Origin of the sequence: Stenotrophomonas indicatrix, assembly GCF_050573115.1 — a bacterium.
GTDB classification, from domain to species: Bacteria; Pseudomonadota; Gammaproteobacteria; order Xanthomonadales; family Xanthomonadaceae; genus Stenotrophomonas; species Stenotrophomonas lactitubi_A.
This window is the reverse complement of sequence record NZ_JBNYZT010000005.1, coordinates 273,556-330,400: the sequence shown is the minus strand read 5'-3', so window position 1 is coordinate 330,400 and position 56,845 is coordinate 273,556. Positions and strand designations below refer to the sequence as shown.

At 65.9% G+C, this 56,845-nt stretch carries 48 protein-coding genes (1 of these 48 cut by a window edge); 24 read left to right on the top strand and 24 right to left on the bottom strand.

What is annotated here, in order from left to right:
- Positions 1-48: 48 nt before the first annotated feature.
- The 3 genes from ACQ5SA_RS14295 to cmk all read right to left on the bottom strand — a co-directional run bounded on the left by ACQ5SA_RS14295 (position 49) and on the right by cmk (position 3,006).
- Positions 49-354, bottom strand: a complete 306-nt coding sequence (locus tag ACQ5SA_RS14295; RefSeq protein ID WP_005409286.1) for an integration host factor subunit beta — start codon at positions 352-354, stop codon at positions 49-51.
- Between the two features lie 87 nt (positions 355-441).
- Positions 442-2,127, bottom strand: a complete 1,686-nt coding sequence (rpsA, locus tag ACQ5SA_RS14290) for a 30S ribosomal protein S1 (RefSeq protein ID WP_025875032.1) — start codon at positions 2,125-2,127, stop codon at positions 442-444.
- A gap of 201 nt (positions 2,128-2,328) precedes the next feature.
- On the bottom strand, positions 2,329-3,006 hold the full coding sequence (gene cmk / locus ACQ5SA_RS14285; RefSeq protein WP_032977572.1) for a (d)CMP kinase: 678 nt from the start codon (positions 3,004-3,006) through the stop codon (positions 2,329-2,331).
- Positions 3,007-3,203: 197 nt separating this feature from the next.
- Here cmk and ykgO point away from each other — a divergent pair, with 197 nt between their 5' ends.
- The 6 genes from ykgO (at position 3,204) to ACQ5SA_RS14255 (ending at position 7,703) form a co-directional block, all read left to right on the top strand.
- Positions 3,204-3,329 carry a type B 50S ribosomal protein L36 gene (ykgO, locus tag ACQ5SA_RS14280; protein ID WP_005409283.1) on the top strand — a complete coding sequence of 42 codons (126 nt, stop codon included), beginning with the start codon at positions 3,204-3,206 and terminating at the stop codon, positions 3,327-3,329.
- Positions 3,330-3,475: 146 nt separating this feature from the next.
- The gene (locus ACQ5SA_RS14275) at positions 3,476-3,805 is read left to right on the top strand and encodes a hypothetical protein (RefSeq protein WP_089240526.1); all 330 of its coding nucleotides are present in this window, start codon (positions 3,476-3,478) and stop codon (positions 3,803-3,805) included.
- A gap of 39 nt (positions 3,806-3,844) precedes the next feature.
- The gene (locus tag ACQ5SA_RS14270; RefSeq protein ID WP_499314582.1) at positions 3,845-4,882 is read left to right on the top strand and encodes an agmatine deiminase family protein; all 1,038 of its coding nucleotides are present in this window, start codon (positions 3,845-3,847) and stop codon (positions 4,880-4,882) included.
- Between the two features lie 163 nt (positions 4,883-5,045).
- Positions 5,046-5,933 carry a carbon-nitrogen hydrolase gene (locus ACQ5SA_RS14265; RefSeq protein WP_025875046.1) on the top strand — a complete coding sequence of 296 codons (888 nt, stop codon included), beginning with the start codon at positions 5,046-5,048 and terminating at the stop codon, positions 5,931-5,933.
- A 14-nt stretch (positions 5,934-5,947) separates the two neighbouring features.
- A complete protein-coding gene (locus tag ACQ5SA_RS14260) occupies positions 5,948-6,478 on the top strand; it encodes a GNAT family N-acetyltransferase (protein ID WP_025875048.1) in 531 nt (176 codons plus the stop codon).
- Positions 6,479-6,482: 4 nt separating this feature from the next.
- Complete coding sequence (locus tag ACQ5SA_RS14255; protein WP_499314580.1) at positions 6,483-7,703, top strand: TraB/GumN family protein; 1,221 nt, start codon at positions 6,483-6,485, stop codon at positions 7,701-7,703.
- Between the two features lie 149 nt (positions 7,704-7,852).
- Here ACQ5SA_RS14255 and ACQ5SA_RS14250 read toward each other — a convergent pair whose 3' ends face one another.
- The 3 genes from ACQ5SA_RS14250 to ACQ5SA_RS14240 are packed head-to-tail and all read right to left on the bottom strand — an operon-like array spanning position 7,853 to position 15,608.
- Positions 7,853-10,942, bottom strand: a complete 3,090-nt coding sequence (locus ACQ5SA_RS14250; RefSeq protein ID WP_499314578.1) for an efflux RND transporter permease subunit — start codon at positions 10,940-10,942, stop codon at positions 7,853-7,855.
- On the bottom strand, positions 10,939-14,460 hold the full coding sequence (locus ACQ5SA_RS14245) for an efflux RND transporter permease subunit (RefSeq protein ID WP_499314577.1): 3,522 nt from the start codon (positions 14,458-14,460) through the stop codon (positions 10,939-10,941). The genes ACQ5SA_RS14250 and ACQ5SA_RS14245 overlap by 4 nt, the downstream gene beginning before the upstream one ends.
- Complete coding sequence (locus tag ACQ5SA_RS14240) at positions 14,457-15,608, bottom strand: efflux RND transporter periplasmic adaptor subunit (RefSeq protein WP_499314575.1); 1,152 nt, start codon at positions 15,606-15,608, stop codon at positions 14,457-14,459. Before ACQ5SA_RS14240 ends, ACQ5SA_RS14245 begins: the two co-directional genes overlap by 4 nt.
- Positions 15,609-15,813: 205 nt before the next feature.
- On the opposite strand from ACQ5SA_RS14240, the gene ACQ5SA_RS14235 reads away from it, so the two are divergent.
- Together ACQ5SA_RS14235 and ACQ5SA_RS14230 are read left to right on the top strand one after the other, a co-directional pair.
- Positions 15,814-16,209 carry a c-type cytochrome gene (locus tag ACQ5SA_RS14235; protein ID WP_089240512.1) on the top strand — a complete coding sequence of 132 codons (396 nt, stop codon included), beginning with the start codon at positions 15,814-15,816 and terminating at the stop codon, positions 16,207-16,209.
- Positions 16,210-16,218: 9 nt separating this feature from the next.
- The gene (locus ACQ5SA_RS14230; protein ID WP_099821251.1) at positions 16,219-16,680 is read left to right on the top strand and encodes a c-type cytochrome; all 462 of its coding nucleotides are present in this window, start codon (positions 16,219-16,221) and stop codon (positions 16,678-16,680) included.
- A 300-nt stretch (positions 16,681-16,980) separates the two neighbouring features.
- Here the strand turns inward: ACQ5SA_RS14230 and ACQ5SA_RS14225 are convergent, their stop codons facing one another.
- Positions 16,981-18,861, bottom strand: coding sequence for an ATP-binding cassette domain-containing protein (locus ACQ5SA_RS14225; protein ID WP_499314573.1), 1,881 nt, complete (start codon positions 18,859-18,861; stop codon positions 16,981-16,983).
- Between the two features lie 359 nt (positions 18,862-19,220).
- On the bottom strand, positions 19,221-20,096 hold the full coding sequence (locus ACQ5SA_RS14220) for a LysR substrate-binding domain-containing protein (RefSeq protein ID WP_499314571.1): 876 nt from the start codon (positions 20,094-20,096) through the stop codon (positions 19,221-19,223).
- A gap of 101 nt (positions 20,097-20,197) precedes the next feature.
- Between ACQ5SA_RS14220 and ACQ5SA_RS14215 the strand changes: the two genes are divergently transcribed.
- The 4 genes from ACQ5SA_RS14215 to dbpA all read left to right on the top strand — a co-directional run bounded on the left by ACQ5SA_RS14215 (position 20,198) and on the right by dbpA (position 23,722).
- A complete protein-coding gene (locus tag ACQ5SA_RS14215) occupies positions 20,198-21,277 on the top strand; it encodes a YeiH family protein (protein WP_499314570.1) in 1,080 nt (359 codons plus the stop codon).
- A 74-nt stretch (positions 21,278-21,351) separates the two neighbouring features.
- Positions 21,352-21,894, top strand: a complete 543-nt coding sequence (locus tag ACQ5SA_RS14210; protein WP_499314568.1) for a CbrC family protein — start codon at positions 21,352-21,354, stop codon at positions 21,892-21,894.
- Between the two features lie 44 nt (positions 21,895-21,938).
- Positions 21,939-22,211 (top strand): hypothetical protein, encoded by a 273-nt coding sequence (locus ACQ5SA_RS14205; protein ID WP_499314566.1) that lies wholly within the window; start codon positions 21,939-21,941, stop codon positions 22,209-22,211.
- 134 nt (positions 22,212-22,345) lie between these two features.
- Positions 22,346-23,722 (top strand): ATP-dependent RNA helicase DbpA, encoded by a 1,377-nt coding sequence (dbpA, locus tag ACQ5SA_RS14200; protein ID WP_230113357.1) that lies wholly within the window; start codon positions 22,346-22,348, stop codon positions 23,720-23,722.
- A gap of 154 nt (positions 23,723-23,876) precedes the next feature.
- Here dbpA and ACQ5SA_RS14195 read toward each other — a convergent pair whose 3' ends face one another.
- The 4 genes from ACQ5SA_RS14195 to ACQ5SA_RS14180 all read right to left on the bottom strand — a co-directional run bounded on the left by ACQ5SA_RS14195 (position 23,877) and on the right by ACQ5SA_RS14180 (position 27,710).
- On the bottom strand, positions 23,877-24,413 hold the full coding sequence (locus ACQ5SA_RS14195; protein ID WP_230113356.1) for an adenine phosphoribosyltransferase: 537 nt from the start codon (positions 24,411-24,413) through the stop codon (positions 23,877-23,879).
- A gap of 648 nt (positions 24,414-25,061) precedes the next feature.
- Positions 25,062-26,627: a protein adenylyltransferase SelO gene (locus ACQ5SA_RS14190; protein WP_499314565.1), complete on the bottom strand. Its 1,566-nt coding sequence runs from the start codon at positions 26,625-26,627 to the stop codon at positions 25,062-25,064.
- A 31-nt stretch (positions 26,628-26,658) separates the two neighbouring features.
- Positions 26,659-27,348 (bottom strand): glutathione S-transferase, encoded by a 690-nt coding sequence (locus tag ACQ5SA_RS14185; protein ID WP_230111349.1) that lies wholly within the window; start codon positions 27,346-27,348, stop codon positions 26,659-26,661.
- Between the two features lie 152 nt (positions 27,349-27,500).
- The gene (locus tag ACQ5SA_RS14180; RefSeq protein ID WP_025875108.1) at positions 27,501-27,710 is read right to left on the bottom strand and encodes a cold-shock protein; all 210 of its coding nucleotides are present in this window, start codon (positions 27,708-27,710) and stop codon (positions 27,501-27,503) included.
- A 304-nt stretch (positions 27,711-28,014) separates the two neighbouring features.
- On the opposite strand from ACQ5SA_RS14180, the gene ACQ5SA_RS14175 reads away from it, so the two are divergent.
- The gene (locus ACQ5SA_RS14175; RefSeq protein WP_499314562.1) at positions 28,015-28,503 is read left to right on the top strand and encodes a YaiI/YqxD family protein; all 489 of its coding nucleotides are present in this window, start codon (positions 28,015-28,017) and stop codon (positions 28,501-28,503) included.
- A 13-nt stretch (positions 28,504-28,516) separates the two neighbouring features.
- Here ACQ5SA_RS14175 and ACQ5SA_RS14170 read toward each other — a convergent pair whose 3' ends face one another.
- Positions 28,517-29,386, bottom strand: coding sequence for a pseudouridine synthase (locus ACQ5SA_RS14170; RefSeq protein ID WP_499314560.1), 870 nt, complete (start codon positions 29,384-29,386; stop codon positions 28,517-28,519).
- Between the two features lie 180 nt (positions 29,387-29,566).
- On the opposite strand from ACQ5SA_RS14170, the gene ACQ5SA_RS14165 reads away from it, so the two are divergent.
- From ACQ5SA_RS14165 to ACQ5SA_RS14155, 3 genes are all read left to right on the top strand, one after another.
- Entirely contained in the window at positions 29,567-30,115 is a 549-nt protein-coding gene (locus ACQ5SA_RS14165; RefSeq protein ID WP_025875114.1) for a YaeQ family protein, read from the top strand.
- Complete coding sequence (locus ACQ5SA_RS14160) at positions 30,112-31,296, top strand: BaiN/RdsA family NAD(P)/FAD-dependent oxidoreductase (protein ID WP_499314558.1); 1,185 nt, start codon at positions 30,112-30,114, stop codon at positions 31,294-31,296. Before ACQ5SA_RS14165 ends, ACQ5SA_RS14160 begins: the two co-directional genes overlap by 4 nt.
- A gap of 91 nt (positions 31,297-31,387) precedes the next feature.
- Positions 31,388-33,457, top strand: coding sequence for an EAL domain-containing response regulator (locus ACQ5SA_RS14155; RefSeq protein ID WP_499314556.1), 2,070 nt, complete (start codon positions 31,388-31,390; stop codon positions 33,455-33,457).
- A 79-nt stretch (positions 33,458-33,536) separates the two neighbouring features.
- On the opposite strand, the gene fabV is transcribed toward ACQ5SA_RS14155, so the two are convergent.
- From fabV to queA, 6 genes are all read right to left on the bottom strand, one after another.
- A complete protein-coding gene (gene fabV / locus ACQ5SA_RS14150) occupies positions 33,537-34,796 on the bottom strand; it encodes an enoyl-ACP reductase FabV (protein WP_230111355.1) in 1,260 nt (419 codons plus the stop codon).
- 681 nt (positions 34,797-35,477) lie between these two features.
- Positions 35,478-36,458, bottom strand: coding sequence for a protein translocase subunit SecF (secF, locus tag ACQ5SA_RS14145; RefSeq protein WP_089240488.1), 981 nt, complete (start codon positions 36,456-36,458; stop codon positions 35,478-35,480).
- 15 nt (positions 36,459-36,473) lie between these two features.
- Positions 36,474-38,330, bottom strand: coding sequence for a protein translocase subunit SecD (gene secD / locus ACQ5SA_RS14140; protein ID WP_181392978.1), 1,857 nt, complete (start codon positions 38,328-38,330; stop codon positions 36,474-36,476).
- Positions 38,331-38,391: 61 nt separating this feature from the next.
- The gene (gene yajC / locus ACQ5SA_RS14135; protein WP_089240484.1) at positions 38,392-38,736 is read right to left on the bottom strand and encodes a preprotein translocase subunit YajC; all 345 of its coding nucleotides are present in this window, start codon (positions 38,734-38,736) and stop codon (positions 38,392-38,394) included.
- A gap of 136 nt (positions 38,737-38,872) precedes the next feature.
- Complete coding sequence (tgt, locus tag ACQ5SA_RS14130; protein WP_499314553.1) at positions 38,873-40,003, bottom strand: tRNA guanosine(34) transglycosylase Tgt; 1,131 nt, start codon at positions 40,001-40,003, stop codon at positions 38,873-38,875.
- Between the two features lie 140 nt (positions 40,004-40,143).
- Positions 40,144-41,175, bottom strand: coding sequence for a tRNA preQ1(34) S-adenosylmethionine ribosyltransferase-isomerase QueA (gene queA / locus ACQ5SA_RS14125; protein WP_499314629.1), 1,032 nt, complete (start codon positions 41,173-41,175; stop codon positions 40,144-40,146).
- Between the two features lie 246 nt (positions 41,176-41,421).
- Between queA and ACQ5SA_RS14120 the strand changes: the two genes are divergently transcribed.
- Together ACQ5SA_RS14120 and ACQ5SA_RS14115 are read left to right on the top strand one after the other, a co-directional pair.
- Positions 41,422-42,918 (top strand): aminotransferase class III-fold pyridoxal phosphate-dependent enzyme, encoded by a 1,497-nt coding sequence (locus tag ACQ5SA_RS14120; protein ID WP_499314551.1) that lies wholly within the window; start codon positions 41,422-41,424, stop codon positions 42,916-42,918.
- 168 nt (positions 42,919-43,086) lie between these two features.
- Complete coding sequence (locus ACQ5SA_RS14115; protein ID WP_089240478.1) at positions 43,087-43,680, top strand: LOG family protein; 594 nt, start codon at positions 43,087-43,089, stop codon at positions 43,678-43,680.
- Between the two features lie 19 nt (positions 43,681-43,699).
- Here ACQ5SA_RS14115 and ACQ5SA_RS14110 read toward each other — a convergent pair whose 3' ends face one another.
- Complete coding sequence (locus tag ACQ5SA_RS14110) at positions 43,700-46,546, bottom strand: bifunctional diguanylate cyclase/phosphodiesterase (RefSeq protein WP_499314549.1); 2,847 nt, start codon at positions 46,544-46,546, stop codon at positions 43,700-43,702.
- Between the two features lie 247 nt (positions 46,547-46,793).
- Between ACQ5SA_RS14110 and ACQ5SA_RS14105 the strand changes: the two genes are divergently transcribed.
- The 5 genes from ACQ5SA_RS14105 (at position 46,794) to ACQ5SA_RS14085 (ending at position 50,963) form a co-directional block, all read left to right on the top strand.
- Positions 46,794-47,312 (top strand): RNA polymerase sigma factor, encoded by a 519-nt coding sequence (locus ACQ5SA_RS14105; RefSeq protein WP_218946912.1) that lies wholly within the window; start codon positions 46,794-46,796, stop codon positions 47,310-47,312.
- Positions 47,309-48,298, top strand: a complete 990-nt coding sequence (locus ACQ5SA_RS14100) for a hypothetical protein (protein ID WP_499314547.1) — start codon at positions 47,309-47,311, stop codon at positions 48,296-48,298. Before ACQ5SA_RS14105 ends, ACQ5SA_RS14100 begins: the two co-directional genes overlap by 4 nt.
- A 34-nt stretch (positions 48,299-48,332) precedes the next feature.
- Positions 48,333-48,929, top strand: coding sequence for an IMPACT family protein (locus ACQ5SA_RS14095; RefSeq protein ID WP_499314545.1), 597 nt, complete (start codon positions 48,333-48,335; stop codon positions 48,927-48,929).
- On the top strand, positions 48,922-50,700 hold the full coding sequence (locus tag ACQ5SA_RS14090; RefSeq protein WP_499314543.1) for an ABC transporter transmembrane domain-containing protein: 1,779 nt from the start codon (positions 48,922-48,924) through the stop codon (positions 50,698-50,700). The genes ACQ5SA_RS14095 and ACQ5SA_RS14090 overlap by 8 nt, the downstream gene beginning before the upstream one ends.
- 68 nt (positions 50,701-50,768) lie before the next feature.
- On the top strand, positions 50,769-50,963 hold the full coding sequence (locus ACQ5SA_RS14085) for a hypothetical protein (protein WP_088101408.1): 195 nt from the start codon (positions 50,769-50,771) through the stop codon (positions 50,961-50,963).
- A gap of 166 nt (positions 50,964-51,129) precedes the next feature.
- Here the strand turns inward: ACQ5SA_RS14085 and ACQ5SA_RS14080 are convergent, their stop codons facing one another.
- The 3 genes from ACQ5SA_RS14080 to ACQ5SA_RS14070 all read right to left on the bottom strand — a co-directional run bounded on the left by ACQ5SA_RS14080 (position 51,130) and on the right by ACQ5SA_RS14070 (position 54,976).
- The gene (locus ACQ5SA_RS14080) at positions 51,130-52,254 is read right to left on the bottom strand and encodes a prephenate dehydrogenase (RefSeq protein WP_499314541.1); all 1,125 of its coding nucleotides are present in this window, start codon (positions 52,252-52,254) and stop codon (positions 51,130-51,132) included.
- On the bottom strand, positions 52,251-53,159 hold the full coding sequence (gene pdxY / locus ACQ5SA_RS14075) for a pyridoxal kinase (protein ID WP_108264904.1): 909 nt from the start codon (positions 53,157-53,159) through the stop codon (positions 52,251-52,253). Before pdxY ends, ACQ5SA_RS14080 begins: the two co-directional genes overlap by 4 nt.
- A gap of 620 nt (positions 53,160-53,779) precedes the next feature.
- Positions 53,780-54,976 (bottom strand): MFS transporter, encoded by a 1,197-nt coding sequence (locus tag ACQ5SA_RS14070; protein ID WP_230111373.1) that lies wholly within the window; start codon positions 54,974-54,976, stop codon positions 53,780-53,782.
- Between the two features lie 73 nt (positions 54,977-55,049).
- Here ACQ5SA_RS14070 and ACQ5SA_RS14065 point away from each other — a divergent pair, with 73 nt between their 5' ends.
- Positions 55,050-55,847 (top strand): AraC family transcriptional regulator, encoded by a 798-nt coding sequence (locus tag ACQ5SA_RS14065; protein ID WP_499314540.1) that lies wholly within the window; start codon positions 55,050-55,052, stop codon positions 55,845-55,847.
- Between the two features lie 100 nt (positions 55,848-55,947).
- On the opposite strand, the gene dnaJ is transcribed toward ACQ5SA_RS14065, so the two are convergent.
- Positions 55,948-56,845 carry the 3' portion of a molecular chaperone DnaJ gene (gene dnaJ, locus ACQ5SA_RS14060; RefSeq protein WP_025878872.1) on the bottom strand. It continues 236 nt past the right edge of the window, so the window shows 898 of its 1,134 coding nt (coding positions 237-1,134); its start codon lies off the right edge, out of view — the gene reads right to left on this strand; the stop codon is at positions 55,948-55,950.

Genomic DNA, 56,845 nt, shown 5'->3' with positions numbered 1-56,845 from the left:
CTTATCCGACTCGTGGTGGGATTCGCACGAAGTCGCGCGACGGACGGCTCAGGCCGGATCTGCGTCCAGCGGCAGCACACTGCTGACACGCTCGCGCAATTCCTTGCCCGGCTTGAAATGAGGGACATGCTTGCCCGGCAGGGCGACCGATTCGCCGGTCTTCGGGTTGCGACCCAGGCGCGGCGGACGGTAGTGCAGCGAAAAGCTGCCAAAGCCGCGGATCTCGATGCGATCGCCGGCCGACAGTGAGCCCCCCATCATTTCCAGCAATGACTTGACCGCCAGATCGACATCATCGGCCTTCAGGTGCGCCTGACGGCGCGCGAGGATTTCGATCAGTTCGGATTTGGTCATTACCGGCTCACATCAGGGGCATCTCAGCCTGAAACGGCCCGGGCAGTGCCCGGGCCGTCCAGGAAACAACGAACAGCGTAAGGCCGATTACTCGGACTTGTTACCGTTCAGCTGTGCACGCAGCAGCGCGCCCAGCTGGGTGGTGCCGCTGGAAGCCGAAGAGGACTGGTATTCCTCCAGCACTTCGCGCATTTCAGCGTCGTCCTTGGCCTTGATCGACAGCTGCAGGGTACGACCCTTGCGATCCATGCCCACGAACTTGGCTTCAACCTTGTCGCCGACCTTCAGGTGCTGGGTCGCGTCGTCAACACGCTCGTTGGCGATGTCGCGAGCTGCAACATAGCCTTCGATGCCGTCGGACAGCTCGATGATCGCGCCCTTGGCGTCGACTTCCTTCACCACGCCTTCGACCTTGGAGCCCTTCGGATTGGTCGCCATGTACTGGCCGAACGGATCCTGCTCCAGCTGCTTGACGCCCAGCGAAATGCGCTCGCGCTCCGGATCGACGGCCAGGACCACTGCGTCCAGGTTGTCGCCCTTCTTGAAGTTGCGAACGATGTCTTCGCCAGTGGTCGCCCAGCTGATGTCGGACAGGTGAACCAGGCCGTCGATACCGCCGTCCAGGCCGATGAAGATGCCGAAGTCGGTGATCGACTTGATCTGGCCCGACACCTTGTCACCCTTCTTATGGGTGGCAGCGAAGGTTTCCCACGGGTTGGCGGCAACCTGCTTCATGCCCAGCGAGATGCGGCGACGCTCCTCGTCGACGTCCAGGACCATGACTTCAACTTCGTCACCGACCTGCACAACCTTGGACGGGTTGACGTTCTTGTTGGTCCAATCCATCTCGGAAACGTGCACCAGACCTTCGACGCCCGGCTCGATTTCGACGAACGCGCCGTAATCGGTGACGTTGGAGACCTTGCCGAACACGCGGCTGTTGGCCGGGTAACGACGGGCGATGTTATCCCACGGATCTTCGCCCAGCTGCTTCAGGCCCAGCGAAACGCGGTTGCGCTCGCGGTCGAACTTCAGCACGCGCACGTCCAGCTCGTCGCCGACGTTCACGACTTCGGACGGATGGCGCACGCGCTTCCATGCCATGTCGGTGATGTGCAGCAGGCCGTCGATACCGCCCAGGTCCACGAATGCGCCGTAATCGGTCAGGTTCTTGACGACACCCTTCAGGATCGCGCCTTCCTGCAGCTTGTCCATCAGCTGCTCGCGCTCTTCCGAGTGCTCGCTTTCGACGACAGCGCGGCGCGAGACCACGACGTTGTTGCGCTTGCGGTCAAGCTTGATGAGCTTGAATTCCAGCTCCTTGCCTTCCAGGTAGGCCGGATCGCGCACGGGGCGCACATCGACCAGGGAACCCGGCAGGAAGGCGCGGACATCCTTGATGTCCACGGTGAAACCACCCTTGACCTTGCCGCTGATGCGGCCGGTGATGGTTTCGTTCTTTTCCAACGCTTCTTCCAGCTCGTCCCACACCATCGCGCGCTTGGCCTTCTCGCGCGACAGGACGGTTTCACCGAAGCCGTTCTCGATCGAGTCGAGGGCGACCTTGACGATGTCGCCTTCGGCAACATCGATTTCGCCAGCGTCGTTACGGAACTGTTCGATCGGCACGATGCCTTCCGACTTCAGCCCGGCGTTGATCACCACGACGTCGCCGCGGACTTCAACAACGGTACCGCTGACGATGGCGCCCGGCTTCAGCTTGGCCAGGTTGGCCTGGCTGGCTTCAAACAGTTCGGCAAATGATTCGGTCATTAGATTTACTCTGTTGGACACATGGGTCGGCTGGCTTCCCTTCAGGGAATGGCTGCCGCCCGCCTGTTGGTCGACCCCGGAAATGCAGGTCGTGTGTGGAAGTAGGAAAACCGCCACGCATCATTGCGCGACGGAGCTTTTACAGCACTGCAAATGCGCGACCACCGCCGATGCTGCTGGCAGAGCTCCCGCGCGAACGGATCAGGCAGCCGGAACCGGAAGCAGATCCATCACTCTGGCAACGACATCTTCGATGCCGATGCCTGTGGTGTCGATGAGGACAGCATCGTCTGCCGGCTTCAGGGGCGCCACGGTACGCTGAGCATCACGGGCGTCGCGGGCCATGATCTCGCGCAGGAGGTCTTCAAAGTTAACAGAAACCCCCTTGTCTTTCAACTGCTTATGCCGGCGCTCGGCGCGCTCCTCGGCACTGGCGGTCAGGAAGACCTTGTAGGGGGCGTCCGGGAAGATGACCGTGCCCATGTCGCGGCCATCGGCGACGAGCCCCGGCTCCATCCTGAATGCGCGCTGGCGCTCCTTCAGGGCGGCCCGGACCTCGGGAATGGCGGCAATTGCCGACGCCAGCGCTCCGGTGGTCTCCAGCCGCAGCTCGTCGGTGGCGTCGGTGCCATTGACCAGGACCCGCATGGCATCGCCCTGCTCGACGAACTGGACATGGGTGTCAAAGGTGCAGCGCACCAGCGCGGAGGCATCGGAGGTGTCGATGTCGGCCCAGCTGGCCGCCACGCCGACGGCGCGGTACAGAGCGCCCGAATCCAGGTAGTGCCAGCCCAACCGGCGCGCCACGATGCGGCTGATGGTACCCTTGCCGGCCCCTGATGGGCCGTCGATGGTCAGGACGGGAACAAGTGGATTCATGGGGGTCCTTGCGCGTGTGAAGGGGGCATTCTAGCCCCTGCCAGACACCCCGTAACGGGCCATTTGTGCAACCACTTGAAACCATGGGGAAAAGCCCGGTAGAATGGCGGGCTTGAACGAGCGTCAACTGCCGATTGTCTTTCGCATATCGCGGCCACGCTCCACCCGAACAACTACTGTTTACGCCGAGGTATGTCATGAAAGTTCTGTCCTCCCTGAAGTCGGCGAAGGCCCGTCACCGTGACTGCAAGGTCGTGCGTCGTCGTGGCAAGATCTTCGTCATCTGCAAGTCGAACCCGCGTTTCAAGGCGCGTCAGCGCTAAGCCCAACGGTCCTTGTGACCGCGGCTGGCCCCACGCGGGGCCGACCCGATGCAAAAAGCCGCCTTCGGGCGGTTTTTTGTTTATGCGGTTTTTTCCTGCCGTTTTTGCTGTAATCGCTGTTCTTGACCACTGGGGAGTAGATCGAGATGACGCGTTACCTGTGCACCCTGGCCGTACTGGCCACCCTGGCTGCCGCCACTCCGGCGCTGGCCGATACCCTGCTTGTCGACCGCGCCCGCGAAAAGCCGGCCGGCGCCCTGCCCGTCCGCGGCCAGAGCATGCAGCAGGTGCAGTCCCAGTTCGGCGCGCCGGCAGAGCAGCTGCAGCCGCGCGGCGGACAGAAACGGCAATGGCCGACCATCCACCGCTGGGTGTACCCACAGTTCACCGTCTACTTCGAGAAGCAGAAGGTGATCGACGTGGTGGCAAACCAGGCGGATCCGAACGAAATCGGCCCCAAGCCGCCGATCCGTTGACCCCCATGCCCGCCACCGGCGGGCGCGTGTAGCGAGACCATGAACCAGACCCTTCGTTTTCCTGCCGAATGGGAAGCCCAGAGCGGCGTCCTGATTGCCTGGCCCACCGCCGACACCGACTGGGCCGACCGCCTGGGCCAGGTGGAAGAGACCTACATCGCCCTGGTTGCGGCGATCACCCGCTTCCAGCCGGTGCTGATCTGCGTGGCCGACGATGACGTGGAGACCTACGCCGAGATGCGGCTGCGCTCCAACCGCATCGACATGGACAAGGTCCACTTCACCACCGCCGCGTACGACGATACCTGGCTGCGTGATTCGGGCCCGATCACCCTGCGCCGGGCCGATGGCAGCTTCCAGCTGCTGGACTTCCGCTTCACCGGCTGGGGCGGCAAGTTCGATGCCACCCTCGATGACCAGCTGGTCGGCGTGCTCGACCAGGCCGGCGTGTTCAACGACGCGACGGTGCGCAGCATTCCGTTCGCACTGGAAGGCGGCGGCATCGAAACCGATGGCGAAGGCACCCTGCTGACCACCTGGAAGTGCCTGCACGAGCGCCATCCCGACCGTGACCGCGACAGCCTGAGCGCCGACCTGGCGAACTGGCTGCAGCAGGAGCGCGTGCTGTGGCTGGATCACGGCTACCTGGAAGGCGACGACACCGACGCCCATATCGACACCCTCGCCCGCTTCGCCTCGGCCGACAGCATCGTCTACCAGGCCTGCGACGACGAGAGCGATTCGCACTACGCCGAACTGCAGGCGATGGGTGCCGAGCTGGCCGCACTGCGCACGCGCGACGGCCAGCCGTACCGCCTGTTCCCGTTGCCGTGGGCAAAGCCGGTGATCGATGAAGGCCGCCGCCTGGCTGCGTCGTATGCCAATTACCTGATCGTCAACGGCGCGGTGCTGATGCCGGCCTATGGCGACCCGGCCGACGACCTGGCCCGCGATGTGCTGGCACAGGCCCATCCGGGCCGCGAGATCGTGCAGGTGCCCTGCCGCTCGCTGATCTGGCAGAACGGCAGCCTGCACTGCATCACCATGCAGCTGCCGGCAGGGCTGTTAAAGGCGTAAAGCAACGGTAGTGCCGGCCGCTGGCCGGCAACCAGGCGATGCCTGCTGGATTGACGGAGTGCCGGCCAGTGGCCGGCACTCCCATTCAACCATTCAGCAGCCAACACGCTGTCATGCCGCATCCGCGTTAACATGCGGGTTTTCCCCCGCAGGATCGCCCCGCATGAACTCGCGCAGCCCCCTTACCGTCGCCCTGATCCAGGAGCGCAACCACGGTGATGCCGCCGCCAACCTGGCGGTGATCGAAGCGCGTGTTGCCGACGCTGCGGCGCAGGGCGCGAAGCTGGTGCTGCTGCAGGAACTGCACAACGGTCCCTACTTCTGCCAGCACGAATCGGTCGATGAATTCGACCTGGCCGAGCCGATCCCGGGCCCGAGCACCGAGCGCCTGGGCGCGCTGGCGAAGAAGCACGGCGTGGTGCTGGTCGGCTCGCTGTTCGAGCGCCGCGCTGCCGGCTTGTACCACAACACCGCCGTGGTCTTCGAAAAAGACGGCACGTTGCTGGGCAAGTACCGCAAGATGCACATTCCGGACGACCCGGGTTTCTACGAGAAGTTCTACTTCACCCCGGGCGACATCGGCTTCAAGCCGATCGACACCTCGGTCGGTCGCCTCGGCGTACTGGTGTGCTGGGACCAGTGGTACCCGGAAGCGGCGCGCCTGATGGCGCTGGCCGGTGCGGAGCTGCTGCTGTACCCCACCGCGATCGGCTGGGACCCGGATGACGTGCAGGACGAGAAGACCCGCCAGCGCGACGCCTGGGTGCTGAGCCATCGTGGCCATGCCGTGGCCAACGGCGTGCCGGTGCTCAGCTGCAACCGCGTGGGCCATGAAGCGTCGCCGCTGGGCGCCTCGGGCATCCAGTTCTGGGGCAACAGCCACGTGCTGGGCCCGCAGGGCGAGTTCCTGGCCGAGGCCGGCACCGACGCGACCATCCTGATGTGCGAGGTTGACCTGCAACGCAGCGAGCACGTGCGGCGCATCTGGCCGTTCCTGCGCGATCGTCGCATCGACGCCTACGGCGATCTGCTCAAGCGCTACATCGACTGACCCGGAGCCCGCGCATGGCCGTACTCATCCGTGATGCCGGCCCTGCCGACATCGCTGCGATCACCGCGATCTACGCGGTGGAAGTGACCGACTTCGTCAACACCTACGAGTACGAGATTCCCGACCAGGCCGAGATGCTGCGCCGCATGCGCGACATCATCGACCGCGGCTTCCCCTACCTGGTAGCCGAGGTCGACGGCCAGGTTGCCGGCTATGCGTATGCCAACACCTACCGCACGCGCATCGCCTACCAGTGGACCGTTGAGAACTCGGTCTATGTCGATGCCCGCTTCCAGGGCCGTGGCGTCGGCACCAGCCTGCTGCAGGCACTGATCGATGCCTGTACCGCGCGCGGCCATCGACAGATGGTGGCGGTGATCGGCGAACCGACCAATACCGCTTCCATCAAGCTGCACGAACGCTTCGGTTTCCAGCTGGTGGGCGTGTTCCGTGGCCTCGGCCGCAAGCACGGCCGCTGGCTGGACACCGTACAGATGCAGCGCGCGCTCGGCGATGGCGCCGATTCCGCTCCTTCCAATGAATGATTCCATGACTGAAACCCTTCCCGAAACCGGCGACGATCTGTTTGCCGGCCAGCCCGTACGCGTGGTCGAACGCGATGGCGTGCGCTACACCCTGCTGGGCACCGCCCACGTCTCCCATGCCAGCGTCGAGGCGGTGGAGAAAGCCATCGACAGCGGCCGTTTCGATGCAGTGGCGGTCGAGCTGGACCCGCAGCGCCTGCAGGCGCTGAGCGACCCGGACACGCTGGCCAAACTGGACCTGGTGGAGGTGATCCGCAAGGGCCGCGTCGCGTTGTTCGCGGCCAACCTCGCGTTGTCGGCCTACCAGCGCCGCTTGGCCGAACAGCTCGGCATCGAGCCCGGCGCCGAACTGAAGCGTGCAGTGGAACTGGCGCGCGAGCGCAACCTGCCGGTGCACCTGATCGACCGCGAAGTCGGCCTGACATTCCGCCGCGCTTCGCAGCGACTGGGCTTCTTCGGCAAGCTGAAGCTGGTGGCCGGGCTCGGCGCCGGCCTGTTCTCGTCCGAGGATGTCGGCGAAGACGAGATCGAGAAGCTGAAGCAGGGTGACATGCTGGAATCGAGCTTCGGCGAGTTCGCCAGCGAGAACCCGGCCCTGTACGAAACGATCATCGGCGAGCGCGACCGCTACATGGCGACACGTCTGCGTGAAGCGCATGATCCGCAACAGCGCGAAGTGCTGGCGGTGGTCGGTGCCGGTCACCTGGCCGGCCTGGCGCGTTACCTGGAAACCGATACCGAGGCGCCCGCGCCGTTGCGCGAGCAGCTGGAAGCGGTGCCGAAGAAGCGCAACATCCCGTGGTTCACCCTGGCGATCCTCGCCATCGTGGCCACCGGCATCGGTGTCGGCTTCTATCGTGGTGGACTGGGCGTGGGCACCGAACTGCTGGCGACCTGGGCGATGTATACCGGCGGTCTGGCTGGCCTGGGCTGTCTGGTGGCCGGCAGCCATCCGCTGAGCATCCTCACCGCGATCGTGGTGGCGCCGTTCAAGCCGTTCCGCCTGAGCATCCCCACCGGTGCGTTCTCGGCACTCGTTGAAGCACGCCTGCGCAAGCCGACCTACGAGGATTTCCTCAAGCTGCGTGACGACGCGCAGTCATTGAAGGGCTGGTACCGCAACCGCGTCACCCGCGTGGTGCTGACCTTCATGCTGACCAATCTGGGCAGCATGCTGGGCCTGTGGCTGACTGCCGGCAAGGTGTGGAGCAAGGTTGCGAGCTGATTGCGCTGCCCCGCCGGGCATGGCCCGGCGCTACCGGTAGGTGCCAACCTTGGTTGGCACGACATTTAGACGATACGGCAATGAAAAAAAGGGGGAGACCGCCCCACTACGACCGGTCTCCCCCCACCACAAACACGTTGTGTCGTGCATTACAGCCGGGCAGCGCCCGGCTCTACCGCATCCAGCCCGCGGGCGCGCTGGATCAGGCGTACCACCGCACTGCGCAGGTCATCGAGCACCGCGTAGATCGTCGGCAGGAACAACAGGCTAACCACGGTCGAGAACGCGAGGCCACCGGCAATCGCACGCGCCATCGGCGAGTACTCCGGCCCGTTGCCGAACATCTGCGTATCGGTCAGCGAGATCGGCACCATCGCCAGGATCGCCGTGCCCATGGTCATCATGATCGGGCGCAGACGCTCGCGTGAGCCTTCGACCAGCGCCTGGGTACGCCCCATCCCGCCCCGGCGCAGATTGTTGATGTGCTCGATCATCACGATGCCGTTGTTCACCACCACACCCATCAGCACCAGGATGCCGATGAAGGACATGATCCCGAACGAGGTGCCGGTGATCCAGAACAGCCAGAACACGCCGAAGATCGAGAACAGCACGCCACTCATGATCGCCGCCGGGAACAGCAGCGATTCGAACACCGCGGCCATCACCACGTAGATCATCACCAGCGCGATCAGCAGGTTGAACACCATCTGCTGCATCGCCTCGTTGTCATCGCCGTAGTCGCCACCGTCGAAGGTGAAGCCGTAGCCGGCCGGGAAGTTCATCGGCTTGAGCACGGCTTCCATGGCCTTGCGGCCGTCCGGCGCGGTGATCTTCTCGGCCAGGTTGGCCTTGATGGTCAGCGTGGTCTGGCGGTTGGTGCGGCCGATCTGGGTCGCCGATGAACCCACATCGACGCTGACCAGGCTCAGCAACGGCACGCTGCGGCCATCGCCGGTGCGCACGCTGAAGCCTGCGAGGTCTTCGGGGCTGCTCTGTTCGGCACCGGCAAAGCGCACCCACACCGGCACTTCGTTGTCACCGCGACGGAACTCGCGCATCGGCGCACCGCGCAGCGCCAGGCCGACGAAGCTGGCCACCTGCTCGGCATTGAATCCGAAGGCCGCCGCGCGCTCGCGGTCGACGTGCACTTTCAACTCGCCGCCCTTCTCGCCATTGTCGATGCGCACATCGCGCAGCTCGGCGCGCTGTGCCAGCAGCGGCAGTACTTCCTGGCCGATCTCCTGCAGCATCGCGCTGGAGTCGCCGACCAGCTGTACCTGCACACCCTGGTTGCCGCCACCGCCGCCGCCATCACCGCCCTGGTTGCCAACGAAGTAGTCGGTACGCGCAGACTTCGGCAGGCCCTTGCGCAGCTCCTCCTGCAGCGCCTTGATGTCCTTGGCGTACTTCTCGTCCAGGGTGACCACGGTCGAACTGCCTTCCTGTTCGCTGTACCAGGAATAGACCTGCTGCACGTGCAGGCGCTCGCGGTTCTCCTCGACCCAGGCTTCGACGCGCGCCACTTCCTCGGACATCTGCCGGTAGGTGTAGGCGCCCTTCCACATGTAGCCGATGAAGATGTCCTTGCCACCATCACCACCGAACATGTCGATCTTGGTCAGCTTCATCGGTACCAGACTGACCAGCACCACCAGCAGGATGCCCAGCAGGCTCCAGCCACGATGGCGCAGTGACCAGTCCAGCAGCTGCGCGTATCGACGCTGCAGGCGCGCGATCACGCCGGTCTGCGAATGCACCAGCTTCGGTGTGGCCATGCGTGCGGACAGCATCGGGATCAGGCTGACCGCCACCAACCACGAGGCCAGCAGCGAGACCGAGATGGTGATCGCGATCTGCGCCATGAAGATGCTGATGTTGTTGGTTTCGCCGAACAGGTTGGGTACGAACACGATGCAGTGGCACAAGGTGCCGGCGCTGAGCGCGATGGCAACGTTGCGGGTGCCGATGATCGACGCCAGGCGTGGCTGGTCCGGCAACCGCTCGCGTTCCTGGTAGATGCTCTCGACCACCACCACGGCGTTGTCGACCAGCATGCCTACGGCCAGCAGCAGGCCCATCATGGTCAGGATGTTGAGTGTGACGCCGGCGAAGTACATGAAGCCGAGGGTGATGGTGAAGCAGATCGGAATGGCCAGGGTCACCATCAGCGTGGACGGCCAGTGGCGCAGGAAGAAGAACAGCACCGTCACCGACAGGATCAGGCCGACGCCACCGGCCTCGGCCAGCTCCAGCAGGGACGAGGTCACCGCCTTGCCCTGGTTGTCGATCACCTTGATCTGCACATCGCGCATCGAGTCCTGCGCGCGGATTGCTTCAACCTCGGCAAGCGCGCCGCGTGAGACGTCCACCAGGTTGGCGCTGCGTTCCTTGTAGATGTCCAGGCCGACGGCAGGATTGCCATCGAGGCGGCGGCCGTAGCTCATGCGCGCCGGCTTCAGCCGCACGTCGGCAATGTCACCCAGGCGCAGTCCTTTGGCATTGATGACCAGATCACGCATTTCCTGCAGGTCGGTGATCTCGCCAACGGGTTGTACGCGCACGCGCTGGCCGTTGTCATCGATCTGCCCGGCCGAGATCGAGAAGTTCAGCGTGCGCAGGCGATCGCTCAGCTCATTGATGCTCAGGCCGTGCGCGTTGAGCCGGTTCGGATCGATCGCGATCTCCACCTCGTTCGGCGGGGCGCCGGTGATCTCGACCCGGGCCACGCCCGGAATCCGTTCGATACGCCGCTTGAACTCGCGGTCGAGCATGTCATAGGCGGTGGTCAGGTCGGTGGTACTGGCCAGGCGCACCTTCAGCACCGGCTGGTCGCTGCTGGACCACTTGAACACGTTGTAGCGCTGCACGTCGTCGGGCAGATCGCTGCGGATCGCATCGATGCGTTCGCGCGCGTCGGAAGCGGCGATGGCGATGTCTCGGTCCCAGTCGCTGAACTCGATGAAGATCGAGGCCGCTTCAGACGTGGCCGAGGAGCGCATGCGCTTGATCCCGGTCATCGTCGCCAGCGACTCCTCCACCGGTCGGATGATGGTCCGCTCGACTTCTTCCGGCGTGGACCCGGTATACGGAATCTGCACGAACAGGAACGGTGCGGAGATGTCCGGCAGCGCTTCCAGTGGCAGCCGGAACGAGGCAATCAGTCCGACCACCACCAGCGACACGAAACACATGATGGTGGTGACCGGCCGGCGGATGGAGAACTCGGCAATGCTCATGCCGGTTCCTCCCCGCCCGCGCTGCTGCCCTGCGCGGCGTGCAGGCCTTCACCGGCATGCTTGCGGCCACGTTCGCGGTAATAGGCATCACCGCGGCGGTCCATCAGGTCGTACACCACCGGGATGACCAGCAGGGTCAGCAGGGTCGACACCAGCAGGCCACCGATCACGGTGATCGCCATCGGTGCGCGCACCTCGGCGCCCTCGCCCATCGCCACCGCCAGCGGCAGGAAGCCGAACAGCGTGCACAGGGTGGTCATGATGATCGGTCGCAGGCGCGAGCGCGCGCCTTCCACCAGCGCCTCGTGCTTGGCAACGCCGGCCTCGCGCAGCTGGTTGACCTTGTCGATCAGGATGATCGCGTTCTTGGTGACCAGACCGACCAGAAGGATCAGGCCGATGAACACCACCACCGAGATCGGCTTGCCGGTCAGCATCAGTGCCAGGATCGCGCCGACCAGCGCCAGCGGGATGGTGAACAGGATCACGAACGGATGCAGCAACGATTCGAACTGCGAGGCCATCACCAGGTAGACCAGGAAGATCGCCAGGCCGAAGGCGAAGATCAGCGACTTCGCTGCCTGAGCCAGCTCTTCGCCCTGGCCGCCGATGTGAAGGCCCACGCCAGCGCCCAGCGGCTGTTCGGACACCATCTGCTGCACTTCGCGCATGGCCGCGCCAAGGTCGATGTCGCGCAGGTTGGCCGAGACCACGGCAACCCGAGTCTGGTCAGCGCGATGGATCTCGCTCGGGCCGGTGGTGGCGACCACATCAGCCACTGCGTCCAGGGTGACCGGACGGGTGCTGCCCGGATTGACGATCAAGCGGCGGATGCTCTCCACGCTGGCACGGTCGGTTTCCTGTGCGCGCACCAGCACGTCGATCTTGCGGTCACGGAAGCTGTAACGGGTGGCCACATCGCCGCGCACCTTCTTCACCACCACATCGGCGATCTGCCGCGTGGTCAGGCCCAGTGCACCGGCACGCTCCTGGTCGAAGCGGATCTGGATTTCCGGGAAGCCCTCTTCCACGGTGGATTTGACGTCGGCGTAGTGCGCATTGCCGCGCAGCAGCGCCGCAAGGCGCTGGCCCGCCACTTCCAGGGTGGCCATGTCCTGCCCGCGCAGTTCGATCTCCAGCGGCGTGGAGAAGCTGAACAATGCCGGCCGCGCGAAGTCCACCTGCGCCCCCGGATGCTGACCCATGGTGTCGCGCAGACGCTCGGTGATCTCCGCTTCGGTCTGCGGGTTGCCGCCGCCTTCCATCACGACGGTCAGCTTGCCGATGTTCTCTCCACTCTCGGTCGGGCTGGCATCCAGGCGGGTACCGCTGCCGCTGACGCCATACAGCGATGCCACGCCTTCACCCTTGCCGTGCGCCAACTGCAGCTCGCGCACCAGTGCATCGGTCTGCTTCAGCGGTGTGCCGGCCGGCAGCTTGACCGTCATTTCGAAACGGTCCTGCGCCAACTGCGGGATCAGGTCGGCACCGAGCATCGGCACCAGCGCCATCGTGCCGACGAACGCCAGTGCGGCCAGGCCCAGTACCTTGCCGGGATGGGCCAGCGCACCCGGCAGCAGCCGCAGGTAGCCACGCTCGGCACCGGCGTACGGCTTCATCGCGATGTCGCTGGCCTTGCGCATCACCGGGCCGACCACTGCAGCCACGCCGCGACAGAGGCGCACCACCAACCATGCAAGTGCGTAGAAACCCCAGCGCATCGTTGCCATCACACCACGACGGCCGAGCGCGACCGGCTTCTGCCAGCGGCTCTGCGGCTGCCACGGCTCGGCCGCGGCTTCTTCCGGGAATGCCAGCGGCGGCCGGCCCTTCAGCGAGCTCAGCATCGGGATCAGGGTCATCGACACCAGCAACGAGATCGCGATGGCGATGGCCACGGTCAGCGCCTGGTCGCGGAACAGCTGGCCGGCGATGCCGTCGACGAACACCAGCGGCAGGAACACCGCGATGGTGGTCAGGGTGGAAGCAACCACCGCCATGCTCACTTCGCGGGTGCCGGCGATGGCCGCCTGCAGGATGCCCAGGCCGCGCTCGCGCGCCTTGGCGATGCTCTCCAGCACCACGATCGAGTCATCCACCACCAGGCCCGTGGCCAGTGCCAGGCCGCCCAGCGACATCACGTTCAAGCTCAGGCCGAGCTGGCCCATGAAGAAGAACGTGGCGATGATCGAGACCGGCAACGACAGGCTGATCACGAACGTGCTCCAGCCGTCGCGCAGGAACAGGAAGATGATCAGGATCGCCAGCAGGCCGCCGATCACCGCGTCCTTCTTGACGTCAGCGATGGCGTGCTCGATGAAGCGCGACTGGTCTTCGATGGTGGTCAGTTCGGCATCGGCCGGGAACGTTGCCTTGATCTGCTCCAGACGCTTGCGCAGCGCTTCGGCGGTGGCAACGGTATTGGCGTCGCCTTCCTTGTAGATCGCCAGTTCGACCGATTCCTTGCCGCCCAGGCGGATGACCGCTTCGCGTTCCTTGTAGCCCTGGCGCACGGTGGCCACGTCCTTCAGGCGCACCGGCACACCGTTGGCGACCACGCTGGAGCCGCCGCTCGACGACGCGCTCTGGGCGGCCGACGCAGCAGCAACCGCTGCAGCCGAACCCGTCGACGCCGCAATGTTGAACATCTGCTGCAGTGCCGAGTCGGCCGCACTGCCGTTGGATGCCTGGGTGGTGACCAGCAGGTTGCGGATCTCTTCCAGATCGGCGAACTGGTTGACGGTACGCACCAGGAAGCGCTGCGAGCCCTCCTCCAGGCGGCCGCCGGAAATGTTGATGTTCTCTTCCTTCAACCGCTTGATGACGGTGTCGATCGGCAGGTTGAGCTGGGCCAGTTTCTGCTGGTCGATGTCCACCTGGATCTCGTCTTCCAGACCACCGCCGACCTTGACCGCCGCCACGCCGGTGACTGGCTCCAGCTTCTTCTTCAGGTCTTCATCGGCATAGCGACGCAGGCCGGTCAGTTCACGGATCGCTTCTTCGTCGGTCGCAGGCGCGGCCTTGGTCGACAGCACCAGGCGCATGATCGGCTCGGTGGAGGGATTGAAGCGCAGCAGCACCGGAGCCTTGGCTTCCAGTGGCAGGTTCAGCGCTTCCATCTTGTCGCGTACTTCCAGACTGGCCTGGTCCATGTTGGTGCCCCAGGCGAACTCGAGCACCACATCACTCTGGCCGGTGCGCGAAACCGACTTCAGCTTGCGCAGGTTCTTGACCACGCCCACGGCCTCTTCGACCGGTTGGGTGATCAGGGTTTCCATTTCAGTCGGCGCCGCACCGGTGTACTCGGTGCGGACGGTCAGCGTCGGATAGCTCAGGTCGGGCAGCAGGTTGACCTTGAGGTTGCCCAGCGCGATCAGGCCGAACAGCAGCAGGGTGACCGTGCACATGGCGATGGTGACGCGACGGCGGGTGGCGAACTCCACCAGGCCGCCACGCATGCCTGCGGCGGCGCCGTCGCTCCCTGGCGAGGCACCGTGGTCGTGGCCGGGCGCGGTCATTGCGTGCTCCCGGCCTTCTCTGCCGGCTTGGCCGAGGTGGCTACCGTCCTCGCCTTGGCCTTCGGATCGGCGATCACCTGCACCGCCGTGCCATCGCGCAGGGCGACCTTGCCGGCGGTGACGATCTGGTCGCCAGCGGCCAGGCCCTCACGGATTTCCACCCACGGTCCTTCGGCATAGCCGAGCTTGACCGGCACCCGCGCGACCTTGCCCTCGCGCACCCGGAACACCGCCGGCTCACCATCGTCCAGCAGTGCCAGGCGCGGCACCACCAGCGCATCGGCACGCTGGTCGTAGTCGATGCGGATGCGGCCGAACATGCCCGGCTGCAGCGACTGTGCGGCGCCATCGAAGGCGCTGACCACACGGAAGGTGCCGCTGCCCGAATCCACCACCGGCGCGATGCGGTCGACGACACCGGTGAAGGTCTGGCCAGGCAGCGCATCGGCCGACAACGTGACCGGCTGGCCAGCGCGCAACGTCGCCAGCTCACGCTCGGGCACGTTGAGCGTGGCTTCCAGCCGCGAGTTGTCGACGATGCGGAAGATCGGCGTGTTGATCTGCACGAAGTTGCCGGTCTTGATGGACCGTGAGGCGATCACGCCGGAAATCGGTGCGACCACGGTGGTGTACGACAGTTCCAGCGTGGCCAGGCGGTACTGGGCGCGGATGTTTTCCAGGTCGTAGCGCAGCTGGTCGACGCTGGCCGCACTGACCAGCTGCTGGCTGACCAGCTTCTGTGCACGCTGATAGTCGTTTTCCAGCTTGCGCATCTGCGCTTCGCTCTGCGCTACGGACAAGCGCGCGCGGTCCGGATCCAGCCGCACCAGAGGCTGCCCGGCGCTGACCCGCTGCCCTTCCTCGACCAGCACCGCCAACGCGACGCCCGAGGTCTTGGCCACCACCTGCGATTCGGCGCGCGGCTCCAGTGCTGCGGTTCCGGTGTAGCTGGCGGCCACCGCGCGATGGCTGGCCACGGCCACTTCCACCGGCACCGCGTCGACCTTCTTCTCGTCCTTGGTCTCGGCCGCCTTGGCCTCGTTGTTGGGCCCAGCGGCGCAACCGCTCAGCAGCAGGGAGGTGGAGAGCAGCAGCGCGGCAGCGCAGAGTCCGCTGCGGGGGCCGGGCAGGAAGGTTTGGTGCGACATCGTCAGATCCCTGGAGGATGCGTGGGCAGGTGTTGTAGCAAAGTAATGCACCACTTCACGGCAACACCATATCCCAAAGGTCATGGTGTCTTCACGCCGCCGGTCGGGCCGACCCCATTTCAGCTAGATGAAACCTGAGGCTATACTCGGGTCGTTCCGTACCCCACGCCGGAACGACCAGACCCGAATCCCCGGAAAAGACACCATGCGCCCGCAGCCGCTCGCCGCTTGTCTCGCTCTGGCCGTCCTCCTGCCCCTCGGGGCCGCCGCACAGCCCGCTCCTGCTTCTGCTCCTGCAGCACCCGCCCCGGCACCGGCTACGGCCCCTGTGCCGGCGGCTGCCACGCCCACCGGCAGTTTCGACAATGGCCGTGTGCTGGCCTATACCTGCCAGGGGTGCCACGGCATCACCGGTTACAAGAATGCGTACCCCAGTTACCGGGTACCGAAGATCGGTGGCCAGACCCAGCAGTACCTGACCCAGGCCCTGACCGAGTACCGCCAGGGCAAGCGCCGGCATCCCACGATGCAGGCGCAGTCGATGAGTTTCAGCGAACAGGAGATCGCCGATCTCGCTGTTTACCTGTCCACCGTCAAGTAAGGCCCGCCCATGTCGAAAGCCGCGCATCCACTGCGTCACGCCATCGCCCTGTCCGTCGCCCTGCTGCTGGCGGCCTGCTCGCAGTCACAGGTGGAGAACAGCGAGAAATCCGCCGGCGATCCCGGCCATGCCAGCGGCGAGCACGGATCGTCTTCATCCGCTGGCCTGCCTGCCGGGCGTGAAGCCGCCGGTGAGGCCCGCGCCAAGGTCAAGAGCAAGGCCACCAGCCAGAGCTGCATCGATTGCCACGGTGCCGACGGCAATGCGCCGATCGATCCGACCTACCCGAAGCTGGGTGGGCAATACGGCGATTACCTGGCGCACGCGCTTCAGGCCTACCGTGCCGGTGACCGCCAGCACGCGCTGATGACACCGCAGGCGAAGGACCTGAGCGATCAGGACATCGCCGATCTGGCGGCGTACTTCGGCAGCCGCACGAGCCAGCTGCGGGATCTGCACGGGGTCAAGTGATCGCGCTGGGCGGATCGTGACTGCTGCTGCAATCTGATGCGTTCATGGGCGTTACTTTTCTTTGCGCGCAAAGAAAAGTAACCAAAAGAAACGCTCCGCCATCCGCGAGCCGGTGCTACGCACCGGTACCCTGCGCTCCTCGGTCCGCCGAGGGACGGCGCGGGAACTCGCTGCGCTCAGACACCCGCACCTCTCCGCCCTCGCCGGACCTGCGGTGCTCGGCTCGCTACAAGGCGGAATCAGATCAGAAGCCACAGCCGCCCGCCAAGGCGAGACGGCCGTGGTGGCCGTGGTGGCCGATCAGCCTTCCAGTTCTTCCCAGCGCGCGTACGCGGCATCCAGTTCGGCCTGTACTTTGGCCAGCTGCTGGGTGTGTGCGGTCACTTCGGCGCTGCTGCGCGTGTAGAACGACGGATCGTTCATCGCTGCAGTCAGGCCTTCGACATCGCCTTCGAGCTTTTCAATTGTCTTCGGCAACTGTTCCAGCTCGCGCGCTTCCTTGTAGGGGAGCTTGCGCTTGGGCGCTGCCGGTTCCGCAGCCGCCACCTGCGCAGCGACCGCGGACTTGGCCGCAGCAACCACCGCAGGCGCTGCGGCCACGCTGGCCGCGTAACGCTGCCAGTCGCTGTAGCCGCCCACGTACTCGCCGATCACGCCATCGCCTTCCATCACCAGGGTGGACGTCACCACGTTGTCGATGAAGTCACGATCATGGCTGACCAGCAGCAAGGTGCCGTTGTATTCGCCCAGCAGCTCTTCCAGCAGCTCCAGGGTTTCCACGTCCAGGTCGTTGGTCGGTTCGTCCATCACCAGCAGGTTGGACGGCTGCGCGAACAGCTTGGCCAGCAGCAGGCGGTTGCGCTCGCCTCCGGACAGGCGGGTGATCGGCGCGCGCGCGCGCTCGGGGGTGAACATGAAGTCCTGCAGGTAAGCGTGCACGTGCTTGCGCTTGCCGTTGAACTCGAGGAAATCGCGGCCTTCGGCCACGTTCTCGATCGCGCTCCAGTCTTCGCGCAGCACTGCACGGTACTGGTCGAAGTACGCAACCTGCAGGTTGGTGCCGGCGTTGACCTCACCCTTCTGCGGCTGCAGCTCGCCCAGCAGCAGCTTCAGCAGCGTGGTCTTGCCACTGCCGTTGGGGCCGATCAGGCCGATGCGGTCACCACGCAGGATGGTGGTGGAGAAATCACGGACCATCGTGCGATCGCCGAAGGCGAACGAGATGTCCTTGATGTCGATGACCTTCTTGCCCGAGCTCACGCCCTGGGCCGCTTCCATCTTGACGTTGCCACTGAGGTCGCGGCGCTCCGAACGCTCGTTGCGCATTGCCTTCAAGCGGCGCACGCGGCCTTCGTCACGGGTGCGACGTGCCTTGATGCCCTGGCGGATCCACACTTCTTCCTGCGCCAGCAGCTTGTCAAATCGCGCGTTTTCCTGCGCCTGTGCGTTGAGGCGTTCTTCGCGACGGCGCTCGTAGTTGGCCCAGTCACCCGGCCAGCTGGTGACCTGGCCGCGATCGATCTCGACGATGCGGGTGGCCAGCGCGCGCAGGAAGCGGCGGTCATGGGTGACGAACACCACGCTGCCGTTCCAGTTCTTGAGGAACATTTCGAGCCAGTCGATGGCTTCGATGTCCAGGTGGTTGGTCGGTTCGTCCAGCAGCAGCAGGTCGGGGCTGGAGACCAGCGCGCGACCGAGCAGCACGCGGCGCTTCATGCCGCCGGACAGGCGCGCGAACTCCGCTTCGCCGTCGAGGTCGAGCTTGGTCAGGGTCTCGCTGACGCGCTGATCCAGGCCCCAGCCGTTGGCGGCATCGATCTTGGCCTGCACGTTGCCCAGCGCTTCGCCATCGAACACGTCGGCGTGGCTGAGGTGATGGAATTCGGCGAGCCATTGGCCCAGTTCGCCCAGGCCATCGGCGACGACGTCGAACACGCTGCCGGCGGCGCCGTGCGGCACTTCCTGCTCCAGGCGGGTCACGCGCACGCCCTGCTGCACGCGCACTTCACCGTCATCGGGCTTGTGGTCGCCGGACAGCAGCTTGAGCAGGGTCGATTTGCCGGCGCCGTTGCGGCCGATCAGGGCAATACGCTCGCCCGGTTCGATCGACAGTTCGGCTTTTTCCAGCAACAGCGGGCCGCCGACGCTGAAGTCGACGTTTTGCAGAGTAATCAGAGGCATCCGACCATTGTAGCGGGTTGCGGGGCTTGGCCGGGCGGCGCCAGGCACCCGCGGTAGTGCCGGCCGCTGGCCGGCAACCTCAACAGCAACAGCCAACGCCGGTTTCCTGGGGGATGGCGGGGTGGGTCCGGTTGCGGGGGACGCTGCAAGTACGTCCCTGTAAGCTCGGTCGCGCCATCCATGGCGCTCACGCCCCCGCAACCGGACCCACCCCGCCTTCGACAGACCACCGCAATCTGTCGGGATGACATGGTCTGCTTCTGGTGGGTGTCGACCTTGGTCGACACGTAGATCCACGCCATGCGTGGATGATTGCTGCAGGATCCATCGTTGGATGGAATCGACTGGATACCAGCGGGTTACTCTACGTCCCCCAACAACGCCTGCAGCCCCGGTAACCACCGCTTGCCGGGGTGGCGTACCAGCCACAGGGTGCGTTGCAGGGCGGGCAATGGCGTTTCAAGGATGCGCAGGCGGCCCAGGGCCAGGGGTTCTTCCAGTGCGTGGCGGGACAGGCAGGCCAGGCCGAGGCCGGCGATGGCGGCTTGCTTGATGGCTTCGGTATTGCCCAGCTGCAGGGTCTGTGCGAAGCCGTGCAGGTACGGCAGCAGCGCCTGTTCAACGGCTTCGCGGGTGCCTGAACCGGGTTCGCGCAGCAGCCAACGGGCACTGCGCAGTTCATCCAGCGACCAACGCGGGGGCGCGTCCGCGGCTGCCACGATCACCAGCGGATCCTGCTGCCAGGCCGTGACCTGCAGTCCGCGTTCATGGCATGGGCCTTCGATCAGGCCGGCGTCGACGTCCAGGCGCTGCACCGCGGCGACCACGCCTGCGCTGTTGTCGATGCGCAGGTCGACCTCGGCCTGCGGTGCTTGCCGCAGCAGTTCGGCGATACGCGGCGGCAGCAGGTAGTTGCCGATGGTGGTGCTGGCCGCCAGTACCAGCCGCAGAGGTGCGCCTTGGGCAGGGTCACCGCCCGCCGCCAGTTGCCGCTCCAGATCTGCGGCATTGACCAGCAGCGCGCGCGCCGGTTCCAGCAATGCCCGGCCGTGGCCGTTCAACGCCAGGCGACGGCCGATGCGGTCGAACAGCGGCGTGCCGAAATGCGCCTCCAGCTCCTGCAGCGCGGCGCTGCTGGCCGATTGCGAGAGGGCGATGGCCTGACCGGCGGCCGTGGTGCTGCCGTGATCGGCGATGGCGACGAAGACCTGCAGCTGGCGGAGGGTGAGGCGCACAATCAACCTGTCTTATGGGTAATTTTCACCAATATTATTCGTTTTACTGGTCAATGTGGCGAGCGCACGCTGGCATGGCCTCTTCAGACCCTTCAACTGCCATGAACGCCCCCGCCCTCTCCTCCTGGTCCCTGCCCGCCCTGCGCCAGCGCTGGCAACCTCGCCTGCCCGGCCTGCTGCTGGTCGGCCTGGTCGCGGCCGCTTCGCTGTATCTGGCCGAGCTGCCTTGGCTGCAGGCGCACGGCCTGAGCGCGCTGACCGTGGCGATCGTCGCTGGCATCGTGGTCGGCAACACGTTCTATCCACGACTGGCCCCTGCCAGCGCGGCGGGCGTCGGCTTCTCCAAGCATTGGCTGCTGCGCGCCGGCATCGTGCTGTACGGCCTGCGGCTGACCTTCCAGGACATCGGCCACGTCGGCGTCGCCGGCGTGCTGATGGACGTGTTGGTAGTGGCGAGCACCTTTGGCCTGGCCTGCTGGTTGGGCGTGCGCGTGTTCAAGATGGAGCGCGAGGCCGCCATGCTGATCGGTGCCGGCAGCGCCATCTGCGGTGCGGCCGCCGTCATGGCCGCCGAACCGGTGGTGCGCGGTCGCGCCGCGCAGGTAACGGTAGCGGTATCGACGGTGGTGGTGTTCGGCACGGTGGCGATGTTCCTGTATCCCGCGCTGTATACGCTGCTGCAGTCACATGGCTGGCTGGCGATGGACGCGCAGCAGTACGGCCTGTTCACCGGCGCGACCGTGCACGAGGTCGCGCAGGTGGTCGCCGCCGGACGCGCGGTGAGCGAGCCGGCCGCCGATACCGCTGTCATCACCAAGATGGTGCGGGTGATGCTGCTGGCACCGTTCCTGATCGCGCTGTCGCTGTGGCTGGCGCGTGGCGGCAAGGCGGCGGCGGACGGTGGCAAGGCCCGGATCGTGGTGCCGTGGTTCGCGTTCGGTTTCGTGGCGGTTGCCGGCCTCAATTCGCTGCACCTGCTGCCGGCCGGGCTGCTGGCAGGACTGGTGCAGCTGGATACGGTGCTGCTGGCGATGGCGATGGCCGCACTGGGCCTGACCACCCACGTCTCGGCCCTGCGCCAGGCCGGCCTGAAGCCGCTGCTGCTGGCGCTGATCCTGTTCGGCTGGCTGCTGTTCGGTGGGCTGGTGATCCATCAGGGCGTGCTGGCCGTGCTGGGCTGAGCGACCTTCCCCGCTTGCCGACACCATCCGCAGGTCGTACAAGAACGTCCCCTGCGCTGCACTGGATGGACGCCATGAGCATCAATGACTTTCCAAACTTCCGCTACCACCCGGACCCGGTTGCGACGGGCAACGTGGGGCCGTCCACTACTGCCTGCAGGGTCTGCCAGCAAGCGCGTGGATACGTGTACCTGCGCGATGCCATCCACAAAGGGCGCGAAGATTATTCGGAGCAGATCTGCCCTTGGTGCATTGCCGATGGTCGAGCAGCGTCGGCACTGAATATCGCATTTGCCTGCAGCCTGGACGTCGACCACGGCGTGCCCGTAACCGCTTTGGAAGAGCTGTCCCTGCGCACGCCAGGCTACGTCAGCTTTCAAGGGGAAAAATGGCTGGCCCATTGTAGTGATGTCTGCCGCTTCCTGGGCGACGCCACCATGGAACAGCTGAGTCAGGCCTCGGCAGCGAGCATCGCGGCATGGTGCGCGACCAACGACGCCGACCAAGCGCTTTGGTCGGAGCTGGTCAGCGACTACGAACCCGGTGGAGATATCGGCTTCTACACGTTCGAGTGCCTGCACTGCGGCCTGATCCAGTTCCATGTTGACGCGGCCTGAGCCTCCTCCTGCTCCTGCCCAACGTGGATCGTTAGACTCGAGGCATGCCCGCTTCCCCCACCCTGCTGCCGATCCCGTTGCGCCTGCTGGATGATCGCTATGGGCCGGGCAATGTCGATGAAGCCGAAGACACGCTGCTCGGGATCGTGCAGGCGGTGATGGGCGAGCAGGCGACCTGTTCGTTCGACTTCGATACACAGCACGCCAACCCGTGGTTCCACCAGCTGCTGCTGGAGCCCACGGCGGCGGGAAAGGTGGCCACCCCGGAGCAGCTGCAGGCGATGGCCGCTCGGCTGGTGGCCCTTGGGCTGGGTTGAGGGGACGGCCAGAGCATCCACGCATGGCGTGGATCTACTGAATTCCAAAGGCGCCGCCTCCCCCGGGGGATCCACGCCGTGCATGGATGAAGGCTGCGAGGCGGGACCGGGCGCGCGCGCAGGTACAATGCGCCATGACTGATTTCTCGACCCTGCCGCTGAGCCCGGCCCTGCAGCCCGGCCTTGATGCCCTCGGCTACACCACTCTCACCCCCGTGCAGGCGCAGAGCCTGCCCGCGATCCTGGATGGCCGCGATGTGATCGCGCAGGCGCCGACCGGCAGCGGCAAGACGGCGGCGTTCGGCCTCGGCCTGCTGCAGGCCATCGATCCCAGCCTGATCCGCGTGCAGGCACTGGTACTGTGCCCGACCCGCGAGCTGGCCGACCAGGTCGCCAAGCAGATCCGCAAGCTGGCCACCGGCATCCCCAACCTGAAGCTGCTGCTGCTGACCGGCGGCACGCCGCTGGGCCCGCAGCTGGCGTCGCTGGAAAGCCATGATCCGCACGTGGTGGTCGGCACGCCTGGCCGCGTGCAGGAACTGGCGCGCAAGCGCGCACTGAACCTGGGCGCAGTGCGCACGCTGGTGCTGGACGAAGCCGACCGCATGCTCGACATGGGCTTTGAGGAACCGATCCGCGAGATCGCCGGCCGCACCCATCGCGATCGCCAGAGCCTGCTGTTCTCGGCCACCTTCCCCGACACCATCCGCGCCATGGCCCGCGACCTGTTGCGCGATGCCGCTGAAGTGACGGTGGATGGCGCCGACCAGGCCCCGGCCATCCGCCACGTGTTCTGCGAAGTGGAGCCGGCGCATCGGCAGAAGGCGCTGGCTGGCCTGCTGCTTAAGTACACGCCCGAATCGGCGGTGGTGTTCTGCAACACCCGCAAGGACGTGGACGAAGTCGCCAACTCGCTCCAGCAGTTCGGCTTCTCCGCGCTCGCCCTGCATGGCGACATGGAACAGCGCGACCGCGAGGAAGTGCTGCTGCGCCTGGCCAACCGCAGCTGCAACGTGCTGGTTGCCAGCGACGTCGCCGCGCGCGGGCTGGACGTGGAAGACCTGGCGGCGGTGATCAACTACGAGCTGCCCACCGATGTGGAGAGCTACCAGCATCGTGTCGGCCGTACCGGTCGTGCCGGCGCCAGTGGCTTGGCGATCAGCCTGGTAGCGGGCCGCGAAAAGAACCGCGCCGAGGCCATCGAAACACAGCGCGGCGAGCCGCTGGACTGGCAGAAGACGCCGCTGGCGACGTCGCGCCCGGCCGAGCTGCCGCAGGCGGCGATGCGCACCCTGCGTATCGATGGCGGCAAGACCGACAAGCTGCGCGCGGGCGACATCCTCGGTGCACTTACCGGCGACGCCGGCCTGTCGGCCAAGCACATCGGCAAGATCGCGATCTTCCCGACCCGCTCCTACGTGGCCATCGCCCGTGAGCAGGTGAACAAGGCAGTGGCGAAGCTGGAAGCCGGCAAGATCAAGGGCCGACGATTCCGCGTGCGGATGATGTGATTGAAGGAGCGCTGCCAATCACGGTTGGCAGCGACGTGGCCTGGTAGTGGCCAACCTTGGTTGGCCCATCCATGCGGTGCCAACCAAGGTTGGCAACTACCGGTTCACCGCGATTCGCCCGGGTAGGCGCCAACCTTGGTTGGCACCTGCGGAATCAGAACACCAGTTCGGTGTGCAGCGGCAGATCCGCTTCCCAGCGGCCACGGCCACCCAGGCCGTCCAGCTCGACCAGCACGCCGGCGCCGACTACTTCCACGCCCAGGCGGCGCACCAGCGACAACGCAGCAACCAGCGTACCGCCGGTTGCCAGCACGTCGTCGATGATCGCCACGCGCGCGCCTGCGGGCAGTGCATCCGCATGTACTTCGATGCAGTCGCTGCGGTATTCGAGGGTGTATTCCTCGCGCAGCACCTTGCCCGGCAGCTTGCCCGGCTTGCGCACTGGCACGAAGCCCACGCCGAGCTCAAGCGCCATGGCGGCGCCAAGGATGAAGCCGCGCGATTCGATGCCGATCACCGCGTCCAGCTTCTGCTCGCGCCAGCGCTCGGACATCGCAACGATCGCGCCACGGAAATCGTCGCTGTGGGCGAGCAGCGGCATGATGTCCTTGAACAGGATGCCCGGCTTGGGGAAGTCGGCGATGTCGCGCAGGCGCGAGGCCCACTGCGGAGCGACGATGGCGTCGGTCATGGCGATTCGGTTGTCTGATGGCGGCATAGGGTACCTGTTCCGGGCGCCGGCTGCCTGTTGAGGGGTTCGGCCGGGCTGCGCCCGGCACCTGCAGAGGCTTCAAGCGATGGCAACAGCAACGTCAAAAGCGGGCATTCCGTGGGATGGCGGGGCACTGTGGGTCTGCGGGGACGCCGTGAATCCCCAGACCTGCCCAGCCGCTGGCGGCTGTGCGTTCGGGCGCTTGCGAAGCAGTGCTTCGCAAGCAAAGCGCCCTCACCCATGGAGGCTTGGTCGCCGCATCCATGCGGCTCACACCCCGCAAACCCACAGTGCCCCGCCTTCGACAGTTTGCCGGTGGCCAGTAGATCCACGCCATGCGTGGATGCTTTTCGTTCAATTCTCGAAATATTCGATTTCGATGGATACTCATCCGCGCATGGCGTGGAGCTACAGATCGCGGAGATCTGTCGAAGGCGGGGTGGGTCCGGTTGCGGGGGTGTCCGCGGCATGGATGCCGCGGCCAAGCCCCCATGGAGGGGTTCACGGCGTCCCCCGCAACCGGACCCACCCCGCCAAACCATGGAACCCCGCTGTTGCTGTTGAGGTTGCCGGCCAGCGGCCGGCACTACAGCGGGTGCAGGGCGCAGCCCTGCAGAAGAACACTCTTCAGGAACTGCAGGACAGCATCGAGCAGCCGGCACGGTTGTCAGCCCACGCCGGGCGCTTGCCGGCGTAATGCTCCAGCTCGGGGCGTTCGGTGTATGGATCACGCAGCACGTCCTGCAGGGCATGCACACCGCCCAGGTCTCCCTGTTCGGCGCGATCGATCGCTTCCTGTGCCAGCCAGTTGCGCAGTACGTACAAGGGGTTGGCTGCGCCCATCTTCGCGACGCGCTCGGGTGCCGACAGCGGATCGGCACGCAGCCGTGCCGCATAGTCCTGCAACCACTGCTGCAGGGGTTCCTGCACCGCGTGCTGCTGCTCGGGGTCGTAGAAGACTTCGGCCAGTACCCCCGCATCGGGCGCGCTGGCATCGATGCGCATCAGCGCGCGCCATGCCAAGGTCATGTCCATGCCGCCCTCCTGCATCAGCTGCTGCCAGCGCTGGTAGAGCTGCAGATCGGTGTCGTCGGCGGCCGCCAGCCCCAGCTTGGCCGCCACATCGCGGCGGGTGCAGGCGACAAAGGTTGCCTGGTAGGCGGCCAGCCCTGCCTGCAGCGGCTGCACGTCGGCGAACAACGGCGACAGCGCCTGTGCCAGACGGCTGAGGTTCCAATACGCCACCTGCGGCTGGGTGCCGAAACGATAGCGACGCCCCTGCGCATCGGTGGTGTTCGGGGTCCAGTCCGGATCGAAGTCCTCGACCCAACCATACGGGCCGTAATCAAGGGTCACGCCGAGCACGGAGAGGTTGTCGGTGTTCATTACCCCATGCACGAAGCCGACGCGCATCCAGTGCGCGATCATCTCTGCGGTACGCACGGCGATCTGTGCGAACCAGTCGCCATACAGCGCTTCGCCCTGCCCTTTCAGTTCCGGGAAATCGCGGGCGATGCAGGCGTCGACCATCTGCTTCAACAGTGCGGTCTCGCCACGTGAAGCGGGCAGTTCAAACGAACCAAAACGCAGGAACGATGGCGATACCCGGCAGACGATCGCGCCGGGCTCCGCGCGCGGATGTCCGTCATAGAACATGTCGCGCACCACGTCTTCGCCGGTGCCGACCAGCGACAGGGCACGCGTGGTCGGCACGCCGAGGTGATGCATCGCCTCGCTGCACAGGAATTCGCGGATCGACGAGCGCAGCACCGCACGGCCGTCGGCGCCGCGCGAGTACGGCGTTGGCCCGGCGCCCTTCAACTGCAGTTCCCAGTGCCTGCCATCGGCGCCGATCAACTCGCCCAGCGAGATGGCGCGACCATCACCCAGCTGCCCGGCCCAATGCCCGAACTGATGGCCTCCATAGTTGGCCGCCCATGGCTGCATGCCTGCATACAGCGCGTTGCCGCCAAACACCTGGGCGAAGCCTTCATCATCGACCTGCGCGGGATCGAATCCGAGCATCCCGGCAACCTCCGGCGACCACGCCAGCAGCACTGGCGCTGCTACAGGCGTCGGCATCACCGACGACCAGGCCGCACCCAGCACTTCGCGCCGGCGCGGGCCGGACTCGGGATCGCCCGGCAGCAGGTTCAGCAGGCGGTTGTCGAACTGGGGAGCTGTGGTATCCATGAGCACAGCATGGGGGCGGCGACGGCCGTCCTCAATCGCCGCGCAGGGCCTGCAATGCCCCGCCGTGGGCCTCTGCACGCTGATAGGCCGGACGCTCGCCGATGCGTTTGAGGAAGCCACGCAATGCCGGCTTGTCGTCCAGCCCGCCGCCGCGTGCGGCCGCTGCCTGGATCGGGAAGCTCATCTGGATGTCCGCGGCGGTGAAGCGCTCGCCGGCAAACCACGGGCTTTCGGCCAGACGCCGTTCCATCCAGTCCAGATGCAGGCGTCGTTGCGGGCCGACGAAACCGCGCTCGGCCTTGTCGGCGATGCTGCGTGCGATCGGCCGCGCGAAGAACGGCATCGGCGCGCTGCGGATGCGGCTGATCACCAAGGTCAGCAGCATCGGCGGCATCGCCGACCCTTCGGCATAGTGCAGCCAGTAGCGGTAATCGATGCGCTCTTTGCCATCTGCCGGTACCGGCGACGGCGACAGCTGGCGATGCACGTCGTAACGATCAACCAGGTAATCGAGGATGGCGCCGGATTCGGCGAGGATGAGCTCACCATCCTGCAGCACCGGGGCCTTGCCCAGCGGGTGCACCTGACGCAGTTCCGGCGGCGCCAGCATCGTCTTCGGGTCGCGTGGGTAGCGGCGCAGCTCGTAGTCCAGCCCCAGCTCCTCCAGCATCCACAGCACACGCAGCGAACGGGAGTTTTCCAGATGATGGACGATGCGCATGGGGACGATCCTTGGGGAGATCTGCATCGTACCGTGCCGGGTGCATGCCCTTTGTAGAGCCGGACCTGGCACGACGCTGCAAGAAGCCCATAACGAAAAACGCCGGGAGCTTTCGCTCCCGGCGTTCTGGCTACCAAACGGTAGCAGACGGATTAGACCGCCTGCACCTGGTCAGCCTGCATACCCTTCTGACCCTGGACGGCGACGAAGGTAACCTTCTGGCCTTCCTGCAGGGTCTTGAAGCCGGTGCCCTGGATCGCGCGGAAATGCACGAACAGGTCCGGGCCGCTTTCCGGGGTGATGAAGCCGAAGCCCTTGGCGTCGTTGAACCACTTGACAGTGCCGGTCTGACGATCAGACATATTTACTAACTCCTGAAACACATGTTGAAAAAAATCGCAGCCACCGGGTATCGGGGCCGAGACTGAGTTGCAGGCGTTGGTAAAGCGGATCGATGAGCGGATCGTGAGATCAACTGCACCAGGCCACGATTCACGGTGACCCTAGCAAACACAGTGGGCCAGACGATACGCGTGTTTTGAACAAAAAGCGATAGCCTTGATATTCAGCGACAAACGGCCGGCCCCTAGACAGGGCAAGGGGTTGCACCAGATCGAGGCTAAACCCGGGCCCCCATTCAGGTTTTTCCTACCCTACACTGGGTAAATGACTGAAGCTGAAACCCGAGCTGAACCCCTGCTCCCCCGCATCTGGGTGGACGCAGACGCCTGCCCCGTCGTCATTCGCGACATCCTGTTCCGCGCAGCTGAACGGGTTGGCGTGGAACTGACCCTGGTCGCCAACCAGTGGATCCGCACCCCACCCTCGCGCTGGCTGCGCTCGATCCAGGTGCCGCAGGGGCTGGACGTGGCTGACAGCGCCATTGTCGAGCGGGTGTCTGCCGGCGACCTGGTGGTCACCCAGGACATCCCGCTGGCCGCCCTGGTGTTGGAGAAGAAGGGCGTGGCCCTGAACCCGCGTGGCCAGCTGTACACCCCCAACAACATGGCCGAGCGGCTGTCGATGCGCAATTTCATGGAGGAACTGCGTGGTGCGGGCGTGCAGACCGGTGGGCCGCCTCCTCTGGGTGCGCGCGACCGCCAGCTGTTCGCTGCCGAGCTGGACCGCTGGCTGGCCCGCCGCGCGAGCAGGTGAATCCGGCGGCGCGTCAGCCAGGAACGCACAAAGTGCGCGCGCTGCGGAAGCTGCGCCGCTGGCCAGTAAGCGGATCGTCAAAGGCCAGCGCCTGCGCCAGCAGCTGCAAGGGCGGCTCGCCACCACCCTGCGTTCGTTCCTGCAACTGCGGATAGAACCCATCCCCCAGGATCGGTGCGCCGAGCGCGGCCATATGGACGCGCAGCTGATGCTTGCGCCCGGATTCGGGCACAAGCCGGTAGCGCCAGACCGGCCCATGCGCATCGATGACCTCGACACGGGTCCGCGCATTCGGCTCGCCGGGAACTTCAGCCATACGGAAGAACGGCTCCCCTGGCTGCAACCGGCTGTGCCGCTCCAGCGGAAACCGCAGGTCTGGCAGGGCCGGCGCCAGCGCCTCGTAGGTCTTCTCGATGCGACGCTCACGAAACAGGCGCTGGTAGGCGTCGCGCGTTTCCGGCTGGGTGGAGAACAGCACAAGCCCAGCCGTCAACCGGTCCAGCCGGTGCAACGGCACCAGATCGGCATTGCCGGTGCGTTCGACCAGTCGCGCCAACAGGGTTTCACGCACAAAGGCACCGGCAGGCGCGGTCGGCAGGAAGTGCGGCTTGTCAGCCACCAGCAGGTGCGCGTCGTGATGCAGGATGGTTTCAACGAACGGGATCACCGGCTCGTCGGCCACTTCACGGAAGTAGCGGATCTCCAGCCCCACCTGCCACGGCATGTCCGGTGCCAGTGCCCTGCCCTCCGCGTCCTGTACCCGCCCGCGCGCGAAGCGACTCTCCCACTGCAGCCGGTCGATGCGCGGGAAGCGCGCGCACAGCCCCTCCAGCAGGGAAACCCAGTCACCGGGCGGCAGCTGCAGTCGGCTGGGCGTGGTCATGACGTGGTCGCGATGCCGGAGATCTGCAGGCGGCACGGACGTGAACAGGACATACGACAGGGCAGACCGAAAGAATCAGGACGGCCAGCGTGCCACCGATCACGCCCTGCCAACACCCCCATACCGGACACCCCCGGGGCAAACCTCTATCATTGACGGTCTTTACCCCTCTGGATCTTCATGGCCCTCACCGCCACCATCCGCAAGGCCGAACTGCAGATCAGCGACATGGATCGCGGCTACTACGCGACCCACAACCTGACCCTGGCCCAGCATCCGTCTGAAACCGACGAACGCCTGATGGTGCGCCTGCTCGCCTTCGCGCTGAACGCTGGCGACCGCCTGGAGTTCGGCCGCGGCCTGAGCACCGACGATGAGCCCGACCTGTGGGAGCACGACTACACCGGCGACATCCTGCAGTGGATCGACCTCGGCCATCCGGACGAGTCCCGCATCCGCAAGGCCAGCAACCGCAGCCGGCAGGTGCAGGTGGTCAACTACGGCGGCAACGCGTCGGACATCTGGTGGCAGAAGCAGGGCAAGGGCCTGGCCCGCTTCGACAACCTGTCGGTGGTTGACCTGGACGGCGGATTCGTCGATCTGTGGGGCCAGCAGATCCAGCGTGCGATGCGCTGGAGCGTGCTGATCCAGGACGCCGAAGTGCAGCTGCTCAACGATCAGATGCAGCTGGACGTGATCCCCAACTGGCGCAAGCGCGCCAAGGCATGAGCACGATCCGCTGCGACGTGCTGGTGATCGGTGCCGGTGCAGCCGGGCTGATGACCGCGATCACGGCGGGCCAGCGAGGCCGGCATGTGCAGGTGATCGACCACGCCAACAAGATCGGCAAGAAGATCCTGATGTCCGGCGGTGGCCGCTGCAACTTCACCAACACCGGCACCACCCCGGCCAACTTCCTGTCGGCCAATCCGCATTTCTGCAAGTCGGCACTGGCGCGCTACTCGCCCTACCACTTCATCGAGATGGTCGAGCGCCACGGCATCGCCTATCACGAAAAAGAACTGGGCCAGCTGTTCTGCGATGTGTCGTCCAAGCAGATCGTGAAGATGCTGGTGGACGAATGCCAGCAGGCCGGCGTGCAGATCCGTACGCAGTGCAGCGTGGAACGTATCGAGCACGGTAATGACGGCTTTCGCGTGCACACCACGCACGGCCTGTTCCATTGCGCCTCGCTGGTGGTCGCCACCGGCGGCCTGTCCATTCCCAGCCTAGGTGCAACCGGGTTCGGCTATGAGATCGCGCGCCAGTTCGGTCACCAGCTGTTGCCTACGCGCGCCGGCCTGGTGCCGTTGACGCTCAGCGGCACCCACCAGGAACGCCTGGCAGAGCTCAGCGGCGTCGCCCTGCCGGTCGAGGCCAGCAGCAATGGCACGAGCTTCCGCAACTTCATGCTGCTGACCCATCGTGGCGTCAGTGGCCCGGCCATCCTGCAGATCTCCTCGTTCTGGCAACCCGGCGACGCGCTGTCGCTGAATCTGCTGCCCGGCCAGGATGCCGCCGAGTGGCTGCGCCAGATGAAGCGTGATCGCCCCGCCGCGGAGCTGCGTACGGTGCTGGGCGATGTACTGCCCAAGCGACTGGCGCAGCGCCTGTGCGAGCACTGGCTGCCCGACCGCCCGGTGCGTCAGCTGGACGAGCTGGACCTGCGCAAGGCAGCACAGGTGCTTTCAGCATTCCCGCTGGTGGCCAGCGGCACCGAGGGCTACCGCACCGCCGAAGTCACCCTTGGCGGTGTCGATACCAACGAGGTCTCGTCGTCGACGCTGGAATCCAAGCGCGTGCCTGGCCTGCATTTCGTCGGCGAGGTGCTGGACGTGACCGGATGGCTGGGCGGCTACAACTTCCAGTGGGCCTGGGCCAGCGGGCACGCGGCCGGCTGCGTGGTGTGAACCGCATCGCCGTTCCAGGCACGCAAGCGTTGCGCGCATGGACGCGCCGCCACGCATCGTGTATCTAGATTTGCAGATTGGGGAGCAGTGCATGCAGAACGCGAACGACATCACCATCCGCCTGCTGATCGTCGATGACAGCGGCGAGAACGCCGAAGCCATCGTCAGTACCCTGCGCAACAGCGGCATCGCCGTGCGCCCATGGCGCCCGCAGGACTCGGCCGAGCTGTCGCAGGTACTGGCCAGCCAGGCGATCGACCTGGTGCTGGCGGCGCCCTCGCAGAGCATCCCGCTGCCACTGGTGGCCCAGCACATCGCCGCCAGCGGCAAGGACATCCCGCTGGTGCTGCTGGCCGAGCGCATCGACGAGGACGAACTGGTACAGGCCAGCAGCAACGGCGTTCGCGCCCTCGCCCTGCGCCAGCGCGCCGAACACCTGCTGGCGGTGGTCCGCGACCAGTGGGTCGATCTGCAGGCACGCCGCGGCCTGCGCCGGATCGAAGCGCAGATGCGCGAGACCGAGCGCCGCTGCGACGCACTGATCGCCTCGTCGCGCGAACCGATTGCCTATGTCCACGAAGGCATGCACATCCGTGCCAATGATGCCTACCTGGAGATGTTCGGTTACGAAGATTTCGAGGAGGTCGAGGGTATCTCGCTGCTGGACATGGTCGCCGCCCAGCACGTGGATGATTTCAAGCAGCTGCTGAAGTCACTCAGCCGTGGCGAAGCGCCGCCGCCGCAGTACCAGCTCGACGCCCGCCACCAGGACGGCAGCGCCTTCCCGGCGACGATGGAATTCACCGCGGCCACCTACGAGGGCGAATCCTGCCTGCAGGTGGTATTCCGCCGACGCATGGAATTCGACCCGGAACTGGCGCGCGAGGTCGAAGACCTGCGCCAGCGCGACCAGGTCACCGGCCTGCTCAACCGCCCGACCTTCATGCTGCAGGTCGAGGACGCGGTTGCCCAGGCGGGGCGCAGCGAGGGTCAGTTCGGCCTGCTGATGGTCGAACCGGACCACTACGCGCGCCTGCTCCCGGATATTGGACTGGCCTCGGCCGACGCCCTGATCGGCGCCCTCGCCGCCTTGCTGGCCGAGGTCGTTGGCGAGGATGCGCAGCTGGCCCGTTTCGGCGAACACAGTTTCGCCGTGCTGCAGTCCGGCCCCTATGCGCAGACCGTGGCACTGGCCGAGCGCATTCGTGAAGCCTACGCCGCACACGTCTTCAGCATCGGCGCGCGCTCGGCCACGGTGACCGTCAGCATTGGCGGGGTGCAGGTGGGCGAGAAGATCGCCAGCATCGGCCAGGTGCTGGCGCGCGCCAGTGAATGTACGCAGGCCGCTGCCGCGCTCGGCAATACCTGCCGCATCTTCGACCCGGCTGCGGTCGATCGCGTAGAAGAAGAGCGCGTACAACGCTGGGTCGCGCGTATCCGCGAAGCCTTGGCAGGCGATGGCTTCCACCTGCATTACCAGCCGGTGCTGAACCTGCAGGGCGAGTCGCTGGAACTGTATGAAGCCTACCTGCGGCTGGAACACAACGGAGAGCTGCTGAGCCCGACTGCGTTCCTCGGCATTGCCGAAGAACATGGCCTGCTGGCGGACATCAACCGCTGGGTCGTCTCGCAGGCAATCATGGAACTGGGTGCGCGTGCGCGCGAGGGTCATCCCACGCAGATGCTGGTGAAGGTCACGCCGGAATCGTTCGATGATCCGAAGATGATCGCCACGCTGCGCCAGCAGTTGCAGGCACACGGCGTGCCGGGCGAACGACTGTGGCTGCATGCGCCGGAGTCGAAGGTGTTCACCCACCTGCGCAGCGCCCAGCAGTTCCTGGCGGAAGTAGCACCGCTCGGCTGCCGGATCGGCCTGGAACAGTTCGGCTCGGGATTGGATTCGTTCCAGTTGCTGGCCCACTTCCAGCCGCAGTTCCTCAAGCTCGATCGCGGTTTCACCAGCGACCTGGCCGCCACCCGCGAGAACATCGACCGGGTCAGCCAGATCACCGCACGCGCGCAGGAAGCCGGCATCCGCACCATGGCTGAGTTCGTCAGCGACGCCAACTCGATGACACTGCTGTTCAGTGCCGGCGTGGATTACGTGCAGGGTGATTTCGTCGGCCCGGCAGCGCCGGCGATGAACTTCGAGTTCGGTTGAACAGTGCTAGTGCCGGCCGCTGGCCGGCACCCTCCCACATCCGGAATGCCGGCCAACGGCCGGCACTACCTCAGGGCAATCAGGTCAGATCGACCAGATTGTCGATCTTCACGTCCGGGTTGACGTCGGCTTCGTAGTCGACGCCTTCAACACCGAAACCGAACAGACGCAGGAAATCGGCCTTGTAGCCAGCCAGGTCGCTGATCTCGTACAGGTTCTCATTGGTCACCTGCGGCCACAGCGCCAGCACCTCACCCTGCACGTCGGCCGACATTTCCTTGTAGTCGGCGCGCAGGCGACCTTCTTCATCGATCAGCGCGACGGTGTGGCCATCGCCATCGACGAGGTCGTGGCGCAGGCGATCAACCGCTACGCCATCGGCCTTGGCGCCGTACAGGATGTCGTACAGCACGTCGAGCTGCTCGATGCAGCCTTCGTGGGTGCCCTTCGCCTTCATCACCTTGAACAGCAGCGACAGGTACAGCGGCATGGTCGGAATGGCCGAGCTGGCCTGGGTCACCACTGCCTTCAGCACCGACACGCGCGCATCGCCGCCGATCTTGGCCAGCTTCTCGCGCAGACCCAGCACCTTGTCGTCCAGATCCTTCTTGGCGGCACCGATGGAACCATTCCAGTAGATCGCCTGGGTGATCTCTTCACCCACATAGGTGAAGGCCGTGGTGGTGCAGCCATTGGCCAGCACGCCGGCATCAGCCAGCGCGTCGATCCACATCTGCCAGTCCTCACCGCCCATCACTGCGACGGTACCGGCGATTTCTTCCGGGGTTGCCGGCTGCAGGTGGGTTTCGGTCAGCACTTCCTTGTCGGTATCCAGACCACGCAGCGTGATCGGCTCGCCGATCGGCTTCAGCGTGGAGCTGATGATCTCGCCGGTCTTGGGGTGCTTGCGGCGCGGCGCGGCCAGGCTGTAGACCACCTGATCGACCTGACCGAGATCGGCCTTGATCATCTCGATGGTCTTCGCCTTCACCTCATCGGAGAACGCATCGCCGTTGATGCTCTTGGCATACAGGCCCGCTTCGTCGGCGTACTTGTGGAACGCCGCCGAGTTGTACCAACCCGCGGTGCCCGGCTTGGTTTCGCTGCCCGGGCGCTCGAAGAAGATGCCCAGGGTTGCCGCGCCACTGCCGAAGGCGGCGGTGATGCGCGCGGCCAGGCCGTAGCCGGTCGAGGCACCGATCACCAGCACACGCTTGGGGCCGTTCTGGATCGGGGGGCGCGCACGGATGTAGTCGATCTGCTGCTTGACGGCGGCGTCGCAGCCGGTCGGATGGGTAGTGACGCAGATGAAGCCGCGGACGCGCGGTTTGATGACCATGAAGACCTCGGGTTGGCAGATGCGGCGCACGGGGCGCTCAGCAGGAATACGGGCACGCGTGTGCGCGCGAACCGCAGGATCGTAGTGCGCAGGGGCCGATTGCACAACCGACGCTGCCGTAGGGTGGTGGTGTTTTGCAGGGTTGCACCCTGCACCTGCCGAAGCCGAAGCAACGTCAAAAGCTGGCTTCCTGTGGGATGGCGGGGTGGGTCCGGTTGCGGGGGACGCCGTGAATCCGTCCATGGAGGCTTGGCCGCGGCATCCATGCCGCGGACACCCCCGCAACCGGACCCACCCCGCCTTCGACAGTCTTCCGCGATCTGTCGGAACAGCTCTTGGGGTCAGATCCGTTTTCCGAAGGAAAACGGATCTGACCCCATTTGTGTGTATCGATATCTGACAGATGTGTCGACCAACGGTCGGCACCCACCAACAGCCGCGTGAACCTGTCGAAGGCGGGGCACTGTGGGTTTGCGGGGTGTGAGCCGCATGGATGCGGCGACCAAGCCCCCATGGATGGGTTTACGGCGTCCCCGCAAACTCACAGTGCCCTGCCATCCCACGGAATGCCGCTTCGGCTGTTGACGTTGCCGTTGATTGCAGCAGGTGCAGGGCTGCAAGCCCTGCCAACAAAAAACCCCGCTTGCGCGGGGTTCTCTGTGTACTGCGTGCAGCAGAGGCTTACGGGCGACGCGCCAGAGCTTCGACGTCCTTGGCCTTGGGCAGCAGGTCCTGCTTGGTCACGCGCAGGGCGCCCACGGTCAGCATCGGCACCGCCACCAGGATCGAGGACAACACCACGATCACCGCACCGATCATGTGCGTCTCGGCCAGGCCTTCCATCGAGCTGCCGCCGTACATGTACAGGGCCAGCGCAGACAGGAAGAACATCACCGCAGTGATCACCGTACGCGACAGCGTCTGGTTGATCGAACGGTTCAGCACTTCCATCGGCTCCACGCGCAGGCTGCGGAAGTTCTCACGGACACGGTCGAACACCACGATGATGTCGTTGATCGCAAAGCCCATCACCGACAGCAGGCCGGCCAGCACGGTCAGGTCGAACTCACGGCCGAGCAGCGACACGTAAGCCACCGTCACGATCAGGTCGAACATGGCCACGATGCTGGCGGTGACCGCGAACTTCCATTCGAAGCGCACCGCGATGTAGATCAGGAAGCCGGCCAGCATGAAGATGGTGGCGTACAGGCCATTCATCGCCAGGTCCTTGCCGATCTGCGGACCAACGAACTCGTTGCGCAGCACGGTGGCCTGGTTGTCGGCCGAAGAGACCGCCTTGACCACGGCCGCCGCAGTGGCCTTGTCCTCGGCAGACGCGCCACCGGTACCCGGAGCGTGCTCACCGTGCGGGGCCAGGCGGATCAGCAGGTCGGTGTTGCCACCGACGCTCTGTACCTGGGCGCCGTCGAAGCCGTTCTGCTCAAGCTTGCTGCGGACGTCCTCGACGTCCACCGCATGTTCGAAGCGGGCTTCGATCAGGGTGCCGCCGGTGAAGTCCAGAGCGTAGTTGAAGCCCTTGAAGCCGATGATGCCGATCGATGCCAGGAACACGATGATCGTGACGACCATCGCGACATGGCGCCAGCGCATGAAGTCGATCTTGGTATCGTTCGGGAGGATGTGCAGCGGAAACAGTTTCATGTGCGTGTCGTCCCGTCAGATGGCCACGTTCTGGAGCTTCTTGCGACGGCCGTAGATCAGCGTCGCCAGTGCACGCGATACGGTGATCGCGGTGAACATGGAAGCGAAAATACCGATGATCATGGTCAGCGCGAAGCCCTTCAGCGGACCGGTACCGAATGCGAACAGCGCCACACCGACGATCAGGCCGGTCAGGTTGGCGTCGAGGATGGTGCCCGAAGCGCGCTCGTAACCGGTCACGATCGCGGTCTTGCCCGGCACGCCGGCACGCAGCTCTTCACGGATACGCTCGTTGATCAGCACGTTGGCGTCGACCGACAGACCGACCGACAACGCCAGACCGGCAAAGCCCGGCAGGGTCATGGTCGCGCCGAACAGCGACATCACCGCCACCACGATCAGCAGGTTGAACAGCATCGCGATCGAGGTGATCAGGCCGAACATGCGGTAGTAGATGGTGAAGAACACCAGGGTGAACATGAACGCGTAGACCACCGCGGTGATGCCGTTCTTGACGTTCTCCGCACCCAGGCTCGGGCCGACCACGCGCTCTTCAACGAAGTCCATCGGTGCAGCCAGCGAGCCCGACTTCAGCAGCTTGGCCAGGTCTTCGGCTTCCTTCTTCTGCAGACCGGTGGTCTGGAAGTTCTTGCCGAACACGCCGTTGATGTTGGCCACCGAGATCACTTCCTCGTTGACCTTGAAGCCACGCACTTCCTGACCGTCGACGACGGTCACGGTCGGCACGCGCTCGGTGTACACCACCGCCATCGGCTTGTTCACGTTGGCGCTGGTGAAGTCGAACATGCGCTGGCCACCGACATTGTTCAGCGTCACGCTGACTGCCGGGGTGCCACTGGTGGAGTCGGTCACCGCCTGCGCGGCCACCATCTGGTCACCGGTGACGATCACGCGCTTGTTCAGCAGCACCGGACCGCCGTTGTCACGGCGCTGGTAGACCTTGGCTTCCGGCGGGATACGACCCGAAGCGATGGCGTCCTGCGCATTGCCTTCCACAACTGCCCGGTATTCCAGGGTGGCGGTGGCACCGATCATGCGCTTGGCTTCGGCGGTGTCCTGCACGCCCGGCAGCTGCACCACCACGCGGTCAGCACCCTGGCGCTGGATGATCGGCTCGGACACGCCAAGCTGGTTCACGCGGTTGCGCAGGGTGTTGATGTTCTGCTCGATGGCGCCGTTGGCGATCTGCGCGATCTCGGCTTCCGGAATGGACACCGTGATGCGGTTGCCGCTGACGTCGTAGCCGAGCGTCGGCTGCGCCTTGGCCAGCGCGGCGCGGGCACGGGTACCGGCATCTTCGCCGGCCGACGGGCTCAGGTTGGCGACGATGGTGTTGTCGGCACGACGCTCCACCGACTGGTAGGCGATGCGCGCATCACGCAGGGTGCTGCGCACGTCTTCGGTGTAGGCATCCAGGCGCTTGTCCAGCGCGGCCTTCTGGTCGACCTGCAGCACGAAGTGCACGCCGCCCTGCAGATCCAGGCCCAGCACCATCGGGCGACCGCCGAGCTTGGCCAGCCAGTCCGGCACGGTCGAGGCCAGGTTCAGGGCCACCGTGTAGTTCTCGCCCACGCTGTCACGCAGCGCATCGCTGGCAGCAGACTGCGACTTCAGGTCCGACAGGCGGACGATCAGGCTGTCCCCTTCCTTCTCTGCGCCGAGCGTGGTGACACCGGCCTTCTTCAGGTCGGCCAGCACACGGTCACGCAGCGCATCGTCGACCTGGCCGCCACGGTTGGCGGTGATCTGGATGGCCGGGTCCTTCTGGTAGATGTTGGGCAGTGCGTACAGCGCGCTGAGCGCCAGTACGATCACGATGACGACGTACTTCCAGCGTGGAAATTCGAGCATTGCTTGGGTCCCGCGCGGCGCCATCCCCGGCGCCGCGGTTGTGCTTCAGAAAGGGAGTGGCTTACTTGGCCGAATCCAGGGTGCCGGTCGGCAGCACGCTGCCGACAGCGCCCTTCTGCACGCGGATGCGCACGTTCTCGGCCACTTCGACGGTGACGAAGTTGTCGCCGATATCGGTGACCTTGCCGGCGATGCCGCCGTTGGTCAGCACTTCGTCGCCGCGCTTGATCTTCTCCAGCATGGACTTGTGCTCCTTCTGCCGCTTCATCTGCGGGCGGATCATCAGGAAGTACATGATGGCGATCAGGATGATCGGGAACAGCAGCGTGGTCAGGCCCATGCCCTGCGGTTGGCCGCCAGCGGCCTGGGCGTGGGCGGCGGGAATCAGGAAGGCAAGCAGGTTCATTGTTGGTCCTTTGGTTGGGCGGCGCTTCGGCCGTTTCACGGGCACGAGGTGTCGACCGCGGATCTGGGTCAGCCTTGAAGTATGCCACGGCCCCGGGCATTCGTCCTTGGGCCGTTTGGCAGGGGGTGGTGCGGGTTTACAGGGGCGGCACTACTGCCCCGCGTGCTGCGTAGAAAGACTCGCGGAAGGCCAGGAAGGTTCCCGCCTCGATGGCCGCGCGGATGTCGGCCATCAGTTTTTCGTAATAGAAGAGGTTGTGCTGGGTGCCCAGCATCGGCGCCAGCATCTCGTTGCAGCGGTCCAGATGGCGCAGGTACGAGCGGGTATAGCCGCCGGCACAGGCCACGCAGCCACAGCCCGGCTCGATCGGGTCCATGTCCCGCGCGTACTGTGAATTGCGGATGCGGACGGTGCCGAACGAGGTGAAATAGTGGCCGTTGCGGGCATTGCGGGTCGGCATCACGCAATCGAACATGTCCACGCCACGTGCGACACCCTCGACCAGGTCTTCAGGGCGGCCAACGCCCATCAGGTAGCGCGGACGGTCGGCGGGCAGCTCGGGGTCCAGATGGTCGAGCATCGCGTTGCGCTCGTCTTCCGGCTCACCCACGGCCAGGCCGCCGATGGCATAGCCGTCGAAGCCGATCCCCTGTAGGGCTTCGGCCGAACGGCTGCGCAGGTCGGTGTGCACCCCGCCCTGGACAATGCCGAACAGGGCCGCGTCATTGCCGAGCTGGTCATGCGCGTTGCGGCTGCGCTGGGCCCAGCGCAGGCTCAGCTCCATCGAGCGGCGGGCGACGTCCTCGGTGGCCGGGTACGGCGTGCACTCGTCGAAGATCATCACCACGTCCGAATCGAGCACCTTCTGGATCTTCATGCTCTCTTCCGGGCCCAGGAACACCCGGGCACCGTCGGTCGGCGAGGCGAAGGTCACGCCCTGCTCGGTGATCTTGCGGCGATGGGCCAGCGAGAACACCTGGAAGCCGCCGGAGTCGGTCAGGATCGGGCCATCCCAGCGGCAGAAGCCGTGCAGGCCGCCATGGTCGGCGATGATGTCCAGGCCCGGCCGCAGGTACAGGTGGAAGGTGTTGCCGAGGATGATCTCGGCGCCCAGTGCCCGCACCTGGTCCGGCAGGATGCCCTTGACCGAGCCATAGGTCCCCACCGGCATGAAGGCCGGCGTTTCCACCGTGCCACGCGGGAAGGTCAGGCGGCCACGGCGGGCGCGGCCATCACGGGTCTGGAGCTGGAACTGCAATCGGGACATGGAGCGGTCGTTCGGGCAAATAGTCGCCCATTGTCTCCCAAAACCACCTTTCCTGCTCCGGCAGCGCAGGGCCACGCCCGGTGGATGGCCCGCAAGTGCGCACCAACGGTACGCACCCACCACAAGCGAATGCCGGCGCCCTACCCCGCCTGCGGGAACAGCAGCATCGCGTCGCCGTAGCTGAAGAAGCGATAGCGCTGCTCGATCGCGTGCTGGTAAGCCTCGAACACGCGCTCCTTGCCGGCAAAGGCCGAGATCATCATCAGCAGCGTGCTTTCGGGCAGGTGGAAGTTGGTCACCATCGCGTCAACACTGCGGATCCGGTAGCCCGGGGTGATGAAGATCTGCGTTTCGCCGGCGAACGGCAGCAGTTCACCATCGCGCATCGCGCTTTCCAGCGCGCGCACCACGGTCGTGCCCACGCCGATCACCCGGCCGCCGGCCGCACGTGTGCGTCGCACCTGCTGCACCAGCTCGGCACCGACGTTCAGCCACTCGCGGTGCATCACGTGGTCCTTCAGGTCGTCGGCGCGCACCGGCTGGAACGTGCCTGCGCCCACATGCAGGGTGACATGACCGAACTCCACGCCCTTGTCCTTCAGTGCCGCCAGCAGCGCCTCATCGAAGTGCAGACCTGCAGTCGGCGCCGCCACCGCACCCACTTCGCGGGCGAACACGGTCTGGTAGCGCTCGCGATCATCCACGCCCGGCTCGCGCTGGATGTAAGGTGGCAACGGCAGGCGCCCGGCATGCAGCAGCCACTGTTCCAGCGATTCGGGCACATGGAACTGCAGCACGTAGAACTCGCCATCGCGCCCGAGCACCTCGGCTTCGCCACCCGGGTCCAGCGCGATCCGGCTGCCGGGTTTGGGCGACTTGCTCGCGCCCACCTGGGCCCGCGCCTGCTGGCCACCGAGCAGGCGCTCGATCAGGATCTCCACGCGGCCGCCACTGGCCTTCTGCCCGAACAGGCGCGCCGGGATCACCCGGGTGTCGTTGAACACCAGCAGGTCGCCCGGTTGCAGCAGCGACGGCAGGTCACGCACCTGCAGGTCGGTGAAGTCAGCAGGAGCCGCCGGTACCAGCAGCAGACGGCTCGCCGAGCGTTCGGCCAAGGGTGCCTGGGCAATCAGTTCGGCCGGCAGGTCGTAATGGAAATCGGACTTCTTCAAGGCAGTGGACGGCAACAGGTCGACAATGGCGCGCATTGTACGTCCAGCGTCTGCGAGCCGGCGCAGCGGACCTCGAACGTCGCGCAAAATGCTGCTATGCAGCAGTCTTTTGCGGGGTTATCGCGCAAAAAAACAAGTGCTAGCATCGACGAGGAAGTCCGCTGCACGAGCCCGCCCCAAGCGCGCGTAAAGACGCGCGTTTTGCTTTTGAAGGCCCGTGCGACCCAACGTTTCAGGAGATCTGCAATGAGCTTCATCGAACGCCTCGCCCCCCTCCGCGCCCAGCCCGGCACCCGCCTCACCAACGGCCTGGATGACGCAACCCTGACCGCCCTCGCCGCCAACCACCCGCAACTGGTTGCCGCGATTGATGCCGCTGCTGCCGAATTCGCGCGCGTGCAGGCCGAGCTGGGGCCGCTGCTGGCACAGGATGAGCAGGCGCAGATCGATGCCATGCAGGACGGCTTCGTCAATTTCTACGCCGATGATGCGGTAACCCCGTACGTGGCGCTGGCCGCACGCGGCCCATGGGTGGTGACCCTGAAGGGCGCGGTGCTGTACGACGCCGGTGGGTACGGCATGCTCGGCTTCGGCCACACCCCCGATGCGGTCATGGAGGCGATGTCACGGCCGCAGGTGATGGCCAACATCATGACCCCCAGCCTGTCCCAGCAGCGCTTCATCACCGCGCTGCGGGCCGAGATCGGCCACCGTCGTGGCGGCTGTCCGTTCACCCGCTTCATGTGCCTGAATTCCGGTTCCGAAGCGGTTGGTCTGGCCGCGCGCATCGCCGACGTCAACGCCAAGCTGCAGACCGACCCGGGCGCCCGCCACGCCGGTGCGGCGATCAAGCGCGTAGTCATCAAGGGCAGCTTCCACGGCCGTACCGACCGCCCGGCGCTGTATTCCGATTCCAGCCGCAAGACCTACATGCAGCACCTGGCCAGCTACCGTGGCGAGGAGTCGGTGATCACCGTCGCGCCTTACGACGAAGCCGGCCTGCGCAAGGTGTTCGAGGATGCCGCGCACAACAACTGGTTCATCGAAGCGGTGTTCCTGGAGCCGGTGATGGGTGAAGGTGACCCGGGCCGCTCCGTGCCGCCGGCGTTCTACGCGCTGGCCCGCGAACTGACCCGCGCCCACGGCAGCCTGCTGCTGCTGGACTCGATCCAGGCAGGCCTGCGCGCCCACGGCGTGCTGTCGGTGGTCGACTATCCGGGCTTCGAAGGCCTGGATGCGCCGGACATGGAAACCTATTCCAAGGCGCTGAACGCTGCACAGTATCCGCTGTCGGTGCTGGCAGTGACCGATCACGCCGCGCAGCTGTATCGCAAGGGCATCTATGGCAACACCATGACCAGCAACCCGCGTGCGCTGGACGTGGCCTGCGCCACCCTGGCCCAGCTGACCCCGCAGGTCCGTGCGGCGATCACCGAGCGCGGCGCCGAGGCGGTTCGCAAACTGGAGCAGCTGAAGAACGAGCTGGGCGGCCTGATCACCAAGGTGCAGGGCACCGGCCTGCTGTTCTCGTGCGAGCTGGCCCCGCAGTTCAAGTGCTATGGCGCCAATTCCACCGAGGAATGGCTGCGTCAGCACGGCATCAACGTGATCCACGGCGGCGAGAATTCGCTGCGCTTCACCCCGCACTTCGGCATGGACAGCAACGAGCTGGACCTGTTGGTGGGCATGGTGGGCCGTGCCCTGCGTGAAGGCCCCCGCCGCGAACAGGCTGCCGCTGCGTAACGGCCCCCTATGGGCGTCTGCGCGGTCTGAACGGAGAGCAGCCGAGCGTGGCTCGGCTCTACTGGAAGCAAGCGCAAGGCCTCATAATTGCCCGGACACCCCGCCCTGCGACCGGCTTCACTGGTCGACCGCGGGGCGTTTTCGTTTCCGGCCAAGACAGGAAGATCCATGAAGTCGATCTGTGTGTACTGCGGTTCCAACGCTGGCAGCAAGCCGGTCTACACCGAACGCGCCATCGCGCTGGGCGATCGCATTGCCCGCGACGGCATGCGCTTGGTGTACGGCGGCGGCAATGTCGGCCTGATGGGCACCGTGGCCAATGCCGTGCTCGCCGCCGGCGGTGAGGTCACCGGCGTGATTCCGCGCCAGCTGGCCGACTGGGAAGTGGCCCATCGCGGCCTGACCGAGCTGGAGATCGTCGGTTCGATGCATGAGCGCAAGTCGCGCATGTTCGATCTGTCCGATGGATTCGTCGCCCTGCCCGGTGGCTTCGGCACCATGGAAGAGATCTTCGAGATGCTGACCTGGCGCCAGCTCGGCATCGGCAACAAGCCCTGCGCCTTCCTTGATGTGGACGGTTTCTACGCGCCGCTGATCGGCATGATCGATCGCATGGTGGAGGAGCGCTTCCTGCACCCCGAGCAGCGCCAGGACCTGTGGTACGGCTCGGATATCGAGGAAATGCTGACCTGGATGAAGAACTACCAGCCGGCCCAGGCCTCGAAGTGGATCGACGAGAAGCGCCGCGCGGCGCTGCGTTGAAGTCGGTGTGCGCGGTGGCTCAGGCCGCCGCGCGCGTCCACGGTGCCGGCCGGCCCAGCAGGTAGCCCTGGCCGTAGTCGCAGCCGAGCTCGAACAGCGTGTCACGCTGCGCCTCGGTCTCGATGCCTTCGCCGATGGTCTCGATGCCCAGCGTGCGCGCCAGTGACAGTACGCCCTCCACCAGCGCGCGCGTGCTCTGCGCCTCCGGCCCGTGCAGGCCGGCAATGAAGCTCTGGTCGATCTTCAACGTGCTGATCGGGAAACGGTGCAGGTAGGACAGCGCCGAGAAGCCCGTGCCGAAATCATCCAGCTGCACCTGGATGCCGCGTTCACGCAGCCCCTTCAGGATGCGCAGCGTATGCGGACCATCGTCGAGCAGCGCGACCTCGGTGATCTCCAGCCGCAGCCGCCGCGGATCCGCGTTGCAGGCCTCCAGCAAGCCATACAGCCGCCCGCTGAACTCTGCAGAGCGGAAATGCCGTGGCGACACGTTGACCGACACATAGCCACGCCCACCATCGGCAAGGCCGGCGATGACCTGCTCGTAGATCAACCAGTCGACCTGTTCGATCAGGCCGCTTTCCTCGCCCAGCTCCAGGAACGCGCCCGGCAGCAACAGGCCACGGCGCTCATGCTTCCAGCGCAACAGGGCCTCGTGGCCGACCACCTCGCCGTCGGACAGGCGAACGATCGGCTGGTAGAACGGCACGAAATCGCGATTGTTGATCGCCCGTCGCAGGTCGGCTTCCAGATCCAGGCTGCGCAGCGCCTGCTCGCGCATCTCCTCGTCGAAAATCGAACAGCGGTCGTGGCCCTGGGCCTTGGCCCGGTACATCGCTGCATCGGCATCGCGCAGCAGCTCTTCGCCGGTACGGTAGCGCGGGTTCCACAGGGCGATACCCAGGCTGCCGGAGGGGAACAGCTCGCGACCGGCGATCCACATCGACTCCTGTAGCGCCAGCAACAACCGCTGGCCGAAATCCAGGGCCTGCGCCAGGCCCTCCGGACAGTGCAGCAGCACGGCGAACTCATCGCCACCCAGGCGCGCCACCACGTCGGTGTCACCCGCCATGGATACGATGCGCTTGGCTACCTCCACCAGCATGCGATCGCCGGCGGCGTGGCCGATGCTGTCGTTGACCAGCTTGAAGCGATCAAGGTCCAGGAACAGCACCGCGAACACCGGGCCGCCTTCGCGCCGGGCCTGGGCCAGCGCATCCTGCAGCCTGTCCAGCAGGTGCAGGCGGTTGGGCAGCCCGGTCAGCGCGTCGTGCATGGCCTGGTGGGTCAGTCGCTGCTCGGCACGCAGGCGTTCACCGATCTGCCCCAGCAGCTTGTCGTTGACCTCGGCCAGTTCGCGGGTGCGCTCTTCCACGCGCTTTTCCAGCTCGGCATGTGCCGAGCGCAGGCGCTGCTGGTCGCGCTGGCGCGCAAGACCAGTGCCGATGTTCTGCGCGACGAAGGTCAGCAGGCGCTGGTCATGCACGCTGAAATCGATCTGCTCGGTGTAACTCTGCACCACGATCGCGCCGACCACTTCGTCGTCGCGGAGCAAGGGCACCCCCAGCCAGCATTGCGAACGCGCGCCGGATTCGCGTACCTCGCCGGTTTCCAGCAGCGCATCGATCTGCGCACGCGAGGCCAGCAAGGGCCGACGATGGCGGACCACATACTCGGTCAGGCCACGGCTGAACGCGCGCGGTGCACGACTCGCGTTGTGCTCGTCGACCGAGTAGACGAAATCCAGCCCATCACCCTTGGCATTAACCAGCGCGATATAGAAATTGCGTGCGTCCAGCAGCCGCCCGACCACACCGTGCACCTGCCCGTAGAACTGCGCCAGGCTGTCGGCCGACATCGCCATTTCGGCAATGTTGTACAGCGCCGTCTGCAGCTGTTCGGCACGGCGGCGCTCGACCACTTCATCCTGCAGGCTGCGGTTTGCCCGCTGCAGCTCCAGCGTGCGCCGTTCCACCTGCTGCTCCAGCCGCACCTGCGCCTGGCGACGGTCCATCGCGGTCTGCACGTGCTGGGCGACAAAGCCCAGCAACGCCCGTTCGGCCTCGCCGTAGCGGGCCGCATGCTCGTAACTCTGCACCACGATCGCACCGCACACGCGACCATCGCGCAGCATCGGCACGCCCAGCCAGTCCAGACTTTCCGGGCCGCGCTGCGGGTCGTGCTCCTGGTCCACCCGCGCCAGCAGCTCGCGCGATGGCCCGCTCAGCGGGCGACCATGCCGCAGCAATGCCACCGTCAGGCTATGCGGCATTTCGTTGGCGTCATAGCTATGGGCTGGGTCGGCAATGAAATCGTCGAGCTGGTCGGCGAAGTAAAGAAAGCGGATCTGCCCCCGCACATCGTCGTACTCGACGATGTAACAGTTCTCTGCATACATCAGCGTGCCCAGCACGCCATGCACATGGCGCAGCATCTCGCCCATTTCCAGGTCGGCACCGGCCAGGTCAGCAATCTGGAACAAGGCCTGCTGCAACCGCTCGGCCTGTTCCAGCGCCTTGATCTGGCCCGCCTGGCGGTCGCGCTGCAAAGCCAGTTCCATCGCCTGCCTGGACAGTCCCCACCAGGCCGGGGAAGGTGTCGCCCCGCGCACCGACAGCAGCAGCCGGGCGCCGTCGTACTCCCAGCCGTGGCGGCCTTCAGCGTGGTCGGCCAGCGGCTGCCAGATGTCCTCGTCGTCGCCGCCGATCGGCCAACCGCCCCGGCCGCTGCCGAGCTGCGGATCGTCCCAGCCGACGCGCACGACCGCCGTTTCCGGCAGCAGCGCATGCAACGCGCGCACCAGCGCCGCGCTCAGCACGAGCTCGTTGTTTGACGCTTCCAGCGCGCGGTCGGCTTCGGTGGACAAATGACGTTCTCTTGGCGCCGCCTGAGCGCCGCCTCCCCTGAATTACCGAGCATAACGCGCCACCCGGGGGGCAATGGAAGCCCGGTAACCCCGAAACGTGCCCTCAAGCGTTTTTCCTGTCGATCCTCTCCCGATTCCCGCCGTGACCGTCGCCCTGTCCCACGCCATCGCCGGCTATGCGCCACCGCCTGCAGGGCTTACCCTGTACGGCGTGGATGCCAGCGCCCTGCCAACCGATGAAGCCTTGATGCTGGCCTGGGCCGCCGGTGACGTGCACGCGTTTGAAAGCCTGTATGCACGTCATCGCAAGCGCCTGTTCGGCTTCCTGCTGCGGCAACTGCGCGACACCGCGCTGGCCGAGGAGATGTTCCAGGACGTCTGGCAGCGGGTGATCAGCGCGCGGGCCGGCTGGCAGGCCGACGCGGCCTTCAGCACCTGGCTGTTCCGCATCGCCCACAACCGCCTGAACGACCACTGGCGTGCCGCCCGCCATCGCCCTGCTGCACCGGCAGATGCCGACCTGCGTCTGGCCGCGCTGGAGGATGGGCAGACCCCGGAAGCGGAACTGTCCGAATTCGAACAACGTCGCCGCATCCAACTGGCGATGGAAGAACTGCCCGCAGAACAGCGTGAAGTGCTGCAACTGCGGCTGGAACAGGAACTGAGCCTGGAGGAGATCGGCCAGATCACCGGCGTTGGCCGGGAAACCGTGAAATCGCGGCTGCGCTATGCGATGGACAAGCTGCGTGCGGGACTGAACGCATGAACCGAGATGATCCACTGACGCCGGAAGAACGCGAGCTGGCACGCCTGCTTGGGCGACGCGCCGAACAGGGCCCTCCACCGGCGCTGGACGCGGCGATCCTGGCCGCTGCGCGTGCGGCCGTGCAGGCGCCGGCCCCTGAGGCGACCCCGCTGCCGGCGGCACCGCGCACGCTGCGCCCGCGCCGCCGCTGGCCGGCCGTATTTGGCGTAGCCGCATCGACGGTGTTTGCCGTTGGCATTGCTTGGCAGATGCGTCCAGAGCCGCCGTCGGCGCCTGCGGAGGCGGTTGCCACCGCGCCGGCTGCACAGGAAATGGCAGCCGATGCGAGCGCCGAAGGCATGGCCTCCGACAGCGCGGCCGCTGATGTCGCGGCCGCCGAACCGGCACCTGCACCGACAGCAGCACCAGCACCTGCGGCCGCTGAGGCAGCACCTGCTTCGGCAGCGGCCGTCGCAGACGTGCCGAAACCCGCGCCCGCCGAACCTCGGCAGTTGCCTGCCCCGATGATGGCGCCGGCACCGCCACCTGCGCCCGCAGCCGACACCGCCTTTGCCTCGCCTGCGATGCCTGCGGCAGCGCCACCCGCACCGGAAGCCTATTCGGCGCCTGCACCTGCAGCCGCACCTGCGGCTCCTGCCGCCGCGATGAGGGCGCGCAAGGCCACTGCGGCGACGGCGGAATCAATGTCCTCCGCACAGGCCATCGCCGAAGACCGCATCGCGCCCAACGCGGCCAAGCAGGACGCGGCCGGCAGGATCGCACCGGGTGTCATGCGCCGTGCCAGTGACGCAGGGCTCAGCGCGGCGGACGTACAGGCCGAAGTACTGGCCGATGCCGGGCTGCCACGCCGGCAATGGCTGCAGAAGATCCGCGAGCGTCGCGATGCCGGCCAGCGCGACCTGGCCCGGGCGAGCCTGGAGCGCTACCTGCAGACCTATCCAGAGGCACGCCTGCCAAAGGATGTGCGGCCATTGCTGGACGACTGAAGCACCTCGACGGCAAGCCCGTAGAATGAAGGGAATGCCCGACACCCTCGCCCAACCGGTCAGCCACACCCTGGACGTCAAGCACAGCCGCTTCATCGCGCATGCCGCGCCGATCGAGAGTGCGTCTGCCGCCATGGCATTTCTGCGGGCCGTGGCCGTGGTCGATGCGACCCATAACTGCTGGGCCTACCGACACGGCCAGGACTATCGCTCCAGCGACGATGGCGAACCGGCCGGCACGGCTGGCCGACCGATCCTGGCGGCGATTGATGGCCAAGGCTTCGACCGTGTGATGGTGGTGGTCACCCGCTGGTTCGGCGGCATCAAGCTGGGCGCTGGTGGCCTGGTCCGGGCCTACGGCGGCGCGGCTGCCGAATGCCTGCGCACGGCGCCGCGCCTGCCATTGGTGGCGATGGCGCGGCTGCAGCTGCTGGCCGGATTCGAGGATCTGGGCGCTCTGCACGCCGCCCTGCCCGCCCATGCCGCCGAGAAGCGCGATGAACAGTTCGATGCCAATGGCGTGAGATTGCGGGTGGAATTGCCCGCAGACCAGGTCGACGCATTGAAAATCCGCCTGCGCGACGCCACCCGTGATCGTATCCGTATCCAAGATGACCCCCTCGATGACTGACAAGGACGCACCGGCTACCGACCCGGCTTCCCCGCCGCTGCGCCGCCTCGGCAGCCTGCGCACGCTGTGGCCATTCGTGCGCCGCCACAGCGGATTGTTCAGCGCCTGGTTGCTGGCCCTGGCCGTTTCTTCGGCAGCGACCCTGAGCCTGCCGCCTGCCGTGAAGCAGATGATCGACCACGGCTTCAGCAGCGGTGGCCAGATCAACCGTGCCTTTGCGCTGCTGATGCTGGTCGCTGTGGTACTGGCCTTGGCGACGGCCGCGCGCTTCTACTTTGTTTCGCTGCTCGGCGAGAAGGTCGTGGCCGATCTGCGCAGCCGCCTGTACGCGCACCTGATCCAGCTCGGCGCCGGCTTCCACGACCGCAGCCGCAGCGGCGAACTGGTTTCGCGCCTTACCGCCGACAGCGAACTGCTGCGCAGCGTGGTCGGCTCGACCATGTCCGTGGCGCTGCGCAGCAGCGTCACCGTGGTCGGCAGCCTGGCGATGCTGTTCGTCACCAGCCCGCGGTTGGCCGCCTGGTCGCTGCTCGGCATCCCGCTGGCGGTGCTGCCGATCATCATCGGCGCGCGCAAGCTGCGCACCATCGCGCGCAGCAGCCAGGACCGCATCGCCGATGCCAACAGCCTGGCCAGCGAAACGCTGGGGGCGGTGCGCACGGTGCAGGCGCATGCGCGCGAGCCCTATGAACGCGGCCGTTTCGATCATGCGCTGGGCGATGCGATCCGTGCCGCCCGTCGGCGCATCGGTGCGCAGTCGCTGGTCACCGCCAGCGCCATCCTGCTGGTGTTCGGCGCGATTGTCGGCGTGTTGTGGCTGGGTGCGCACGACGTCATCGACGGGCGCCTCAGCGCCGGCACGCTGGGCCAGTTCGTGCTGTACGCACTGATCGGTGGCGGCTCGGTCGGTGCGCTGGCCGAAGTGTGGAACGAACTGCAGCGCGCGTCCGGCGGCATGGGCCGCATCGGCGAGCTGCTGCAGGAAGACATCGAGATCCGTGCGCCGGCCAAGCCGCGCGCGCTGCCGCAACCGCTGCGTGGCGAAATCCACTTCGATGACGTGGTGTTCAACTACCCGCAGCGCCCGGACCAGGCCGCACTGGACCATTTCAACCTGCACGTGCGACCGGGTGAAACGGTTGCTCTGGTCGGCCCGTCAGGCGCCGGCAAGAGCACGGTGCTGTCGATGCTGCTGCGCTTCCACGATCCGGCCGCCGGCCGCATCTGCGTGGACGGCATCGATGTGCGCGACGTCGATCCGGCCGCGCTTCGCGCACAGCTTGCGCTTGTGCCACAGCAGCCGACATTGTTCGCCGCCAGCGCACGCGACAACATCCGCTATGGCCGGCTGGAGGCCAGCGATGCCGAGGTGGAAGACGCAGCCCGCGCCGCCGAGGCTGACGCCTTCCTTCGTGCGCTGCCAGAGGGCTACGACAGCGAACTGGGCGAGCGCGGTGCCCGCCTGTCCGGTGGCCAGCAGCAACGCGTGGCGATCGCCCGCGCCCTGCTGAAGGACGCACCGATCCTGCTGCTGGACGAGGCCACCAGCGCGCTGGACGCGCAGAGTGAGCATGGCGTGCAGCAGGCGCTGGAACGATTGATGGCCGGGCGCACCACGGTGGTCATCGCCCATCGGCTGGCGACCGTGTTGAAGGCTGACCGCATCGTGGTGATGGATCACGGCCGCATCGTGGCCGAGGGCACGCATGCGGAGCTGCTGGCTGAAGGCGGCCTGTATGCCGAGCTTGCACGCCTGCAGTTCATCGATTGATGACGGCCGCCTAACACCGGCCGGATCACTCTGACGGCGTTTCGAAGAACCACTGGAGGAAGTCAATCATGTCGTTCCGTCAGTTCCCTGCTGTCGACAGCAATGGCGAAAGCCACATCATCATCGAGTTCAAGCCCGAGGCCAGCGGCAGCGGGCATGGCTCCGAGACGACGCCGCGTTATGAACTCGACGACGGCCGCCAGCTGGTGCGCAACGGCCGCGAGTTCACCACCAGCGGCGGTGAAGTCCGGTTGTCGATCTAGCGGTCCGCTGTAGCGCCGAGCCACGTTCCGCCCCGCCGTTGGCTCCATCAAAAAAGGTTGGTCATTTTTTGACCAACCATCTTGACAGCCTTGCCCGCCAAGGCATGCGACAGGTTATCCACATGTTTGCGCAGAAGCCATCCACACGCCCTGTGGATGAATCCTACTAGGAGAGCACCCGGCCGATCCCGCTGGCATCCACCTCGGCTGCTGCTGCCGCGATAGCCCCTGGTTCACTGCCTGCCACGAAGCCGATGCGGAAATGCACTTCGCCCGCGGGTGTGCGCGAAGAATGGATCGAGGCCAGGCTGATGCCATGCTGCTCGAACACGTTGAGCAGTTCGCGCAACGAACCCGCGCGGTCTTCAGGTAGATGCACCGACAGTGCGTTACGCTCGGTCAGGTCGGCCAGCAGATAGCCGACGCGCTCGAAGGTGTAATTTCCCGCAGCCAGCGCCTGATCGCCGAAGGCACTCCTGTTGGCCCCCAGCAGGTGCTCGCGGAATGCGCCACGCGCAGCATCGTCGCCCTGCCCGACCTGCGCCTGCAGCGTCTGCAGTTGGCCGATCAGACGTTGCAGCATCGGCGCCACATAGGGATTGCCGAACTGGATGTCTTCGTAGATCGCCGGATTCAACGACAGGATGCGCGAGATGATCGCCGTATCCAGTTCGAACGAAGCCGACCGATACGGCAGCATCGCCGCCAGCGTGCCCAGCTGCGGCTGGTACTCGCGCAACACACCGGCCTGGGCCAGATGGGTCGCATGCACCATCGCCTGCACCAGCGCCATCATCTGGTCGTGGTGCTGCGGGGTGGCCCGCACGCATTCGGCCTGCAGCGCAAGGCACACCGCGTCCACCCAGGGCCGCCAATGCTGCAGGCGCGCCTCGCAGACCACCATCACCCGGCCTTTCAGAGTCGGCGCCTTGGGCGGCGCCGTCATCGGATGCAGGCCCACCACCTCGGCGCGCGAGGCCAGCATCGCCTGCACCGGCGCTTCCTTCACCGAGGTCACGTCCAGCCACAAGCGTTCCTGCTCGCGCCCAGCCGACAGGCTCACGTACTCGGCAATCAACGCGGACGTGTGCCGGATCGGTGCGGAGAACACCAGCACATCAGCCTGTTCCAGCAACTGCTCCGGCGCATGCGAGCCCGGGTCGGCCGGATCGTGGCCGATCACCTGCACCTGCATGTGCTGTTCGAAGAACCGGGTCAGCCAGCGCCCGTAGGCGCCGGCACTGCCGACGATGCCAACCGTGCGCGGCGTGCGTTCGTGCAGATCGCTCATGCCAGTCGTTCGGCGCGGAAGCGCATCCCGTCGGCCAGGGCCGCCGGTGCGGCTGCGATCACGTCGAACTCCTCGAAACCATGGGCCAGGGTTGCCTCCAGCGCCGCATGGGTGCCGGCGATGGCGCGCGAGATGGCCATCTGCATCGGCTCACCGCGCAGCAGGAAGGACACCATCAGCGACATCAGCACATCGCCGGTACCGGCCACGTCGACCGGCAGCAGCGGCGAAGTCCAGCGCCAGGTTTCCTCGCGACCGACAGCCAGCGTCACCAGCTCGCCCGGATTGCCGCCGACGCTGTGTGCCAGCACCCACTGCGGACCGCGTGCCAGCAGCGCATGCGAGGCGGCGATGGCATCGGCCTCGACCAGCGCCGGCATGCCGGTCAGTCGCCCGAGTTCGAAGGCGTTCGGGGTGACCAGCCAAGCATGTGGCAGCAAGCGCTCAGCGAAGATCGCCTCCAGGCCCGGCTCCACATAGGGACCGGTGTGCGTATCGCCGATCACCGGGTCCAGGCAGTAACGCAGCTGCGGGCATGCCGGCAGGATCTCGTCCAGCCAATCGGCGAATGCGGCACCGTTGGCGGCGCTGCCGAAGTAGCCGGACACCAGCATCTTCGCCCGTTGCGGAAGACCCCGTTCGCGGGTGCCAAGCAGCAGGTCGGCGAACCAGTCACTGGGCAGCACACGGCCACGGGTAGTCTCGTAGAACGGCGCATTGCTCAGCAGCGTGGTCGGGATCGAGGCCACGCGCACGCCGAGCGCGCGCATCGGTGGCAGCGCGGCGCTGTTGCCGGCGTGGCCGTAGACCAGTTGCGATTGGACCGAAATGACATCGATCGGCGAAGGGCCGTCGGGCCGCTGGCGGCGGCCGTGGACCAAGTGGTTGTCGAGGGATTCGCTCATGCCCGCATTCTACGCCCAAGGGGGTTTTCGGCAGGGCTGCGCCCTGCACCCACGGTAGTGCCGGCCGCTGGCCGGCAACCTCAACAGCAACTGCAACGACAACAGCAACAGCGGGCTATCCGTGAGATGGCGGGTTGTGTCCGGTTGCGGGGGACGCCGTAAATCCGTCCATGGAGGCTCGGTCGCGCCATCCATGGCGCTCACGCCCCCGCAACCGGACCCAACCCGCCTTCGACAGATTTCTTCGATCTGCCGGAATGGCATGGCCTGCTCTTGGTGGGTGTCGACCTTGGTCGACACGGTAGGTCCACGCCATGCGTGGATGTTCTACATTCAATTGTCCAAATATTCGATTTCGATGGAGATTCATCCACGCATGGCGTAGATCTACTGGCCACCGGAAAACTGTCGAAGGCGGGGCACTGTGGGTTTGCGGGGTGTGAGCCGCATGGATGCGGCGACCAAGCCTACAAGGACGTACTTGCGGCGACCCCGCAAACCCACAGTGCCCCGCCATCTCCCGGAGTGCCGCTGTTGCTGTTGCTGTTGCTGTAGCTGCTGCCGGCCAGCGGCCGGCACTACCGCGGGTGCAGGGCGCAGCCCTGCAGAAGAACACTCCTTCAGTGCACAGGCTTCGACGGCGGCAACCACGCCGCCACGATGCCCAGCAGCGGCAGGAACGCGGTCAACTGGTAGACGAATTCGATGCTGGTCTTGTCGGCCAGCAGGCCGAGCACTGCTGCGCCAAGGCCGCCCATCCCGAAGGCGAAGCCGAAGAACAGACCGGACACCATGCCGATACGATGCGGCATCATTTCCTGCGCGTAGACCACGATGGCCGAGAACGCGGACGACAGGACGAAGCCGATCAGCACCGCCAGTATCGTGGTCCACAGCAGATCGGCATGCGGCAGCATCAGCGCGAACGGTGCCACACCCAGGATCGAGGCCCAGATGATCGGCTTGCGGCCGATACGATCACCCAGCGGCCCGCCAAAGAAGCCGCCCGCGGCGGACGCCACCAGGAAGGCGAACAGATGCAACTGCGCCTGCGCCACCGGAATGCCGAAATGATGCATCAGGTAGAACGTGAAATAGCTGCCGATGCTGGCCATGTAGAAGTACTTGCTGAAGATCAGTACCAGCAGGATGGCCAGCACCCGGGCAATCGTGCGCGGCGGATGGCGCGCGGCGATCACGCCGTGTGCTGCTGGCCGGGGGGCGCCCAGATGCATCGAATACCAGCGGCCGACATAGGTCAGCAGGGCAATACCGATCAACGCTGCACCGGCAAACCACGACGCGGAATGCTGGCCGTAGGGCACGATCACCGCTGCGGCGATCAGCGGCCCCAGGGCCGTACCGAAGTTGCCGCCCACCTGGAACACCGACTGCGCCAGGCCATGCCGGCCGCCTGAGGCCAGGCGTGCGATACGTGAGGCTTCCGGATGGAAGATCGCCGAACCAATACCGACCAGCGCGGCGGCCAGCAGCACCATCGCGTAATTGGGCGCGAAGCCCAGCAGCAGCATGCCGCACAAGGTCGAGGCCATGCCGATCGGCAGGGAATACGGTGCCGGCCGGCGGTCGGTGGCGAGCCCGACCAGCGGCTGGAAGATCGAGGCGGTGAGCTGGTAGGTCAGTGTGATCAGGCCGATCTGGGTAAAGCTGAGGTTGAAGCCGCCCTTGATCACCGGATAGATGGCCAGGATCAGCGACTGCATCATGTCGTTGACCATGTGCGAGCTGGAGATCGCCGCCAGCACTCCTGGCGATACGGGGCGGGCGGATACGGCGGGAGAAGCCAGAGTCGACATTGCGCACGGTCAGGATGGGGGCGAGCCGTGCATGCTACGGTGGCCATCCGCTCCCTTCTGCCGCGTTCTGGTCATGGCCTATCGCAAAAAGGACACCCCCTGCCCCATCCGCGAAACCGCGCCGTGGAACGACGTGCCGGTGCACCGCCCGGTGACCTGCCGCGCGCGCGATTACCCGGCCGGCACCCGTGTTGCAGCGCATAAACATCGCCGCCACCAGCTGGTCTATTCGATGTCCGGGCTGATGGTGGTGCGATCGGAAGTCGGCCGCTGGGTGGTGCCCTCCACCCGCGCCATCTGGATGCCGGCGGGCATGGCGCATGCGGTGGACTGCATCGCCGAGGTGCATATGCGCAGCCTGTACATCGAACCGGCGTTCGCCCCGCACCTGCCCGCCGAGGCCTTCGCCGTGCAGGTGGCACCGCTGCTGCGCGAACTGCTGCAGGCGGCCAGCCTGATCGACGGACCGCATGAAGAGGACAGCCGCGATGGGCGGGTGGTGCGGCTGATGCTCGATGAACTGCACCGCATGGACGTACTGCCGTTGCACCTGCCCGAGCCCGTCGACCCGCGCCTGCACAGGATCTGCCAGCACATCCAGAAGCATCCCGGCGACGAGGCCACCCTGCAGGACTGGGCGCAGGCGTTGGCAATCGACGTGAAAACCATCCAGCGCCACTTCGCCAGCGAACTCGGTATGACCTTCGGCCAGTGGCGGCAGCAGGCGCGCCTGCTGGCCGCGATGGAACGGCTGGCCCGCGGCGAGAAGGTGATCGATGTGGCGCTGGCGATGGGCTATGACAGCCCGAGCGCGTTCACCAGCATGTTCAAGCGCCAGCTGGGGCAGACGCCGGCGGCGTTTTTCCGTTGATCCGTTGAAACGGCATCCACGCATGGCGTGGATCTACTGCAACGCAAACGAAAACGCCGGGCAGAGCCCGGCGCTGTCGTTCAACGTTTCCGTTGAGAACTCAGGACGTCATCCGGTCCCAGAAGCCCTTCACCCCATCGATGAAGGTGGCCGACTTCGGCGAATGCTTGCGCGCGTCCTCGCCGTTGAAGGTGGCCTCGAACTGCTCCAGCAGCTTGCGCTGGTCGCTGGTCAGGTTGACCGGGGTCTCCACCACCACGCGGCAGTACAGGTCGCCTTCGCTGCGGCTGCGCACCGAGCGCACACCCTTGCCGCGCAGACGGAACAGCTTGCCGGTCTGGGTCTCGGCCGGAATGCGGATTTCTGCTTCGCCACCGAGGGTCGCCACGCGCACGGTGTCACCCAGCGCGGCCTGCGAAATGCGGATCGGCACTTCGCAGTGCAGGTCGTCGCCGTCGCGCTGGAAGATGTGGTGCTCACGCACGCGCACTTCCACGTACAGATCGCCCGGCGGCGTACCCGCCGGACCGGCCTCGCCCTCACCCGCCAGGCGGATGCGGTCACCGGTATCCACGCCCGCCGGCACCTTCACCGACAGCACCTTGTCTTCTTCGACACGGCCGTTGCCGTGGCAGGTCTTGCAGGGCTTGGCGATGATCTGGCCACGGCCGCCGCAGTTATGGCACGCCTGCTGCATGGCGAAGATGCCGCGTTGGATACGCACCTGGCCGCGACCATGGCAGACGTTGCAGGTCTCGACCTTGCCGTCTTCCGAGCCGCTGCCATCGCAGTCGCCGCATTCGGCCAGAGTCGGAATCTCGATGCGGCGTTCGACGCCACGCACTGCTTCTTCCAGATCCAGTTCCATCACGTAACCGATGTCGGCGCCGCGGCGCGCCTGGCGCGGACCACCGCCGCCGGCACCACCAAAGATGTTGCCGAAGATGTCGCCGAAGATGTCGTTCATGTCCGGGCCGCCCGGACCACCACCGCCACCG

Excerpts from the sequence above, each read along its gene's own strand:
- ACQ5SA_RS14190 (WP_499314565.1), bottom strand. The coding sequence starts at position 26,627 with ATGGATACCACAGCTCCCCAGTTCGACAACCGCCTGCTGAACCTGCTG.
- ACQ5SA_RS14235 (WP_089240512.1), top strand. The coding sequence starts at position 15,814 with ATGCGCCCGCAGCCGCTCGCCGCTTGTCTCGCTCTGGCCGTCCTCCTG.
- dbpA (WP_230113357.1), top strand. The coding sequence starts at position 22,346 with ATGACTGATTTCTCGACCCTGCCGCTGAGCCCGGCCCTGCAGCCCGGC.
- ACQ5SA_RS14275 (WP_089240526.1), top strand. The coding sequence starts at position 3,476 with ATGACGCGTTACCTGTGCACCCTGGCCGTACTGGCCACCCTGGCTGCC.
- ACQ5SA_RS14115 (WP_089240478.1), top strand. The coding sequence starts at position 43,087 with ATGAAGTCGATCTGTGTGTACTGCGGTTCCAACGCTGGCAGCAAGCCG.
- ACQ5SA_RS14205 (WP_499314566.1), top strand. The coding sequence starts at position 21,939 with ATGCCCGCTTCCCCCACCCTGCTGCCGATCCCGTTGCGCCTGCTGGAT.
- ACQ5SA_RS14165 (WP_025875114.1), top strand. The coding sequence starts at position 29,567 with ATGGCCCTCACCGCCACCATCCGCAAGGCCGAACTGCAGATCAGCGAC.
- ACQ5SA_RS14175 (WP_499314562.1), top strand. The coding sequence starts at position 28,015 with ATGACTGAAGCTGAAACCCGAGCTGAACCCCTGCTCCCCCGCATCTGG.
- ACQ5SA_RS14195 (WP_230113356.1), bottom strand. The coding sequence starts at position 24,413 with ATGACCGACGCCATCGTCGCTCCGCAGTGGGCCTCGCGCCTGCGCGAC.
- tgt (WP_499314553.1), bottom strand. The coding sequence starts at position 40,003 with ATGTCCCGATTGCAGTTCCAGCTCCAGACCCGTGATGGCCGCGCCCGC.
- ACQ5SA_RS14240 (WP_499314575.1), bottom strand. The coding sequence starts at position 15,608 with ATGTCGCACCAAACCTTCCTGCCCGGCCCCCGCAGCGGACTCTGCGCT.
- ACQ5SA_RS14120 (WP_499314551.1), top strand. The coding sequence starts at position 41,422 with ATGAGCTTCATCGAACGCCTCGCCCCCCTCCGCGCCCAGCCCGGCACC.
- ACQ5SA_RS14080 (WP_499314541.1), bottom strand. The coding sequence starts at position 52,254 with ATGAGCGATCTGCACGAACGCACGCCGCGCACGGTTGGCATCGTCGGC.
- ykgO (WP_005409283.1), top strand. The coding sequence starts at position 3,204 with ATGAAAGTTCTGTCCTCCCTGAAGTCGGCGAAGGCCCGTCACCGTGAC.
- rpsA (WP_025875032.1), bottom strand. The coding sequence starts at position 2,127 with ATGACCGAATCATTTGCCGAACTGTTTGAAGCCAGCCAGGCCAACCTG.
- ACQ5SA_RS14065 (WP_499314540.1), top strand. The coding sequence starts at position 55,050 with ATGGCCTATCGCAAAAAGGACACCCCCTGCCCCATCCGCGAAACCGCG.
- ACQ5SA_RS14085 (WP_088101408.1), top strand. The coding sequence starts at position 50,769 with ATGTCGTTCCGTCAGTTCCCTGCTGTCGACAGCAATGGCGAAAGCCAC.
- ACQ5SA_RS14255 (WP_499314580.1), top strand. The coding sequence starts at position 6,483 with ATGACTGAAACCCTTCCCGAAACCGGCGACGATCTGTTTGCCGGCCAG.
- ACQ5SA_RS14225 (WP_499314573.1), bottom strand. The coding sequence starts at position 18,861 with ATGCCTCTGATTACTCTGCAAAACGTCGACTTCAGCGTCGGCGGCCCG.
- secD (WP_181392978.1), bottom strand. The coding sequence starts at position 38,330 with ATGCTCGAATTTCCACGCTGGAAGTACGTCGTCATCGTGATCGTACTG.
- secF (WP_089240488.1), bottom strand. The coding sequence starts at position 36,458 with ATGAAACTGTTTCCGCTGCACATCCTCCCGAACGATACCAAGATCGAC.
- ACQ5SA_RS14070 (WP_230111373.1), bottom strand. The coding sequence starts at position 54,976 with ATGTCGACTCTGGCTTCTCCCGCCGTATCCGCCCGCCCCGTATCGCCA.
- ACQ5SA_RS14215 (WP_499314570.1), top strand. The coding sequence starts at position 20,198 with ATGAACGCCCCCGCCCTCTCCTCCTGGTCCCTGCCCGCCCTGCGCCAG.
- ACQ5SA_RS14270 (WP_499314582.1), top strand. The coding sequence starts at position 3,845 with ATGAACCAGACCCTTCGTTTTCCTGCCGAATGGGAAGCCCAGAGCGGC.
- ACQ5SA_RS14250 (WP_499314578.1), bottom strand. The coding sequence starts at position 10,942 with ATGAGCATTGCCGAGTTCTCCATCCGCCGGCCGGTCACCACCATCATG.
- ACQ5SA_RS14155 (WP_499314556.1), top strand. The coding sequence starts at position 31,388 with ATGCAGAACGCGAACGACATCACCATCCGCCTGCTGATCGTCGATGAC.
- pdxY (WP_108264904.1), bottom strand. The coding sequence starts at position 53,159 with ATGAGCGAATCCCTCGACAACCACTTGGTCCACGGCCGCCGCCAGCGG.
- ACQ5SA_RS14180 (WP_025875108.1), bottom strand. The coding sequence starts at position 27,710 with ATGTCTGATCGTCAGACCGGCACTGTCAAGTGGTTCAACGACGCCAAG.
- cmk (WP_032977572.1), bottom strand. The coding sequence starts at position 3,006 with ATGAATCCACTTGTTCCCGTCCTGACCATCGACGGCCCATCAGGGGCC.
- ACQ5SA_RS14100 (WP_499314547.1), top strand. The coding sequence starts at position 47,309 with ATGAACCGAGATGATCCACTGACGCCGGAAGAACGCGAGCTGGCACGC.
- ACQ5SA_RS14185 (WP_230111349.1), bottom strand. The coding sequence starts at position 27,348 with ATGCGCATCGTCCATCATCTGGAAAACTCCCGTTCGCTGCGTGTGCTG.
- ACQ5SA_RS14170 (WP_499314560.1), bottom strand. The coding sequence starts at position 29,386 with ATGACCACGCCCAGCCGACTGCAGCTGCCGCCCGGTGACTGGGTTTCC.
- ACQ5SA_RS14230 (WP_099821251.1), top strand. The coding sequence starts at position 16,219 with ATGTCGAAAGCCGCGCATCCACTGCGTCACGCCATCGCCCTGTCCGTC.
- ACQ5SA_RS14105 (WP_218946912.1), top strand. The coding sequence starts at position 46,794 with ATGCTGGCCTGGGCCGCCGGTGACGTGCACGCGTTTGAAAGCCTGTAT.
- ACQ5SA_RS14265 (WP_025875046.1), top strand. The coding sequence starts at position 5,046 with ATGAACTCGCGCAGCCCCCTTACCGTCGCCCTGATCCAGGAGCGCAAC.
- ACQ5SA_RS14095 (WP_499314545.1), top strand. The coding sequence starts at position 48,333 with ATGCCCGACACCCTCGCCCAACCGGTCAGCCACACCCTGGACGTCAAG.
- yajC (WP_089240484.1), bottom strand. The coding sequence starts at position 38,736 with ATGAACCTGCTTGCCTTCCTGATTCCCGCCGCCCACGCCCAGGCCGCT.
- ACQ5SA_RS14295 (WP_005409286.1), bottom strand. The coding sequence starts at position 354 with ATGACCAAATCCGAACTGATCGAAATCCTCGCGCGCCGTCAGGCGCAC.
- ACQ5SA_RS14160 (WP_499314558.1), top strand. The coding sequence starts at position 30,112 with ATGAGCACGATCCGCTGCGACGTGCTGGTGATCGGTGCCGGTGCAGCC.
- ACQ5SA_RS14245 (WP_499314577.1), bottom strand. The coding sequence starts at position 14,460 with ATGACCGCGCCCGGCCACGACCACGGTGCCTCGCCAGGGAGCGACGGC.
- fabV (WP_230111355.1), bottom strand. The coding sequence starts at position 34,796 with ATGGTCATCAAACCGCGCGTCCGCGGCTTCATCTGCGTCACTACCCAT.
- ACQ5SA_RS14210 (WP_499314568.1), top strand. The coding sequence starts at position 21,352 with ATGAGCATCAATGACTTTCCAAACTTCCGCTACCACCCGGACCCGGTT.
- ACQ5SA_RS14260 (WP_025875048.1), top strand. The coding sequence starts at position 5,948 with ATGGCCGTACTCATCCGTGATGCCGGCCCTGCCGACATCGCTGCGATC.
- ACQ5SA_RS14090 (WP_499314543.1), top strand. The coding sequence starts at position 48,922 with ATGACTGACAAGGACGCACCGGCTACCGACCCGGCTTCCCCGCCGCTG.